At 30.6% G+C, this 46,086-nt stretch carries 37 protein-coding genes and 1 tRNA gene; 23 read left to right on the plus strand and 15 right to left on the minus strand.

From position 1 onward, the window contains the following. Positions 1-294: 294 nt before the first annotated feature. Positions 295-365, minus strand: a tRNA-Cys gene (locus HALO113_RS09030). A 100-nt stretch (positions 366-465) separates the two neighbouring features. Continuing rightward, complete coding sequence (gene folB / locus HALO113_RS09035; protein WP_159779587.1) at positions 466-822, minus strand: dihydroneopterin aldolase; 357 nt, start codon at positions 820-822, stop codon at positions 466-468. Between the two features lie 132 nt (positions 823-954). Between folB and HALO113_RS09040 the strand changes: the two genes are divergently transcribed. Beyond that, positions 955-2,637: a glutamine--tRNA ligase/YqeY domain fusion protein gene (locus tag HALO113_RS09040; protein WP_159778715.1), complete on the plus strand. Its 1,683-nt coding sequence runs from the start codon at positions 955-957 to the stop codon at positions 2,635-2,637. A gap of 334 nt (positions 2,638-2,971) precedes the next feature. Here HALO113_RS09040 and HALO113_RS09045 read toward each other — a convergent pair whose 3' ends face one another. Further along, a complete protein-coding gene (locus HALO113_RS09045) occupies positions 2,972-3,949 on the minus strand; it encodes an SPFH domain-containing protein (protein WP_159778716.1) in 978 nt (325 codons plus the stop codon). Between the two features lie 99 nt (positions 3,950-4,048). Between HALO113_RS09045 and HALO113_RS09050 the strand changes: the two genes are divergently transcribed. Both HALO113_RS09050 and HALO113_RS09055 read left to right on the plus strand, forming a co-directional pair. After that, positions 4,049-4,699 (plus strand): PorT family protein, encoded by a 651-nt coding sequence (locus tag HALO113_RS09050; protein ID WP_159778717.1) that lies wholly within the window; start codon positions 4,049-4,051, stop codon positions 4,697-4,699. 72 nt (positions 4,700-4,771) lie between these two features. Next, the gene (locus tag HALO113_RS09055) at positions 4,772-5,263 is read left to right on the plus strand and encodes a hypothetical protein (protein WP_159778718.1); all 492 of its coding nucleotides are present in this window, start codon (positions 4,772-4,774) and stop codon (positions 5,261-5,263) included. Between the two features lie 33 nt (positions 5,264-5,296). Here HALO113_RS09055 and gltX read toward each other — a convergent pair whose 3' ends face one another. Then, positions 5,297-6,814 carry a glutamate--tRNA ligase gene (gene gltX / locus HALO113_RS09060; protein WP_159778719.1) on the minus strand — a complete coding sequence of 506 codons (1,518 nt, stop codon included), beginning with the start codon at positions 6,812-6,814 and terminating at the stop codon, positions 5,297-5,299. A gap of 162 nt (positions 6,815-6,976) precedes the next feature. Here gltX and HALO113_RS09065 point away from each other — a divergent pair, with 162 nt between their 5' ends. Further along, positions 6,977-10,327: a DUF4175 family protein gene (locus HALO113_RS09065; protein ID WP_159778720.1), complete on the plus strand. Its 3,351-nt coding sequence runs from the start codon at positions 6,977-6,979 to the stop codon at positions 10,325-10,327. An 88-nt stretch (positions 10,328-10,415) separates the two neighbouring features. On the opposite strand, the gene HALO113_RS09070 is transcribed toward HALO113_RS09065, so the two are convergent. From HALO113_RS09070 to HALO113_RS09080, 3 genes are read right to left on the minus strand one after another with little or no spacing between them, the layout of a single operon-like run. After that, positions 10,416-10,778, minus strand: coding sequence for a hypothetical protein (locus tag HALO113_RS09070; protein WP_159778721.1), 363 nt, complete (start codon positions 10,776-10,778; stop codon positions 10,416-10,418). A gap of 7 nt (positions 10,779-10,785) precedes the next feature. Then, a complete protein-coding gene (locus tag HALO113_RS09075) occupies positions 10,786-13,347 on the minus strand; it encodes a hypothetical protein (protein WP_159778722.1) in 2,562 nt (853 codons plus the stop codon). A 60-nt stretch (positions 13,348-13,407) separates the two neighbouring features. Next, positions 13,408-16,944 (minus strand): hypothetical protein, encoded by a 3,537-nt coding sequence (locus HALO113_RS09080; protein WP_159778723.1) that lies wholly within the window; start codon positions 16,942-16,944, stop codon positions 13,408-13,410. Positions 16,945-17,210: 266 nt separating this feature from the next. Between HALO113_RS09080 and HALO113_RS09085 the strand changes: the two genes are divergently transcribed. Continuing rightward, entirely contained in the window at positions 17,211-17,909 is a 699-nt protein-coding gene (locus tag HALO113_RS09085) for a helix-turn-helix transcriptional regulator (protein WP_159778724.1), read from the plus strand. A gap of 176 nt (positions 17,910-18,085) precedes the next feature. Here HALO113_RS09085 and HALO113_RS09090 read toward each other — a convergent pair whose 3' ends face one another. The 3 genes from HALO113_RS09090 to HALO113_RS09100 form a co-directional block, all read right to left on the minus strand. Then, entirely contained in the window at positions 18,086-19,963 is a 1,878-nt protein-coding gene (locus tag HALO113_RS09090) for a M1 family metallopeptidase (protein ID WP_159778725.1), read from the minus strand. Positions 19,964-20,040: 77 nt separating this feature from the next. Continuing rightward, complete coding sequence (locus HALO113_RS09095; protein WP_159778726.1) at positions 20,041-21,636, minus strand: S8 family peptidase; 1,596 nt, start codon at positions 21,634-21,636, stop codon at positions 20,041-20,043. A 77-nt stretch (positions 21,637-21,713) separates the two neighbouring features. Next, positions 21,714-22,574 (minus strand): MBL fold metallo-hydrolase, encoded by an 861-nt coding sequence (locus HALO113_RS09100; protein ID WP_159778727.1) that lies wholly within the window; start codon positions 22,572-22,574, stop codon positions 21,714-21,716. 169 nt (positions 22,575-22,743) lie between these two features. On the opposite strand from HALO113_RS09100, the gene HALO113_RS09105 reads away from it, so the two are divergent. The 14 genes from HALO113_RS09105 to HALO113_RS09170 all read left to right on the plus strand — a co-directional run bounded on the left by HALO113_RS09105 (position 22,744) and on the right by HALO113_RS09170 (position 34,685). Beyond that, positions 22,744-23,073: an iron-sulfur cluster assembly accessory protein gene (locus HALO113_RS09105; RefSeq protein WP_159778728.1), complete on the plus strand. Its 330-nt coding sequence runs from the start codon at positions 22,744-22,746 to the stop codon at positions 23,071-23,073. Between the two features lie 8 nt (positions 23,074-23,081). Next, the gene (sufB, locus tag HALO113_RS09110) at positions 23,082-24,530 is read left to right on the plus strand and encodes a Fe-S cluster assembly protein SufB (RefSeq protein ID WP_159778729.1); all 1,449 of its coding nucleotides are present in this window, start codon (positions 23,082-23,084) and stop codon (positions 24,528-24,530) included. 7 nt (positions 24,531-24,537) lie between these two features. Further along, positions 24,538-25,020, plus strand: a complete 483-nt coding sequence (locus HALO113_RS09115) for a flavodoxin family protein (protein WP_159778730.1) — start codon at positions 24,538-24,540, stop codon at positions 25,018-25,020. A gap of 10 nt (positions 25,021-25,030) precedes the next feature. Next, entirely contained in the window at positions 25,031-25,780 is a 750-nt protein-coding gene (gene sufC / locus HALO113_RS09120; RefSeq protein ID WP_159778731.1) for a Fe-S cluster assembly ATPase SufC, read from the plus strand. 71 nt (positions 25,781-25,851) lie between these two features. Next, positions 25,852-26,241, plus strand: coding sequence for a four helix bundle protein (locus tag HALO113_RS09125; RefSeq protein WP_159778732.1), 390 nt, complete (start codon positions 25,852-25,854; stop codon positions 26,239-26,241). A gap of 35 nt (positions 26,242-26,276) precedes the next feature. After that, complete coding sequence (sufD, locus tag HALO113_RS09130; protein WP_159778733.1) at positions 26,277-27,593, plus strand: Fe-S cluster assembly protein SufD; 1,317 nt, start codon at positions 26,277-26,279, stop codon at positions 27,591-27,593. Positions 27,594-27,738: 145 nt separating this feature from the next. After that, positions 27,739-28,959 (plus strand): aminotransferase class V-fold PLP-dependent enzyme, encoded by a 1,221-nt coding sequence (locus HALO113_RS09135; RefSeq protein ID WP_159778734.1) that lies wholly within the window; start codon positions 27,739-27,741, stop codon positions 28,957-28,959. Positions 28,960-28,981: 22 nt separating this feature from the next. Continuing rightward, a complete protein-coding gene (locus HALO113_RS09140) occupies positions 28,982-29,485 on the plus strand; it encodes a hypothetical protein (protein WP_159778735.1) in 504 nt (167 codons plus the stop codon). 3 nt (positions 29,486-29,488) lie between these two features. Beyond that, complete coding sequence (locus tag HALO113_RS09145) at positions 29,489-29,908, plus strand: SufE family protein (protein WP_159778736.1); 420 nt, start codon at positions 29,489-29,491, stop codon at positions 29,906-29,908. A gap of 32 nt (positions 29,909-29,940) precedes the next feature. Beyond that, complete coding sequence (locus HALO113_RS09150; protein WP_130734880.1) at positions 29,941-30,264, plus strand: SUF system Fe-S cluster assembly protein; 324 nt, start codon at positions 29,941-29,943, stop codon at positions 30,262-30,264. A gap of 73 nt (positions 30,265-30,337) precedes the next feature. Next, entirely contained in the window at positions 30,338-32,173 is a 1,836-nt protein-coding gene (locus tag HALO113_RS09155) for an ABC transporter ATP-binding protein (protein WP_159778737.1), read from the plus strand. 9 nt (positions 32,174-32,182) lie between these two features. Continuing rightward, a complete protein-coding gene (locus HALO113_RS09160; protein WP_159778738.1) occupies positions 32,183-32,689 on the plus strand; it encodes a DUF2480 family protein in 507 nt (168 codons plus the stop codon). Between the two features lie 119 nt (positions 32,690-32,808). Further along, positions 32,809-33,720, plus strand: coding sequence for a DUF3078 domain-containing protein (locus HALO113_RS09165; RefSeq protein WP_159778739.1), 912 nt, complete (start codon positions 32,809-32,811; stop codon positions 33,718-33,720). 23 nt (positions 33,721-33,743) lie between these two features. After that, positions 33,744-34,685 carry a hypothetical protein gene (locus HALO113_RS09170; protein ID WP_159778740.1) on the plus strand — a complete coding sequence of 314 codons (942 nt, stop codon included), beginning with the start codon at positions 33,744-33,746 and terminating at the stop codon, positions 34,683-34,685. Between the two features lie 38 nt (positions 34,686-34,723). On the opposite strand, the gene hflX is transcribed toward HALO113_RS09170, so the two are convergent. The 4 genes from hflX to HALO113_RS09190 all read right to left on the minus strand — a co-directional run bounded on the left by hflX (position 34,724) and on the right by HALO113_RS09190 (position 40,849). Beyond that, complete coding sequence (hflX, locus tag HALO113_RS09175) at positions 34,724-35,959, minus strand: GTPase HflX (protein WP_159778741.1); 1,236 nt, start codon at positions 35,957-35,959, stop codon at positions 34,724-34,726. Between the two features lie 93 nt (positions 35,960-36,052). Next, entirely contained in the window at positions 36,053-37,402 is a 1,350-nt protein-coding gene (locus HALO113_RS09180) for a DUF5689 domain-containing protein (RefSeq protein WP_159778742.1), read from the minus strand. Between the two features lie 3 nt (positions 37,403-37,405). Continuing rightward, positions 37,406-38,053: a DUF5017 domain-containing protein gene (locus HALO113_RS09185; protein WP_159778743.1), complete on the minus strand. Its 648-nt coding sequence runs from the start codon at positions 38,051-38,053 to the stop codon at positions 37,406-37,408. A 12-nt stretch (positions 38,054-38,065) separates the two neighbouring features. Next, positions 38,066-40,849 carry a TonB-dependent receptor gene (locus HALO113_RS09190; RefSeq protein ID WP_159778744.1) on the minus strand — a complete coding sequence of 928 codons (2,784 nt, stop codon included), beginning with the start codon at positions 40,847-40,849 and terminating at the stop codon, positions 38,066-38,068. A gap of 139 nt (positions 40,850-40,988) precedes the next feature. On the opposite strand from HALO113_RS09190, the gene HALO113_RS09195 reads away from it, so the two are divergent. From HALO113_RS09195 to HALO113_RS09205, 3 genes are all read left to right on the plus strand, one after another. Then, the gene (locus HALO113_RS09195; protein WP_159778745.1) at positions 40,989-42,095 is read left to right on the plus strand and encodes an endonuclease/exonuclease/phosphatase family protein; all 1,107 of its coding nucleotides are present in this window, start codon (positions 40,989-40,991) and stop codon (positions 42,093-42,095) included. 79 nt (positions 42,096-42,174) lie between these two features. Continuing rightward, entirely contained in the window at positions 42,175-42,714 is a 540-nt protein-coding gene (locus HALO113_RS09200; protein ID WP_159778746.1) for a 3-hydroxyanthranilate 3,4-dioxygenase, read from the plus strand. Between the two features lie 201 nt (positions 42,715-42,915). Further along, positions 42,916-44,469, plus strand: a complete 1,554-nt coding sequence (locus HALO113_RS09205) for an aldehyde dehydrogenase family protein (RefSeq protein WP_159778747.1) — start codon at positions 42,916-42,918, stop codon at positions 44,467-44,469. Positions 44,470-44,527: 58 nt separating this feature from the next. On the opposite strand, the gene HALO113_RS09210 is transcribed toward HALO113_RS09205, so the two are convergent. Continuing rightward, positions 44,528-45,298, minus strand: a complete 771-nt coding sequence (locus HALO113_RS09210; RefSeq protein ID WP_159778748.1) for a DUF5995 family protein — start codon at positions 45,296-45,298, stop codon at positions 44,528-44,530. A 90-nt stretch (positions 45,299-45,388) separates the two neighbouring features. Here HALO113_RS09210 and HALO113_RS09215 point away from each other — a divergent pair. Further along, on the plus strand, positions 45,389-46,086 hold a 698-nt coding region (locus HALO113_RS09215; RefSeq protein ID WP_159779588.1), incomplete at its 3' end, for an isoprenylcysteine carboxylmethyltransferase family protein.

Below are 46,086 nucleotides of genomic sequence, written 5' to 3' on the forward strand. Positions count from 1 at the left end.
ATATAATAATTTATCCAAATGGCGAATATATTTTAAAGAAAGGAGAATATCGTAGAGAAATGATAATTTGGTTTGTAAAGAACTATCAAAAAAACTTTCTTTTTAAGGAATGAATTATATTTATTTTTAATGTTATGACTGTTTTTTTACTTATTTTTTAAAATATAACTATAACAAATTCCTTATTTCTAGTAACTCTTCCAAAGGCATCGTCCAAATTCGAATATAATATTACTTAATTTTTTCTAAAAAATAACTAAAAAAAAAACCTCCAAGTAAACTTGAAGGTTTTTGAGGCATCGTCCGGATTCGAACCGGAGTAGACGGTTTTGCAGACCGGTGCCTAGCCGCTCGGCCACGACGCCTTTTGTTAGGAGTGCAAATATAACTATAAAAATTTCAATATTCAAAAAACAAAATCCAATAATTTCTTACTTTGATGCTATTTTCCTGTTTTTTAAAGAATTATCTTTTTTGTTTCATTACTATAGTTACTGCTTCTACATCACCTCCAATTGGTGGATTAAGTTTAGAAACTGCTACTTTTACTTTTGTAACTGTTTGTATTTCAATTAATATTCTATCAATAATTCGTTGAGCTACATGTTCTAAGAGTTTGGCTCGAATCGACATTTCTTCAATTACAATTCGATTTAAATCTACATAATCTACTGTATCATGTAATTCATCCGTTTGTGCTGATTTCTTTAAGTTAGTTTTAATTTTCAAATCTACTTTATAATCACTACCAATTTTTCCTTCTTCTAATAAACAGCCATGATATGAATAGGTGCGTATATTTTGTAAAATAATAATTCCCATAATTTTTGGTTTCAAGTTTGAGGTTTTTTTGGTTTCAAGTTGTTTTCTTTATTCAAAGTTACATAAAACCTGAAACTTTTAAACTTGAAACTTGAAACATTTTCTATCTTTGTCAAAACATTGAAAATTATTATGTCAACGGAAGAAAAATCATTAAATTTTATTGAACAAATTATTGAAGAAGATTTAAAAAATGGTCTCCCTCAAGATAAATTACGTTTTCGTTTTCCACCAGAACCAAATGGCTATTTGCATGTGGGTCATGCTAGTGCTATTTGTTTGAATTTTGGTTTAGGAATTGATTATAAAGCACCTGTTAACCTTCGTTTTGACGATACCAATCCTTCAAAAGAAGAACAGGAATTTGTAGATGCAATTAAAAGAGATGTTGAATGGCTTGGTTATCAATGGGATAAAGAATGTTATGCATCGGATTATTTCCAACAATTATATGATTGGGCAGTAGAGTTAATTAAAAAAGATAAAGCGTATGTTGATAGCCAAACTTCAGAAGAAATGGCTATTCAAAAAGGTACTCCTACGACTTCTGGTACTGATTCTCCTTATAGAAATCGTTCAATAGAAGAAAATTTAGATTTATTTGAACGTATGAAGCAAGGTGAATTTGAAAAAGGAACGCACGTTTTAAGAGCTAAAATTTCGATGAATGCGAATAATATGTTGATGCGTGATCCTATTATTTATAGAATTATGCATGCACATCATCATAGAACGGGTAATGATTGGTGTATCTACCCAATGTATGATTGGGCACATGGTGAAAGCGATTATTTAGAACAAGTATCACATTCTTTCTGTACCTTAGAGTTTTTACCTCATAGAGAGCTTTACGATTGGTTTTTAAACCAGATTTATGATGCATCTAAGGTAAGACCTAAACAAAGAGAATTTGCACGTAGAAATCTATCGCATACAGTTGTTTCTAAAAGAAAATTATTGCAATTAGTTACAGAAGGTCACGTTACAGGTTGGGATGATCCTCGTATGAGTACCATTTCGGGAATGAGAAGAAGAGGAATTACGGCTACTGCTATTCGTAATTTTGCGAAAACAATTGGTATTGCCAAAAGAGAAAATTTAATAGATGTTTCTTTGTTAGATTTCTGTGTGAGAGAAGATTTAAATAAAGTGGCACCACGTGTAATGGCAGTTTTAGATCCTGTTAAATTGGTAATTACCAATTATCCAGAAGGAAAAGAAGAATGGTTAGAAGCTGAAAATAATCCAGAAGAAGAAGTAATGACATATAGAAAAGTACCTTTTTCCAAAGAATTATATATTGAGAGAGAAGATTTTCAAGAAGAAGCACATAAAAAATTCTTTAGATTATCTTTAGGTACAGAAGTGCGTTTGAAAAATGCGTATATCATTAAAGGAGAATCAGTTGTAAAAGATGCTGATGGGAATATTACTGAAATTCATTGTACTTATGATGTTGATTCTAAATCAGGAAGTGGTTCAGAAGCTAGTAAAAGAAAAGTAAAAGGTACAATACATTGGGTATCTATTCCACATGCAATTCAAGCGGAAATTAGAGTGTATGATCGTTTATTTACGCATGAAAATCCAGATGGAAATAAAGAAGTTGATTTTAAAGAATATATAAATCCAAATTCTTTAGAGGTTATCACAGGTTATTTAGAACCAAGTTTAGAAACGGCTAAAGAATTAGAACATTTTCAATTCCAACGTTTGGGTTATTTTTGTGTGGATAAAGATTCTTCAACCGAAAAATTAGTTTTTAATAAAACAGTAGGCTTAAGAGACACTTGGGCAAAAGTAAGTGTACAATAATTTTTCTAATAATAAATTTTATTAAAAAAGCTAGTTCATCAACTAGCTTTTTTTATTTATATATAATATCAATATTTTTTTTAAAAATTATAGATTTTATTAATTATAAATTTAACTTATAAATTAATAAAAAATAATAGATTTTATATTAATAAATCGGCTTTTATATTTTTAATTTAAGACATTTTTAAATTTTAGTAATATGATTTTATAGTACGCCATCTAAAAATTGCTATAATCGCTTTATTTTGTTTTTTTGTTATTTTAGACATTATATTTTAAAATAAGTAGCAAAAAAAAGACTACTTGATAAAGTAGTCTTTAAAAATTAAATTTATTCTTTAGAATCATCTTCTTCTGTACCTCCAAAAATATCTTTTTTACCAGAATCTTTTCTTTTGGTACTATTTGCTTTTTTCATGGCTTCCCCTACTTGATTACTTGCTGTAAAACTAGCCACCATATTATTTAACATTTCACTTCCTGCTTGTGGCGAATTTGGTAACAAAATCAAATTACTATTGGTATCTGCTCCAATGGCTTGTAAAGTATCATAATGTTGGGTAACAACAATTAATGCCGATGCTTCTTGTGAATTGATACCTACTCTATTCAACACGTCAACAGATTCTACTAATCCACGAGCAATTTCTCTTCTTTGATCGGCAATACCTTGACCTTGTAATCTTTTACTTTCTGCTTCTGCTTTCGCTTTGGCTACAATTCTAATTCTTCCCGCTTCAGCTTCATATTCAGCTGCGGTTTTTTCGCGATCTGCAGCATTAATTCTATTCATCGCATTTTTAACTTGAATGTCTGGATCAATATCGGTAATTAAAGTATTGATAATATCATATCCATAAGTAGACATCGCTTCATTCAACTCTCTTTTTACAGCAATAGCAATATCATCTTTTCTTTCAAATACATCATCCAATTTTAACTTTGGCACTTCAGCACGTACAACGTCAAAAACATAAGAAGTAATTTGATCGTGCGGATATTCTAATTTATAAAAAGCTTCATATACTTTTTCTTGTATAACTTTAAATTGAACTGAAACTTTTAATTTTACGAATACGTTGTCTTTGGTTTTTGTTTCAATAATAACGTCCAATTGTTGAATACGAAGATTTACTCTTCCAGCAATACGATCAAAAATTGGGATTTTAAGTTGTAACCCAGAATTTCTTATGCTATTAAAGCGACCAAAACGTTCTACAATTACAGCAGTTTGTTGTTTAACTGTAAAAAATGAACTTAATAGAACAAATAATCCTAGTACGATTACAACGATTAAAAAAATTGGCATAATGGTTTATTTAATTGGTTTATAGTTATTATACGCTTTTTATCGAAAAAAGTTACATCTTTTATTTTATAACCTTATTTTTATCAAAAAATTTATAACATGAAAAAAATAATCTGCTTATTAACTATTTTTATTTCACTTTCTGCAACGGCTCAATACGGCAAAAGAGATAGTAATCGTATTGGTCTTTCAGGTGGTATTACGCAAATGAGTTTATTTTCCGATCAATTTAATGCAAAGCCAGAATTAGGTTGGACCGCTGGTTTTTCCCTAAGAGGTAATTATTATAATGATTGGCAAATGGCTTTCGGTATGCATTTTACGGAGAGCAACTTTTCATTAGAGCCATTAGTAGGTCAAGATGATATTAAATACAAATTATCTGGTGTTCAGGTTTTTTTAACTGGAAGTTATATGGTTATTGAACACCATTTAAGCTTAGAAATTGGTCCTGTTCTACAAGTAAATGGTAAATTAAGTATTGATGAAAAAGACAAATTAAAATTACTTAAAGACAGTCCTTTGTTAACAGCAAATGATATTGTTGACGTTACTAAAATTAATGGAAACATTTATGCTGGTATTACAGCTGGTATCGAAAATGTGCGTTTGCATGTTGCTTACCAATATGGTATCAATAATTTTATGAATAATTTGAATAAAAAAGACGATTTAAAAACGCTCAATGGCAATCAAAAATTTAAAGCCAATTATGGTATTTTAAGCGGAATGATTACGATTTATTTATAGTTTTAAAAAATTTTTAATAAATAATTTAAAGCCAAATGTATTACATTTGGCTTTTTTTAATTTATACAATTTATGAAACAGATCTTATATTTATTTTTTTGTTGTTTGTTTCTTCAATCTTGTTTTGTTGGAAAAGCGATTGAAGTCCCCAAATTGAAAGAAAAATTTTCAGAAGAAAATAATGCTATTCCACCTGATTTTGGCAAAGATGATACTATTTTATTAGTAATGCTGAGAGGAAGAAAAAGTTATGATAAATATGTATTGAAGGCTGTACAAAATAATTATTTTGGTAAATATATTTTTGTTGAAGCTAAAGATTTTTATGCTGGAACTTATGCAGATAGAGAAGTTTATAAATATATTTTTGATTATACTGACGGTAGTACTTCAACAGCATTGTATAGTGATGGTATGCAATCATCTGTAACTGCAAAAAGATTTTATGTTAAGGATCGTTTAAATGAAAAAATGTACCAAAGTGGTGCAGAATCAGCTTATTTTGCTAAGGCACTTGAAGCTTATTTTATCAACCTAGAAGAAAAAAGAAAAAGTTTTAACTAATAAAAAACCCAGCTAAATGCTGGGTTTTTCGTTTTATAAAGTATCAATTGCTTTTTTTATCCTCTGAATCGTTTCTTCTTTTCCAATCATTTCAATAATATCGAATAAATGTGGTCCTTTTAAAGCACCTACTACGCTTAATCGTAAAGGTTGCATTACTTTCCCCATTCCAATTTCATTTGTTGTCATCCATTCTTTTAAAATCGTTTCAATAGTTACTGAAGTAAAATCTGTAATTTTTTCCAATTCTTCAATCACTTTTAGCATTAAAACTGTGGTTTCTTCTTTCCAATTTTTAGTTGCCTTTTCATCATAGGTACTTGGAGCTTCAAAAAAGTAATCTGATAAATCATATAATTCAGTTACAAAATGTGCTCTGTCTTTAACTAAGGAAACAATTTTTGTCAATTTTTCTTTTGTCATACCGAACGGAGTCGAAATATTTTTCTTTGCTAATTCCTTTTCAAACATAACAGCTAGTTCCGTATCCTCTTTCTTTTGTAAATATTGATGATTGAACCACTTATTTTTATCGGGATCAAATTTCGCTCCTGCTTTGTGAATTCTTTTCAAATCAAACTTTTCAACCAATTCTTCTAAAGAAAAAATTTCCTGTTCAGTGCCATCATTCCATCCTAAAAGTGCTAAAAAGTTAATCACAGCTTCTGGAAAAAAGCCATTTTCTCTGTAACCCATACATGTTCCTTCTGAAGTTTTCCACTCTAATGGAAATACAGGAAATCCCATTTTATCTCCATCTCTTTTCGATAATTTTCCGTTACCAACAGGTTTTAAAATTAGTGGTAAATGAGCAAATTCTGGTGCTTCCCAACCAAAGGCTTGATATAATAAATAATGTAAAGGAACACTTGGTAACCATTCTTCACCACGAATAACATGTGAAGTTTCCATCAGATGATCATCTACAATATTTGCTAAATGATACGTTGGCATACCATCACTTTTAAACAATACTTTATCATCTAATAAATTAGTATCAAACTTAACTTTTCCTCGAATAATATCTTCTATTTCTAATATTTGATTAACAGGTGTTTTAAAACGAATTACAAAATGTTCACCATTTGCAATTCTTTCTTCTATTTTTTCTTGGCTTAAATTAAGCGAAGTATCTAATTTTTCTCTTACAGTATGATTATAGGTAAATGTATTTTTACTTGCTTCTGCTTCTTTTCTGAGTTCATCTAATTTTTCAGGTGTATCAAAAGCATAGTAAGCCCAACCATTTTTTACTAAGGTATCTGCATATTGTTTATAGATTGATTTTCTCTCACTCTGTCTATATGGACCAAATTTTTCATTTTTTCCTATCGTTTCATCTGGGGCAATTCCTAACCATTCTAATGCTTCAAAAATATATGCTTCAGCTTCCGATACAAATCTTGTTTGATCAGTATCTTCAATTCGTATATAGAATGTACCACTATGTTTTTTAGCAAATAAATAATTAAACAAAGCAGTTCTTACACCACCAATGTGTAATGGTCCTGTTGGGCTTGGAGCAAATCTTACTCTAACGGGTTTAGACATATTTAAGTATTTTCTTTTATTTAAAATCTTTAGCAAAGATACAATTATATACCATGACTAGAAATTATTTAGATTTTCATGTATTTATATTCTTAACTTTTTTTTATCTCTTTCATATTCAATAAAATTGTACTTTTATGGGTTAAAAGCTAATGTTTGTTTATGGAAAACAAGTCAATAATATATCAGAAATTAGAAGCATTTATAAAGAAGTACTATTGGAATGAATTAATTAAAGGAACTATACTTTTTATAGGTTTTGGACTTTTATATTTCATTTTTACTTTTTTAATTGAATATTTTCTATGGTTATCTACCAATGGAAGGACATTTTTATTTTGGTTATTTATTCTTGTTGAAGTTTTTTTATTGTTTCGATTCATTTTATTTCCATTATTCAAATTAACAAAACTAAATAATGGTATAAGTTATGACTATGCTTCTAGAATAATAGGAAACCATTTTGTAGAGGTAAAAGATTCATTATTAAATTTTCTTCAACTGTCTTCTCAAAACAATACATCTGAATTGCTTTTAGCTTCTATTGAGCAAAAGGCAAATAAACTACAACCCATTCCATTTGTAAATGCAATTTCTTATTCTAAAAACAAAAAGTTTTTACCCTATGCTTTGATTCCTTGTCTATTATTATTGATCTTTTTCATTTCTGGTAATTCTAATATTATAACTTCTAGTTTTAATAGAGTAGTTCATTACCAAACACATTACTCTCCTCCTGCCCCATTTCAATTTGTAATTGAAAACTCAAATTTTACCGTTGAACAAAATAGAGATTTTACTTTAGTAGTAAGAACTATTGGTAAAGTAAAACCGGAAAATGTTTCTATAATTATCGGTAATGAAACCTACTTTTTAGAAGAGCATGGTGCCGGAAAATTTATTTATACTCTAAAGAATATCGTTTCTAATACTTCTTTTTATATTGAATCCAATGGAATAGCTACAGAAGAATTTACAATTAAAGTGATAGATGTACCTGCGATTTCTAGTTTTAGAATGATATTAAATTATCCTAGTTATGTTAACAAAAGTCCAGAAATTATTGATGGTTCAGGTAATGCTATAGTTCCAGAAGGTACCATAATCAATTGGCAAATTAACGCTTTAAATACATCAAATATAGATTTCATATTTGGTACTAAAAAAAATCCTTTTCTTAAAAAGGATAACCTTTATACTTATCGTTCTAAAGTAAATAATTCTTTAGATTATGCTATAGTGACGTCAAATTCTGCTTTTGGGGATTATGATAAATTAAATTATAGCATTTCAATTATTAAAGATCAATATCCTCAAATTAGTGTTCAATTAGCTCCTGACAGTTTAAAAACTGAAAAGAATTTGTTAGTTGGTCAAGTTTCAGATGACTATGGTTTATACCGTTTAGATTTGGTTTACTATAAAAAAAATCAACCAAACCTTTTACTAAAAAAAACACTTTCTATTAATCATTCCACTGTAGATCGTTTTCTGTATTCTTTCCCAGATGGTTTAGTCATAGAGAGCGGTTTTGACTATGAGTATTATTTTGAAGTTTATGACAATGATTTAAATAACAACCATAAATCTTCTAAGTCTAGTGTTTTTAAACATTATGAACTTACTGCTATGGAGCAAAATGAATCACTTTTAAAAGAGCAAAATGAGAACATAAATAGTCTAGAAAAATCTTTACAAAATCAAGATAAGCAGATGAATGAGTTGGATAAACTGCAAAAAGTGAATAAGCAAAAAGATAATTTAGACTTTAAAGATCAGAAAAAAATAGAAGATTTTATTAATCGTCAAAAAAAGCAAGACGAAATGATGAAAGATTTTACAAAAAAATTATCTGAAAATTTAGAAGAATTTAATCCTGAGAAAGTCGATGAAAAAAAAGAAGAGTTAATTAGAAGACTTGAAGAAACAGAAAAGCAATCTAAAGAAAATGAAAAACTTTTACAAGAATTAGAAGAGCTTTCAAAAAAATTAGAAAAAGATAAATTGTTTGATAAAGCAGATAAGTTAAAGCAAAATAGCAAGACACAATCTAAGAATTTAGAACAATTGGTAGAATTAACCAAGCGTTTTTATGTTGAGAAAAAAACAGAACAAATAGCACAAAAACTAAACGAATTGGGTGATAAAGAAGAAAAATTAGCTGAAAGTAAAGATAATAATTTAGACAAACAAAATAAATTAACCCAGCAATTTGAAGATATTAAGAAAGAACTAAATGAACTAGAGAAAGAAAATAATGATTTAAAATCCCCACTAGATATTCCAAATGATAAAAATGAACAGCAAGATATTCAAAATGATTTAAATAAAGCAGAAGATAATTTACAAAAAAATGACAGTAAAAACGCTGGAAAAAACCAAAAGAATGCTGGTTCTAAAATGAAACAAATGGGTAAACAAATGGCTATGTCTATGCAAGGAAGCGAAAGTGAGCAAATGGAGGAAGATGCAAAACTATTAAGACAAATTTTAGATAACCTTCTCTCCTTCTCTTTTGATGAAGAATCTTTATTAAAGCAAAGCAAAAAAGTTGAAATTAAATCCATTCAATTTAATAAAATTTTAAAAGAACAGCAAGATTTAAAAAATCAATTCAAGCATATAGATGATAGTTTGTTTGCTGTTTCTTTACGTAATCCAAAAATCACGGAAACTATCTTAAATGAAGTAGGCGAGATACATTATAATCTTGATAAATCACTAGAATTATTAGCTGATAACAATATTTACAAAGGTACTTCTCATCAACAATATATTTTGACTAGTGCAAATAAGTTGGCTGATTTCTTAAGTAATGTAAGAGATCAAATGCAAATGCAGATGCAATCTAGTGGTTCAGGTCAACCCAAAAAAGGTAAAGGACAAGGTATGCAATTACCGGATATTATTCAGCAACAAGGAAACCTAGGAGAAAAAATGAAGGAAGGAATGAAATCAGGTGAAAAAGAAGGCAATAAATCGGGTGAAAATAAAAATGGAAAAGAAGGAGAAAATGCAGGTGATAAAAATGGAAAAGGAGAAAAAGGAAACAAATCAGGTAGTAATCAAAACAATGAAGCTGAAGGTGATAATGGAACAGAAGGGAATACTGGAAAAGTTTTAGAAATTATCAAAGAGCAACAAAAGCTACGGGATGCTTTACAGAAGGCTTTAGAAAAAGAAGGAATGTCTGGATTGGGACAAAATGCTCTTCAACAAATGAAAGACATAGAAAAACAATTAATCAATAAAGGTTTTAAAAACGAAACCTTAAATAAAATGCTTAATTTAAAACATGAGTTATTAAAACTTGAGAATGCTATACAGCAACAAGGAGAAGATAATAAGAGAAAATCTAACACTAATAAAAACAATTATACTGGAACTGAAAAAGAATTATCTAAAGAATTGAAAGATTATTTAAATAGTATTGAGATATTAAATAGACAAAGTTTACCTTTGCAGCAAAATTATAATCAAAAAGTACAAGAATATTTTAAAAACAATGATTAGTTTTAATTACGAAACCGATTTTATTTTAGAAAACGAAGAACTATATATTAATTGGATAAGCAAAGTTGTTTCATCAGAAAACAAATATTTAGGTGAAATAAGTTATATATAATCTATTCTCTGTATTAACTATTTTTTTGTATAATTTAAAATAAGCAAATAATTCAGAAAATTGAACATCAGTTGTAGAAACTTTATCTATTAAATTTTGTAAAGTTTCTGTTGAAAGATTTTGATTAAAATTAAAATTATCTTTTAACCAATACTTTAAAAAAGTAGAATATATATTTTTAAATTTATTTACTTCTAAATTAAAATTTTCATTTGTATAAAATAAATTATGAAGCTTTAAATCTGCTTCTTTTAAAAAAGATAAGAAATCACTGAATTTAATATCAAATTCACTATAAACAGTTATGTTTTTATTGTCTAATGTATACAACTTTTTCATGTTTTTATTATTTAAATTTTAATTCAATCCAATAAATATCAGCAGGTTTATTATTCCCTAAATCTAAGATGTCCCAATCATCAAACGATACTCTTTTAAATCCTAAATTATTTGCAATTTTTCCAGTAGGTGTCTCAAAAGCAGCTTTATCTAAACTTAAATTTCTATCTATGAAATTTTTTTTAAATTCGCTTAAATTAATTGAAATACCATTTTCATATTTTGAATGGCTTAACCACCTAGCTTGAATCCCATTAATATCAATTTTTTTATTTTTAAAAAAAGCTATGCTTTCATTTATTATTTGAGTGCCAAATCCTTTCTTTTGAAAATTTTTTGGAATATTTATATCAAAAGCGATAAAACCATTTTTTGTAATATTAGCTGACCCAATTTCTTTTCCTTCAAAAAAATAAGATAAACCTTTTCTAAAATCATATTTACAAGCTAATTTTAATTTCTTGGTTATATTAGTCAATTGATTTAATTCATCTAAATACTTTTCAGCCACATCATCGCCCATTCCTTTTAGCTTATCAGCTATAGCTTCCACTTCTTTTTTTGTGCCTCTAAAAATTTCTTTACCATCTTTTATCAGTGCATAAACATCATCACTTACTTTTACAGGAATGCCTGTAAATAAAGCTGGACTTTTAGGAACTTCTCTAATTTCAACACCAAATTTTTGAAAGGTATCTCTAACCGCTTTTGGGAAAGTAGCTAAAAAGTCTTTCGCTCTAGCAAAAACATTTTCAATGAACTTAAAGAAATCATCTAATAACGGTTTTAGGTTTTTAGATTTTTGTCTTATGAAAGCAAATATAGCAATAAAATTATCTACTATAAAAGCCTTTCCGTTTTTTGCTACTTTGCTAAATGTTGCTATAATTCCTTTAAAAAGATCGGCAAAACTTTTTCCAAGTTGTTCTATGGCTTCAACTACGGTACTTACTCCACCAGTGGCTAAAATTTCTAAAACCATTTCAATAATTATACCAATGATATAGCCCAAATAATACCCTATTTTATCTATCGTTATGAGTTTGTTGTCATCGGTAAGCCAATTTAAAAGGTGAGAAGGTAATGTTAAACTAAATAACAAACATTTTTTAAAAAAATCAAAAATAGCAGTTAGGTTTTCTTTACTGAATAAATTGATAGAAGCTTCGAGCTGGTTTTCAAGCATTTCAAAGAACAAACTTAAATAAGTGATGCTGTTTTTTGAAACTTCTCTTCCCGTTTCTCTTAAAGCTATTAAGCCTTTGCAAATAAGAGCTATTAGATCAAATATTCCCTTTACCGCTTCTACCAGTCCGTTGATTAGACCTACTATGTAAGCATTGTATAGTACAAAAGCATCTTCTACTATTTCTAGTCCTTTTCCTAATGGGTTTTTTAGAAACTTTTTAGCATTGGCTAAAGCCTCTAAAACTAAATTTATAATTTTTTTAAAGGCTTTTTCTTTGGTAAAACTTTCCTTTGCATTTCCTTTTTGGTTCTCTTTTACTTTATTTTTCAACAGCTTTTCCAATTCATCAATATGAGCAATGGCTAATGCATTGAGTTTGCTTGTACTCAATTCATTGTTTTCATTACTTTTTATTTGGGCTTGCTTTATAAGACTTAATCCAGGTAAAAACAAATCGGGGTTTTCTGTAACAGTTCCATCTTCATTATAATATTTCCACCTTTTATCATCAATTTTAAGTAGATTTATTCCTTTTGCAAATTCTTCAGCTACTAGTTGTAAAGCTTCAAGAGTTAAATCTGTTCCAAAACTGGTTACTTTATCAAAAAAGCCTAAGAAAATATCTTTTACTAGATACACTTTTTCGCTTTTATCTTCAATATGCTCTTTTAAAATTTCTTCAAAAGAATCGGAACCAATGTCTGTATTATAAATCTTCACTATTTTGCTCAAGTCCTTATAAGGAAACATACCTAAACTGGTAATATTACTTCCTGTTTTTACTCGCACTACAGAACCAAAAGTATTTACTCCTTCTTTTTTCTCTATAAAAAGCACAATTTCATTTTCATATACAGTATCAATGGATTGATAGGCTCTTTCCATTTGTGCACCATCTGCTGAAACAAATAATACCACAGCCATTTTTTTGTCTTTTAAAATGGTATTTAAAGTAGGTTTAGCTGGTTTTGTTTTTTTGTTTTTTCCAAAAAGTATTTGTTCTTCAGCATTTAATATAATACCCGTAATATCTATAGGCAATTGTATAAAATAGTGATTGTTTATTTGATACACATCCGTTAAGACGCCATTTTCATAGTATGAAAATTGTATATTGGAAATTACTTTTTCTATATCAGTTATTCCAGAATCTTTTATGTAATCAAATTCTGTTTGGCTCATAATCAAACCGTCTTTCTTTAATTCCAACTGATTTTCAATCTCAATTTCCATAAATACATAATCTTCTTGCGGTATGTTTTGATTTGTTTCCGTATCTTTTACAACATTGATTTCATCATTAAAAACAAAGATGTTTGTTTCGGTATCTTTTAAAGAATAGCCACCATACAGTTGCAGCCCATATTCTATTGCTCTCATTATACATTCGTTTAAAAACCCCAACGAATGGTTGGGGTTTGAGATTAGTATTTCATTGTTTTAGACATCAGCTGGTTCTGGTGCTGGTTGTGGTTCATCTGCTGGTTCTGTATCGCCTATTGCGGCATTGGTTTGCACAATAGGATTCATATCAGAATCAAATAACAAATGATCTCCACAATCTGAATTGCATGGTAATCCTTGTACATTTAAACCAATACTTCCCGCTTGAATGAGCGTTAAAGAAGTAGGCACTCTACTTTCCCAAGTTTCTTCTACTTCCCCTTCAGGGTTGCGTAACTCCTCGATAATTGAGACAAATAATTCGTCATCCATAGTAGGTACTTGTCCGCCATTCCATATTTGACCTGTTGCCATATACCAGTTAACAACCTCTTCAAAACCAGGTCTTACTGTTAAAATAACGCGAGCCATACCACTTTGTAAGAAGGCTTTAAATGTAGGATCATCAATATCATTAATATTATATAGATCTTTCCATTTGTCTTTTTTAGCCCAATAGAAAGGATAGAAATAATAACTCATTAGATTCCATTCAAAAGCTTGTTCAAAGAATTTTACTTTAGCGACATAGGTTTCTAAAGCGGGAGAATTATAATTTACTCTCATGCTTTGAAGATTTGTTCCTGTTAACAAAGAATCTTTACCTAAAGCTTCATGACTAATTAAATACTCGATACAGTTTTTACGCAACACCATGTTTTCAATTTGACGATAAAAACCTGGATTAGTTCTTACTTTTTCTTTTTGTTCCAATTTCAAGTTAGCCAATTGTTCGTTATAAACGTTTAGTTTTTCTTCATAGGCTTTAATAATTGCATTAAAAGTTTTTAGCCTCCATTTTTCTTTTGCTTCATCTGTCAATTCACAAGTAACACTAGCGTTAATATTACCATGAAAATGGTTTGCCATAGTAAATGAAACAGGAACTTCGTTTTTATATCCTAATAATACAAAAGAAATATTTTTTTGAAGGCTACTTGTTGCTGTCATTACATTATTGAAATTTCCAACAGAAACCATCATTCCAGAATAAACTTTACTATCGTTGTCACTTGAACTATTGTAAATTAAATTCCCATTAACAGATTCATATCCTTCAGGTATAATAATCTTTTCTTTTCCAGCAGCTCCTTCATGGAAACCAATACTGCTTCCATCATGTGTAGCGGAAATTGACACTCCAACAGTAATGCTGTTTTTTGGTTTTTCAGGTATTTCAACATTGTATTTTTCTACCCATTTTTTATACCTGCTTTCAAAGGTATCATCTATATTTAAGCTTTTTAAACTATCAAAACCAACCCTTGGATCGATGGGTGGAGTAAGTAATAAATCATATTCCATTTTATCTTGGGTAGCTAATGTATGAAACGCTGCTGGTTCAGGAATCATAAATTCATACATCAATCGCTTGCCGTAGTTTACTACCTTATTCTTATAGACTTTATCAACCCATCGATATACTCCAGAAACATGATTATCTCCTTTTCTATTGTCGAAACCGTGTGTGTTTTCCTCTGAAAATTCTTCAATGATTTTTGAAACACGTTCTTCTTTTACCTTTTTTACTACTCGATCTAAAGCTCTTTCTGTAATTTCTTTGGCATGAGTTACCGCTTGAGAATTTGATTCTTCAGTTGTAGTATTGGTAGCAAAATCAGCACCTACGCTTAATGAAAAGCCATTATAATTAAAACCTGCGTTAACAAAACTACCCTGATGAGTGTCTTCAGCCAAAAGAGAACTTACTTCTTGGTTCATTTCAAAACGATCCGTGGAAGTAGTATCTGTCAATTTTTCAATTTCTTGTTCATTACTAGTCGTTGTTGTGTCTTCTGTTTTTCTTAAACGTCGGGTCGTTTTTTCTTTATATTCACGAGCCATAACATTTTCGATGTGAGAAACTTCACCTGGCACATAACAACATACTTCCTGTTCTACTTTTCTGTAATCGGCTACTCCTAATCTACTAATTCCAAAACCTGTAGGAATATAATCCACTACATTTCCAGTATTACCATTACCAATATCAATACTATCATCTAATAACTCAATTTCAAAAGTGCCTTTTCCTTTTACATTATAACTTCCAATACTATTAAGACCTGGTGTACTTGTTTTAATTTGACCAGAAAAGACAACTTTGTTTCCATTGGTTAAAACAAATTCACCAGAAATCGTAACTTCTTCTTGCTGAGTAATCGTAAATCCTTCCGTAAAAATAGTAACCGCTAATTTTCCATTAACTATATTACTTTCAAATGTTTCTCCATATAATGAAGTGGAAGGTATAACTTTTCCTCCACCAATATTATAAGAAGCCGAAACAACATCGGAAACATGAGGTATTTGGTTAAATAAAATTTGCAACGACATCGTTGGATTATAACCCAAGCCTAAGCCTGTTACCGAAAAGGAATTAGGTGAATCTGTATTAATAGAAGAAACAGGAATCATTACCCCATTTGTACTTACTAATGATTGATTAAGATCGCTATTCGTAAAAATGGTATTTGTTAGGGAAGTTATTTCCGAATTAATAAACGAACTAATCTCGTCAAAAGTTTCAAAATTATGCACTGAAACTAAACTTTCAACTAATGATGCTGTTTCTTGGGTAACACTATTTGAAATTGTCGTCATGTTTAACTCATCCAAATTAGTAAACTCAAAAGACGGTAAAACTAAGTTTACATATTCTGTAACTGTCTTTTCTTGATTCGTTTGCGGATCAATATATGTTTTTTGAATTTTTTCAGCATTATCATAAGCAGATTGTACCTCTTCTTGATAGTCTTGGTGGGCTAAATTATATGCTTTTTGATTCTCTTTTAGGTATTTTGCTTTAACCGTTTTTAATTCGTCGGCAACTTTTTTAAGCCTTTCAATTTTTTGATTGCTTACTATTGAGTCTACTTCTTTATCTAAGCTCTTTGTTGTAATAGGTAACTCAGATAAGGTTTGTCTTTTTAATTGATCTTTAGTCAAAACTCCTTCTTTTTGAAAAAGTTCTTTAGGCATAATAACTCTAGCCTGAGCCAATTTTTTTAATGATTCTAAATCATCTACAGCTATAAAAGGATAGTTTTTAAGAAAGAAATTAGCCACTAAAATAGATAAAATAGTATCTCTAATATAACTTGATTTAGATTGCACCATCTGATAAAATAAATTATCCCACAGAACAACCAACGTTTCTTGGTCTAACCCATTTAATAAACTTTCACTTTCAGTAATTTTAGCTTTTATTTCAGCTATTGTAAAACGATTTCTATTTTTGGTTAACCAGATCGAAAAATTATACATTTCTTGTGATACCAAATCGTTTTCAACCAATTCTTCTTTTTTTACTAAAGCAAAATCTTCAAAGTTAGCACTAGCGTTTTTCAGAACATTTCTTTTCCCGTCGATGGTTCTTTGTGATTCTGAAAGAAAGACACTATTATAATTTTCAGTAATTTCAACCATTTCAGGATGCTTTACAAAAAATTTATTTACAGTATCCTTTTCTAAGGACTCAGGAGCTCTCATGGTTACAAAACGAAAGAGCGTGTTTTTAATTTGTGTACTCATTTTTAATATTTAATTAGGTAAAAATTAATTCTATTAGGTTGCGCAACCCTCTAAATAAAGAATATATTCTTAATAATTGAAGCTTATAATCAATTATAATGCAAATATAAAAGAAAATATTCTATTATACAAATAAAACAAAGAAAAAAATCTAAATATTTTATATTTGACTGAATACTATCTTATTGTAAACGAAAAAAATCAGGTAATTTTTATTTTGTAATGAAAATATTCGTAAGTTTGTAAAAACTTTAACGCTATTTACCATGGTTTCAGAAAGATTAGGTCAATATATAGACCAAAAAGGATTTAGTTATTATGCTTTTGAAAACAGCTTAGGTGCTGGAAGAGGCAGTATTTCCAAAGCAGTAAAAGAAGGTAAAAGCATTGGTTCCAATGTAATAGAAAATATTTTATCTATCTACACCGATTTAAGCCCAACTTGGCTTTTAACTGGAGAAGGGACAATGTTTAAACAAGATGAAGACTTTATGCTTAATAAGAGTATTGACACTTTTGCTTTACGAACAGATAAAAATTTAGATTCCCAACAAATTCCATTATATGATATTGAAGCAGTTGCCGGATTAGTTCCATTATTTCAAGACAGAACTACGCAAACACCACTAGATTATATTTCTATTCCAAGATTACCAAAATGTGACGGTGCAGTGTATGTTACAGGTGACAGTATGTATCCTTTATTAAAAAGCGGTGATATCGTTTTATATAAAGAAGTAAGTGATATTAAAAATGAAATTTTTTGGGGTGAAATGTATCTATTAAGCATGGATATGAGTGGGGAAGAATATATTACAGTAAAATATATTCAAAAATCTGAATTACAAGGATATGTTCGTTTAGTGAGTCAAAACAAACACCATCAAGATAAAGATGTGGAAATGTCAAAAATTAAAGCACTTGCCTTAGTAAAAGCAAGTATAAGAATAAATTCAATGAATTAAAAAGAGGCTGTCCAAAATGTTTATAAAGGTGTGATTCTGAATTTATTTAACTCCGTTGAATCGTCGATTTTAGAATCTTAAAATATTGATTATTCGTTTAATTTAGAATCTGAATCAAATTCAGATTGACAAAAATCATTACTTTTTGGACAGCTTCTTTTTAATTTTTTTATATATTATTCTTTTTCATATACATTATTAGATAAATCAACATCTGCCATTAAACCACTTGGGTCTATAACAACTGCTTGTATAACTGATTTTGGTTTAATAGTAAAGGAAAAGGTGGGTTCTGCCCAATCCCATCCTTTCAAAATAGTTCTTTCTAATGGATAAGGATTTGGTTTTTCCCAACGCATTAATGTGTTTGGGATATAATAAGTTTCTTGTGTTCCATCTTCATACACAACCAATAAATCTATTGGCATAGGCATTCTTCCAATTCTTTGCAAAGTAATATTCGTTTTTTCATTACTTGTGGTTACTTCTTTTACAGCATAATCAATGGTATTAGTTGTTTGCGTCCAATCTAACAAATACCAATCCAGATTAGCACCTGAAACTTTTTCAGCACTTCTTTTAATATCATTTGGTGTAGGATGTGTCAATTTATAATCATTATAATATCTTTTTAATGTTGCCATCAGATTTTCAACACCAATCACATACCCTAACTGACATAAAAATATTTCTCCCTTACTATAAGCAGCAATACCATAACTTTTATTAAAATCATATCGATCCGCATGGGTAGATAAGGGTTGTTCTGTTCCAGATTTCACTAAATAACGGTAGTTATTATAGGCACTTTCAAATGGATTCTCTTCTTTTTCATTATTTGAAGGTAATACAGTTTCCATAGCTAAATCTGAAATAAAAGAAGTAAAGCCTTCATCCATCCATTCATGTTTCGACTCATTTGAGGCTAAAATATGTTGGAACCAAGAATGCGCAAACTCATGAGCTGTAACGCCTACTAAACTACCATAACTTCTGTTTCCAGTAATAAGTGTACACATAGCATATTCCATTCCACCATCACCACCTTGCACTACTGAATATTGTTTATAAGGATATTGACCTACATTTTTATTATAAAAATCTAATAATTCTGCTGTTTTAGGTTGTAGTTTTTTCCAATTTTCTAAGTTTTCAGGTTTGTTTTTGTAGAAAAAATGCAATTCTACGTTATTTGGACCTAAAATCATATCATGAAGATATTCTTTATCAGCTCCCCAAGCAAAGTCATGCACATTTGGTGCCATAAAATGCCATGTGAGTGTTTTTGTTTTCTTTGGATGTTTCACCTCAACTCCTTTATCTTGGTAACCGTGACCAATTTCATTTTTATTCTGCAAATAGCCTGAACCACCTATGGTATATTCTTTATCAATGGTAATTTTAACATCAAAATTTCCCCAAACTCCGTGAAATTCTCTTCCAATATAAGGGTCGGCATGCCAACCTTCAAAATCGTATTCGGCCATTTTAGGATACCATTGTGTCATGGATAGAGCCACACCTTCTTCCGAATTTCTTCCAGATCTTCTAATTTGTAATGGAACTTGCCCTTCAAAATTTAAAGTAAATGTGCTTTTTTGATGAGGTAAAATGGGTTGGTTTAAAATTACTTCTAATACTGTACCCACAACTTTGGTTGTTGCTAAAGTTCCTTCTTGTTTAAAATTAGTAATATTTAAAAAACCTATCTCATTCGGTTTTAAAGTGCTAATTCTACTTTCTTTTACCTCTTTATCTGCTTGCTTAAATGTTTTCACCATCCTACCATCTGGATCAGAAATAGTCTGCAATCTTGCATCCATAGCACTTCCAGGTTGAAAAGCATTGGGATACAAATGATAAAAAACCTTATAAAGTGTATCACTAGAATTGTTAGTATAAATTAATTCTTGATAACCTTTATAAGTAAATTCCTTAACATTCATTTCCACATCCATTTTATAATCAACGTGTTGTTGCCAATATCCTGGATTAGGATTATTTTGGCTAAAACCAAAAAATGAAAACAAACTTAATAGGGCCATTTTTTTCATATTCTATTTTAATTAAAAACCACAAAGGGAAACAAAAGTTTTTCTTTGTGGTTTTGTTAGTATTAATCAAACTTTATTTATTTTGACATTTGTTCTGCCATTAATAAAGCATTATAAGCATTAACTATTTTACCAGATTTAGATGCTGAAGAAAAGTTAGCTGTATGTTGATCTTCGCCTAATGCTATATCATTTTTTAAAGGAGTTCCACTATCCATAATAATCTGTTTCACTTGTGCAGCAGATAATTTTGGATAATAAGAACGAATTAAAGCCGCTACACCAGCAACGTTAGGAGAAGCCATTGATGTTCCTTGTAAATATTCATAACTTTGATTAGGTGTTGTTGCATAAATTTTAACACCAGGAGCAAAAATATCTACATTTTTATTTCCATAGTTAGAAAAATCAGCCACCATTTTTGAACTGTAAGTAGGAGCTAATGCACCAATTATTAAAACATTATTTGAAATCTCTGGAGCACCATCGTAAGAATCACTTGGATATTTGTTTTCTACATCTAAATCTTTTGCATCGTTACCAGCGGCAAAAATAACCAATACATCTTTTGATGCGGCATATTTTAAAGCATCTAAAACCCAGTCTTTATGAGGTGAGTAATATTTTCCAAAGGAACCATTAATTACTTTTGCACCATTATCTACCGCATAACGAATACCTAAAGCGATATCTTTATCATATTCGTCTCCATTGGGAACAGCTCTTACCGCCATAATTTTAACATTAGTAGCCACACCATCTCCTCCTTTTTTGTTTCCTCTAACTTGAGCTACGATACCAGCAACATGTGTTCCGTGTTTTGCATCTTCTGGGTTAGGTCCAATTACGTTATTATTACCATATTTTGTGTCATTAATATCATTTGGATTATCACCCACGATACTACGTCCATCAAAATTTACATTAAAATTATAATTTAATTGATCTACAAAATGATCAATTCCTCCTTTTACTTCTTTTTTAAATTCTGCAAGTGTAGCTTCTGGAAATACTCTTTGCAAGAAAAATTCTTTATAATTATTCAAGGCTTGGTCATCCGTTTTCATCGCTTTTAAATCTTCAGCTGTAAAATCTTCTTTTTTAAGATAATCTTGTAATTGCTTAGAAGCATTTAAAAGACTTTCATAAAATTGTTTTCTTTGTGTAGCTGTTTGAATTTCATTTTCTAATTCTGCCTTTGCTCTATCATAATCAGGAGTTCCAGGTCCTTGTTTCACAATGCGAGTCATTTCTAACTGTTCATTATTACTGTCTCCTAAAAAATTCCATCCGTTTATATCATCAACATATCCATTGTTATCATCATCCTTTCCATTATTTGCTACTTCTTTTGAATTAACCCAAATGACACCTTTTAAATCTTCATGACGAATATCAACTCCAGAGTCTACAATTCCTACAATTACAGTATTACTTTTTTTCCCTTTTAAAACTTCTGCGTAAGCTTTGTCTACGCTCATTCCAGGTACCGTATCTTTAACTAAATCTAAGTGACTCCATCTTTTCAAGTCATTTTCAGCTAAAGGAGTAACTTTTAATGGTAAAGCATCAATATTTACAGGTGAAGTTGCAACTATTGTTTTAGCTCCTCCACAACTGGCAAGCGCAAGCGCAAGAGTAGCTGATAAATAAATTGGTTTAAGGTTTCTCATTTATATTATATTTTTTATTTTAATTAGTATTAGGCAAAATTCCGTTATAATAATCAGATTCTACTAATAGATTAACACTATTTTAAGACTTCTTCACAGGTATAAACTTCTTTTAGACGGATTCCTTTCTCCGTATTTTGCAAGGTAATAATTGGATTATGGGCATCATGTTCTAAAAATAAATAGAAATTTTCTGCAACAGCTTTTTTAAGAAAATTATCTTTTTCATCCATTGACAACAAAGGCCTCGTATCATATCCCGTTACATAAGGTAAAGGAATATGTCCAGCTGTAGGCAATAAATCTGCCATAAAACAAATTGTTTTTTCTTTATATTTTATCATAGGAATCATTTGTTTTTCAGTATGACCATCTGCAAAAAAGATACCAAAGTTCAAATCACTTTTTTCAACAAATCCATTTTCTGGTCTTGTAATAAAATGTAAATGGCCACTTTCTTGCATTGGAATAATATTTTCTTTTAAAAAAGAAGCTTTTTCTCTTGGGTTTGGTTGAGTCGCCCATTCCCAATGATTTTCATTGGTCCAAAATTTAGCATTTTTAAAAGCAATTTCATAACCTGTTCTATCTTTATTCCAAATAACACTTCCACCACAATGATCAAAATGAAGATGTGTCATAAAAACATCCGTAATATCATCTCTATGAAAGCCTTTTTCTTTGAGAGATTTGTCAATGGAATGATTTCCCCAAAGATTATAATACCCAAAGAATTTATCTGATTGTTTATCACCCATTCCTGTATCAATCAAAATCAAACGATTTCCTTCTTCAATTAACAAACATCGAGCTGCTATATCAATCAAATTATTAGTGTCTGCTGGGTTCGTTTTATTCCAAATTGTTTTGGGTACGACACCAAACATGGCTCCTCCGTCTAATTTAAAATTACCAGCTTCTATAGGGTATAAATTCATAGTATTTTTTTTTGCAATTTAAGAAAATTAGCCAAAAAAGTTTGTAAACTGTAAGATATAAATAAAAGTTATCTATTTATAAATTATAAAAATGCTATGAATTCTTGTAATAAGCATTATATGAACTATATTTGCAGTTAATTTAGACAAAATCAAAATAAACTAGGTTATGATTAAAGTATCTGATACGGCTAGTAAAAAAATCATCGAAATGATGAAAGAAGATGGTTTTGATGCTACCAAAGACTATGTGCGCGTAGGTGTTAAAAGCGGAGGTTGTTCAGGCCTGTCTTATGAATTAAAATTTGATCATGAAACTAATGATAATGATAAAATTTTTGAAGACAACAATGTAAAAGTTGCTGTAGAGAAAAAAAGTTTTCTTTACTTAATTGGAACCACTTTAGAATTTTCTGGAGGATTGAATGGAAAAGGATTTGTGTTCAATAATCCAAATGCGCAAAGAACTTGCGGATGTGGAGAATCCTTCTCTTTATAGTTTAAAATATGAGTAAATACACAGAAGACGACTTAAAAGTCGAATTGCAAAACAAAGAATACGAATACGGATTTTATACAGATATAGAATCTGAAACTTTCCCTATTGGTTTAAATGAAGATATTGTTCGTGCCATATCTAAGAAGAAAAACGAACCAGAATGGATGACCCACTGGAGATTAGAAGCTTTTAAAGCTTGGAAAGAAATGATCGAACCCGAATGGGCCAATGTGCATTATGCAAAACCAGATTTTCAAGCCATTTCTTATTATTCAGCGCCTAAAAAGAAAGATAAATACGAAAGTTTAGATGAAGTTGATCCTGAATTATTGGAAACTTTTAAAAAATTAGGGATTTCTATAGACGAACAAAAAAAATTAGCAGGTGTTGCAGTTGATATTGTTATGGATTCTGTTTCAGTAGCGACTACGTTTAAGAAAACACTAGCGGAAAAAGGAATTATTTTTTGCTCTATATCTGAAGCCATTCAAGAACATCCAGAATTAGTAAAAAAATATATTGGAACTGTGGTTCCTCAAAAGGACAACTTTTATGCAGCGCTTAACTCTGCCGTTTTTTCTGATGGTAGTTTTTGTTACATCCCAAAAGGGGTGCGTTGTCCAATGGAACTTTCAACTTATTTTAGAATTAACCAAGGAGGAACAGGTCAATTTGAAAGAACTTTAGTTATCGCTGATGAAGGGAGTTATGTGTCTTACTTAGAAGGCTGTACTGCTCCAAGTCGTGATGAAAATCAATTGCATGCTGCAGTAGTCGAATTAATTGCTTTAGATAACGCAGAAATTAAATATTCTACGGTTCAAAACTGGTTTCCAGGCAATAAAGAAGGTAAAGGTGGTGTTTATAATTTTGTAACCAAAAGAGGTTTGTGTGAAAAAAACGCAAAAATATCTTGGACACAAGTTGAAACAGGTTCTGCTGTAACTTGGAAATATCCTTCTTGTGTTTTAAAAGGAGATAATTCTATAGGTGAATTCTATTCCATAGCTGTTACCAATAATTTCCAACAAGCAGACACAGGTACTAAAATGATTCATTTGGGAAAAAACACCAAATCTACTATCATTTCAAAAGGTATTTCAGCTGGAAAATCACAAAACAGTTACCGAGGCTTAGTTCAAATTAGTTCAAGAGCAGCTAATGCTAGAAACTTCTCACAATGTGATAGTTTATTAATGGGCAATGAATGTGGAGCACATACATTCCCATATATTGAAAGCAAAAATACTACCGCTAAAATTGAACACGAAGCTACCACTTCAAAAATTGGTGAAGATCAAGTATTTTATTGTAATCAAAGAGGAATTCCTACAGAAAAAGCGATTGCGCTTATTGTAAATGGCTTTAGTAAAGAAGTTTTAAATAAATTACCTATGGAATTTGCTGTAGAAGCTCAAAAATTATTAGAAATTTCCTTGGAAGGTTCGGTAGGATAATTAAAATATGAAATCAGTAATTATTATAGGTTCATCAAGAAAAAACGGAAACACCACAAAGATTGTGTCAGAAATACACAATCAATTTTCGGTGGATGTAATTAACTTAAGTGACTATGATTTCTCCTACTATGATTATGAGAGTAAAAATAGAACAGATGATTTTTTTGTATTAATAAAAGGAATTATTGAAAAATACGATACATTGATTTTTGCAACACCTGTGTATTGGTATACCATGAGCGGTATTATGAAAGTGTTTTTTGATCGTTTTTCAGATTTAATTCGTATAGAAAAAGAAACTGGAAGAAAACTAAGAGGTAAAAACATGGCTGTGATCTCCAATTCTCATGACAGTAGCATTGAAGATGATTTTTACCTTCCTTTCCAAAAATCGGCTGCATATTTAGGAATGAATTATTTGGGACACAAGCATTTTAATGCGGACAGACCCGAAGAAACACAAAATTTAGAATTAGCATTTATATAAAATAGAGACCATGTTAAGTATTAAAAATTTACACGCTTCTGTTGAAGACAAAGAAATACTAAAAGGAATTAATTTAGAAGTTAAAGCAGGGGAAGTTCATGCCATTATGGGACCAAATGGTGCCGGAAAATCGACCCTTTCTTCTATAATCGCAGGAAACGAAAATTATGAAGTGAATGAAGGAGAAATCTTTTTAGATGGAGAAGAAATTTCAGAATTAGCTCCAGAAGAAAGAGCGCATAAAGGTGTTTTCCTCTCTTTTCAATATCCTGTAGAAATTCCTGGTGTTTCAGTAACCAATTTCATCAAAACTGCCATCAATGAAAGCCGTAAAGCAAAAGGATTAGAAGACATGCCAGCGAATGAAATGTTGAAAAAAATTCGCGAAAAATCGGAATTATTAGAAATGGATAAAAAATTCCTTTCTCGTTCGCTTAACGAAGGTTTCTCTGGAGGTGAAAAGAAACGTAATGAAATTTTTCAAATGGCGATGTTAGAGCCTAAAATTGCCATACTTGATGAAACCGATTCTGGTTTGGATATCGATGCGTTACGAATCGTAGCAAATGGTGTTAATAAATTAAAAAGTCAAGACAATGCTGTGGTTGTAATTACACATTACCAACGTTTATTAGATTATATTGTTCCCGATTTTGTTCACGTACTAATGGACGGTAAAATTGTAAAATCTGGAGACGCATCCTTGGCTCTAGAATTAGAAGAAAAAGGTTACGATTGGATTAAAAACGAATTGGTTTAATTTGTTTCAAGTTTCAAGTTTCAGGTTTCTCAAACCTCATTTACACACATCAATTTAATTTTATATACGCCATGGCAACAATTACAAAGTTTGAAGATTTAGAAATTTGGCAGGAAGCCAGAAAGTTAGCAAAAGAAGTTTTTATACTTTCAAAAGAAACGGATTTAAAAATTGATTTTCGATTTAAAGAACAAATAAAGGCATCATCCGGATCTGTAATGGATAATATTGCTGAGGGTTTTGAAAGAGATGGAAATTTGGAATTTCGCCAATTTTTATCAGTTGCGAAAGGTTCGGCAGGAGAAACTAGATCACAGATTTATAGATTGCATGATTGGGAATATATTTCGGAAGAACAGTTTAAAGATTTGAAAAACAAATATGAAAACTTAAGCGGTAAAATTAAAAATTTCATCACTTATTTAAACAAGAAAGATTTTAAAGGAAACAAGTTTCAATAACGTGAAACTTGAAACCTTAAACAAAATATTAGATAATGGATTTAAAAGATAAATTACTTTCGTCATACATCGCTTTTGAAGAAAAGTTTGATATGGACTCTCATTTGCATGATGTGCGAAATCAAGCTATAAAAAATTTTGAAACCAAAGGTTTTCCAACAAAAAAAGAAGAAGCTTGGAAATATACCTCATTGAATGCAATATTAAAACATGATTTTTCGGTTTTTCCAAAACATGAAAATGCGATTGAATTTGCAGCTGTGAAAAAATATTTCTTACATGAAATAGACACCTACAAATTAGTGTTTATCGACGGGAAATTTAGCTCATTTTTATCGTCAACTACTCATGAAGGAATTGATGTATGTTTGTTATCTTCGGTATTAACAAAACCAAAATACAAGCCTGTTTTAGAAACGTATTTCAATCAAATTGCTCAAAAAGACGAAAGCTTAACTTCGTTAAATACTGCTTTTGCTCAAGAAGGTGCTTTTATCAATATTCCTAAAAGTAAAGTAGCCGATAAACCTATTGAAATTATTAACTTTTCTACAGGAACTGAAGCTGCTTTAATGGTACAACCAAGAAACTTAATAATTGTGGGTGAAAATGCACACGTACAAATTATAGAGCGTCATCAAAGTTTGAATAGTAATCCGGTACTAACCAATAGTGTAACCGAAATTTTTGCACAAAAAAGAGCCAATGTAGATTATTATAAAATTCAGAATGATGTACAAACGGCGAATTTAATAGACAACACCTATATTGCTCAAAAACAAGAAAGCAGAGTCGCAGTTCATACGTTCTCTTTTGGAGGTAATATGACACGTAATAACTTGAATTTCTATCATCAAGGAGAACGTATTGATTCTACTTTAAAAGGAATTACGATTATTGGCGACAAACAACATGTAGATCATTTTACGTTAGTACACCACGCACAACCGAATTGTGAAAGTCATCAAAACTATAAAGGTATTTTTGGAGACAGTGCCACTGGTGTTTTCAATGGAAAAATATATGTAGAAAAAGAAGCACAAAAAACCGACGCTTTTCAGCAAAACAACAACATTCTAATTAGTGAAAAAGCAACCATCAATGCCAAACCGCAATTAGAAATTTTTGCTGATGATGTAAAATGTTCTCATGGCTGTACAATTGGTCAGTTAGATGAAAGTGCTATGTTTTATATGCAACAACGTGGTATTCCGAAAAAAGAAGCACGTGCTCTTTTGATGTATGCTTTCTCAAATGAAGTGATTGAAAGTATTAAAATACCTGAATTAAAGCAACGTATTACAAAAATTATAGCTACCAAATTAGGCGTAAAAATGGGATTTGATTTGTAAATTTCATTTTCAAATACAAATAAAGTGTTTCTATCTTTTTAGAAGCACTTTTTTTATTTCATTATGCCCATTTGCTAATTTTTAACCTTTATTTATTCCTATTTTAAATAATCAAGTTGTAAATTTGCAAACAAATAGATATAAGATGTTTGATGTTCAAAAAGTAAGAGCCGATTTTCCCATTCTAAAACAAGAAGTAAACGGAAAACCTTTAGTATATTTCGATAACGGAGCCACGTCTCAAACGCCTCAACAAGTAATTGATACGATTGTAGATTATTATTCTAGATATAACGCAAACATTCATCGTGGCGTACATACTTTAAGTCAATTGGCTACAGATGCTTATGAAATAGCGAGAAACAAAATCCAACATCATTTTAATGCCAAACACAGTTATGAAATTATACTTACTTCAGGAACGACTGAAAGTATTAATTTAGTAGCGAATGGTTTTGCGTCAATTTTACAAAAAGGTGATGAAATCATTGTTTCTGCTTTAGAACACCATAGTAATATAGTACCTTGGCAAATGCTTTGCGAACATACAGGTGCTGTTTTGAAAGTCATTCCCATGAGTGTGGAAGGAGAGTTACTTATGGAAGCTTACGATGGTTTACTTTCCAATAAAACAAAGTTGGTTTTCTGTAATCATATTTCGAATGCTCTTGGAACGATTAACCCAATTGAATATATCATACAAAAAGCACATGAAGTAGGTGCAGCAGTTTTAATTGACGGTGCACAAGCTTGTCCACATTTGAAACCTGATGTTCAAGCTTTAGATGTTGACTTTTATGTGGCATCTGCGCATAAGATGTGCGGACCAACGGGAGTAGGTATGTTCTATGGTAAAGAAGAATGGTTGCGCAAATTACCTCCGTATAAAGGTGGAGGAGAAATGATTGCAACCGTTAGTTTTGAAAAAACAACCTATGCTGATTTACCGCATAAATTTGAAGCAGGAACTCCTAATATTTGTGGTGGAATTGCATTTGGAGCAGCAGTAGATTATATGAATCATATTGGGTTTGATGCCATAGCAAAACAAGAACAAGAATTATTAGAGTATGGAACACAAAAGCTACAAGAAATTGAAGGGGTAACCATTTACGGACCTTCTGATTTAACCAAAAAAGCTTCTGTTATTTCATTTAATATTGAAGGCATACATCCGTATGATATTGGCACGATTATAGATAAATTAGGTATAGCGGTGCGTACAGGACATCACTGTGCACAACCCATCATGGATTTCTTTAAAATTCCTGGTACTATAAGAGCAAGTTTTGCATTTTACAATACCAAAGAAGAAATTGATATCTTTGTGGAAGCCGTTAAAAAAGCAAAAACAATGTTATCTTAAAAACAAACAAAAAATTACATTTATGAAAGCACTTACTATTTTATCTACTTTAATCATAACGATTAGCAGTTGTAATTGTCAAAAAAAAGCAACTGAAACAACTATGGGAACTTCATCTGAAAAAACAGAAACCATGACTTCAGAATCTAAAGAAGCTCCATCGACTCAGAACTTCCCAGTATTGGTTTACGAATCTATGTCTAGAGGTTTTTTTAAAAAAATAACCCTAGAAAACAATACCATTGCAGTACAAAACTCAAGAGATGAAGAACCTAAAATTAAAACTTTAACTGGAGAAGAAGTAAAAGCTATTGAAAAAGCATACAATAGTATTGATGTAAAAGAAATACCTAATTTAAAAGCACCTACAGAAAAACGTTTTTATGATGGTGCACCAATTACCAATTTAGAAGTTAGAATGGATGATCATATTTATCGTTCCACTGATTTTGATGGTGGTATACCTCCAAAAGAAATTGAGAATTTAGTAAATACTATTTTAAAAATAGCTGATAAAATAAATTAAAAAATGAACATACAAGCCATACAGGAAGAAATTGTTGACGAATTTTCAATGTTTGATGATTGGATGCAACGTTATGAATACATCATTGAACTAGGAAAGACCTTACCTCTGATTGAAGAAAAATACAAAACGGAAGATAATATTATTAAAGGTTGCCAATCCAAAGTTTGGGTTCATGCAGAAGAGCAAAATGGAACTATTGTATTTACTGCAGACAGTGATGCTATTTTAACAAAAGGTATTATTGCTGTTTTAATCCGTGCTTTCTCAAATCAAACCCCGGAAGCTATTTTAGAAGCCAATACCGATTTTATTGATGAAATAGGTTTAAAAGAGCACTTGTCTCCTACTAGAGCGAATGGATTGGTTTCCATGATAAAACAAATCAAAATGTATGCCTTGGCTTTTAATGCTAAAAGTTAATTCATTGGTAAACAAATAAAAATACTAAGAAAATGGAAGAATATAAAGATGAAATCAACTTAGGTGAAAGTGTAGTAAAGGTTTTGAAAACCATTTATGACCCAGAAATTCCAGTTGATATTTACGAGTTAGGGTTAATTTATGATGTGATGATTAATGAAGCAAATGATGTGAAAATCTTAATGACATTAACCTCACCTAACTGTCCCGTTGCGGAAACATTGCCCATGGAAGTGGAAGAGAAAATAAAATCAATTGATGCCGTTCAATCTGCCGAGGTTGAAATTACCTTTGATCCACCATGGAGTAAAGACTTAATGAGTGAAGAAGCAAAACTAGAATTAGGAATGCTTTAAAAAAAGGTTGCGTTTTCAGTCACAGTAGTTTTTAAAATAATGTGACTGAAAACTGAGACTGAAAACTTAAAAAATGGCACGTTTTCAACCAAAATCATTAAACGACAAGAAAAAGATGGGTCTGAAAGCTTCTTTTCATTCTCTTTCTTACATTCCACGTTTTTTCAAGGAAATTTGGAAAACCAATAAAAAACTCTTTCTAGTTTCTGCATTTTGCCGCATTGTTGCTGCTTTACTTCCTGTAATTATTTTGTGGATTGGTAAAATTATCATTGATGAAATAATCAATATTACCACACATAAAATTACAGATTATAGTTTGCTTTGGAAATATGTAGCTATCGAATTTTCATTGGTTGTTTTATCTGATCTAGTAAGCAGAGCCATAGCTTTAACGGATGGAATTTTAGGCGATCAATATAATATTCAAACTTCTGTACAAATCATTCAGAAAACTAATGAAATAGACATCAGTCTTCTTGAAAATTCGGAGTTTTATGACAAATTAGAAAGAGCCCGAACCCAAACCATGGGTCGTGTCGATTTAATGTCGAATGTTTTAGGACAAGCACAAACTACCATTTCAATTGCTACCTTAATCGTAGGTTTAATTTATTTTGAACCCTATCTGATTATCTTATTAGTTTTAAGTATTATTCCTTCATTTTTAAACGAAATACGCTTCAGTCAACAACAATATTCATTAGCTAGAAGTTGGACCTCAGAACGAAGGGAATTGGATTATTTAAGGTACATTGGAGCCAATGATAAAACAGCGAAAGAAATCAAACTTTTTGGGTTAACCCAATTTGTAGTAAACCGATTTAAAAACTTAGCAGTAAAATATTTTCACCTCAACAAAAAACTAGTCATTAAACGCTCAAGCTATGGCTTTTTGTTCAATGTATTGGGATCAATTAGTTATTATGCTGCTTATGTATTTATCATTTATAGAGTTTTATCGGGTGTAATTACTTTAGGAGAACTTACCTTTTTATCTGGAAGTTTTAATCGGTTGATGAAAAGTCTACAAGATTTCTTTTCACGTTTTACAAGAATTTCTGAAAGTGCTTTGTATCTAAAAGATTATTTTGATTTTATTGATATTTCTTCTGAACCCAAAACCAAGGAAGACATTCCTTTGCCCAAAGAAATTAAGCAAGGTTTTGAATTTAAAAACGTTTATTTTGCCTATCCAGAATCGGAACATCAGATTTTAAAAAATGTAAATTTTACTATTAAAGCAGGAGAAAAAGTAGCTTTTGTAGGTCAGAATGGTGCTGGAAAAACCACCTTAACCAAATTAATTTTACGTTTTTACGAACCTACACAAGGTGAAATACTACTAGATGGAATAAACATTAATAGGTACAATAAAAAAGAATATCAAGCCTTTTTTGGTGTACTTTTTCAAGATTTCTTTCGATATGAATTTACCGTTAAAGAAAATATTGCCATTGGTAAAATAGATGAAATTCATAACTTTACTCAAATTGAAAAAGCGGCTAAGTTAAGCTTAGCTGAAGAAGTGGTTTCGGAATTAGAAAATGGTTACGAACAACAATTAGGGAAACGTTTCGTCAAAGGTCAGGAATTATCGGGTGGACAATGGCAAAAAATTGCTTTGGCAAGAGCCTATATGAAAAATGCAGAAGTTATTATTTTAGATGAACCTACTTCCGCTTTAGATGCCAAAGCAGAAAGTGAAGTATTTGAACGTTTGATTCATTTGATTAAAAACAAAACGAGTATCATTATTTCCCATCGATTTAGCACCGTAAGACAAGCCGATCGAATAATTGTGCTAGATGAAGGAAGTATTTTAGAAGCCGGAACACATGAAGAATTAATGCAAAACCAACAATTATATGCCGAATTGTTCCTATTACAGGCAGAAGGATATCAATAAAAAGAATTTATGGAAAAAGAAATAGTTAATAAAGTGGCCAATAGTAAATTGGAAGTGTTTGATCTTGAGGATTTTTTTCCAAAAGAAGAAATCGTAATTCTTGATATTTCCAATTGGTTATTTGAAGGGTTTATTTTAAAAGAAAAAGAATTCCGTGACAACTTGAATAAGGAAGATTGGTCGACTTACAAAGATAAAGGTGTTATTTTATTTTGTAGTACTGATGCCATTTTACCTGCTTGGGCGTATATTTTAATTACCACTTATTTGCAGCCATTTGCGAAACAAATAGTTCATGGAGACAGTCAGGAATATATTTTATTCCACTACCAGCGCGTTTTAGAAACCTTAAATTATTCCATTTATAAAGACAAGCCTGTTATTTTAAAAGGATGTTCTAAAAAAGCGGTTCCACAATCTATTTATACGTTAGCCATACAAAAATTAATGCCAGTGGCTAAAAGTGTTATGTTTGGTGAAGCATGTTCAGCAGTACCATTATACAAAAGAAAATAAAGTAATACATCTAAAAAACGCATCATTTGAACGAATTTTTCATTTATTGTTTGTAAGTTTTTATACCTTAATTGCTTAATTAAGTTAAATTTGCACCTCAAATTCAAAACAAACAAAAAATGAAAAAACTATTTCTATTATTATTAATCACTTCATTTAGTGCTTTTTCACAAAAAACAGAAGGAGAGCTAATTAATACAACCTCAGCAGCTGAAGCAAAAGCTAGAGACACCGTGAACATGGGTTGGAAAAAAGCAGGAAATTTTTTATTTCTTTTCAATCAATCTGCTTTTAACAATGAATGGCTTGGTGGAGGAACATCCAATATTGCAGGAAATGCAGGATTAAATTATGATTTTAATTATAAAACACCTGAACTGATTTGGGACAATAAATTTATTGCAGCCTATGGTTTAACCAAATTAAAAGGGCAAGAAACGACTAAATCAGATGATCGTTTAGAATTCACTTCCTTATTAGGAAAAAAGGCAAAAGGATATTGGTTTTATTCTGGATTTCTAAATTTTAAAACGCAAATGGATGCTGGTTTTGTGAAAGTAACTGATCCTGTTACAAGTAATGAAATATTAGTTAAGAATTCACATTTTTTCTCACCTGCCTATTTACAAGCTGGACCAGGTATGTTGTGGAAAAAAAGCGACAATCTAAAAGTGAATATTGCACCCGCTACTTCACGTGTTATTTTTGTACACAAGCATTTTACAGAATTGGGTTCTGCTTTTGGTGTAGAACAAGGGAAATCCTCTCGTTTCGAATTTGGAGCAGCATTGAATGCATATTATAAATTTAATGTAATGGAAAATGTTTCTATGGAAAATATTTTAAATTTATATTCTAATTATCTTGATAATCCTCAAAATGTAGACATCGATTATCAGATGAATTTGGTAATGAAAATTAATAAATATATATCTACAAATATTGCTTTTCAAGCCATTTATGATGACAATGCTATTGGAGCATTTCAAATTAGAGAAGTATTTGGCTTAGGATTTAATTATGGTTTTTAATTTTTCTAATAGGTATTACTGCTATGTTAAAGAAAAATTCAAAAGTGGCCACATGGTCGTTAATATTGTCGATAATCACAATGTTAGCATTAACTACAACCTTTTTATTGGCCAATACAAAATTGGGAAAGAATATTAATTTATTTGCCAATACGGAACTTCAATCAGATTTAGAAAAATCGCGTGTTGAGATTGAGCGTTTAATTAAAGAAAAAGAATATTTAATGCTACAACTAAAAGAGCAACTTGAAAAATATAAAGCATTAGAAAATGAAAATAATATACTCAAAACAGAACTAGAAGCAAAACATCAACAAATCGAAAATTTAATTCAAAAAATAGACTCCTTAGAAAAAGATGTTTCAAAATTAATGTCATTAAAAAATGAATTTACTAAGGCTAAAAAAGAATATGAAACCAAAGTAGTTGAAAACAAATCTTCTGAAAACACAAAAGTAATTGTTCAGAATAAAGAAAGTAAAACTACTATAGCCGAAGCTAGCTTTGTACCATCAGAAAAACAAACTTCAGTTTCAGTTTCACCTGTATCTACTATTATTAGAGATGATTATGATGATTTACGCTTATTAAATTCTTCTGTTCAAACCTATCATAAAAAGAATTCAGGCGAAAAAAAATATGCAACCTCAGTCTCCAAAGTAAATAGTCTAGATTTAGAATATACTTTATATTTAGATAAGAATAAAATTAGACGTTCCAATACTTTTTATATTCAAATTTTTGACACAAATAACAAGAATGTTGGAAAAACCAAAAGTGTTTTTATTGGTTCAAATGAATTAGTTTATAGTTTCATCTCATCTGTAGAATATGAAGAGGAAGTAAATCGTATTCATGAGGAATTTTCTACAGAAGGGCTAAACTTAGAAAAAGGTGTTTATTTTTTAAATATTTTTAGCGAAAGCGGCAAACTACTTTCTTCAAGAAGCTTTAAATTAGACTAAAATATTGCAAAAAACTGGATTTAAATCCAGTTTTTTGTTTATGATTCATTATCATCTATGGCTTCTTTATATTCGGGATACAGGAAATTATTATAGGGAAATCTAGTAATGTGTATCTTTCTTACTGCTTCATACACTTTTTCTCTAAATTCTTCAAAATTAAGTTTATTTGTAGCAGAAATGAACAAAGTATTATCTTGTCCCATTGTATTCATCCACGTTTGTTTCCAATCTTCAAGTGTAAAATGCTTGGTCGTTTTTTCAACGCTTAAATCATTTTCATCAAAATAAACTGGTCTAAAAGCATCAATCTTATTAAAGACCATTATAGTAGGTTTATCATTGCTTTTAATGTCTTTTAATATTTCATTTACTGATGCAATATGATCTTCAAAATCTGGATGTGATATATCTACAACATGTAACAATAAATCAGCCTCTCTTACTTCATCTAAGGTACTTTTAAAGGACTCAACCAATTGAGTGGGCAGTTTTCTTATAAAACCAACCGTATCGCTTAAAAGAAAAGGTAAATTGCGTATAACCGTTTTTCTAACTGTAGTATCTAAAGTAGCAAACAGTTTATTTTCTACAAAAACGTCACTTTTGCCAATAGCGTTCATTAAAGTAGATTTTCCCACATTGGTATATCCAACTAAAGCTACACGAACCATCGCACCTCTATTACTTCTTTGAACAGCCATCTGCTTATCGATTGTTTTTATTTTTTCTTTCAATAAAGCAATTCGATCACGTACAATTCGTCTATCGGTTTCAATTTCAGTTTCTCCAGGTCCACGCATCCCAATACCTCCTCGTTGACGTTCTAAGTGAGTCCACATACCTGTTAAACGAGGCAATAGATATTGATATTGAGCTAATTCAACTTGTGTCCTTGCATAAGAGGTTTGTGCTCTTTGAGCAAAAATATCTAGGATAAGATTCGTTCTATCTAATACTTTACAATCATCTCCTAATTCTCTATTGATATTTTTCTGTTGTGATGGAGAAAGTTCATCATCAAAAATAACAGTTGTAATAGCATTATCTTTTACATAATATTTTATTTCTTCTAATTTTCCTGTTCCTACAAATGTTTTAGGGTTAGGTTTATCCATTTTTTGCCAAAACCGTTTCACCACTTCCCCACCAGCAGTATAAGTTAAAAACTCTAATTCATCTAAGTATTCTCTTAATTTTTCTTCATTCTGATTTTGGGTAACAATACCCACAACTATTGTTTTTTCAAAAACGTGATTTTCTTTTTCTAACATAATCATTCATTAACAATACAAAGGTAAAGATAATTTAATATAAAAAAACGCTCAGAAATTCTGAGCGTTTTTGAATATAAAAATATATTAAATTTATTGACCTAAGACACGAACATTATCAACTTCCCAATTAGTTGAAGAACCTGATCCTGTACCAAGAGAAGTGTATTTGAATGCTATTCTTATATTATTTTGTCCTGCAAAGTTAGACGAAATATCAATTCCACCAGAAGATACAAAACTTGAAAACGAACTAGAAGTAATTGTAGGGTAATTTGCTTGACTAGTATAGTCTATCCAAGTCGCACTATTAGGATTTCCTGTTCCTGTATAATTATTTGAAACTTTAACTTCCAATATTGGTCCAAGATATCTTCCAGCAGTCTCAAAAGTAAGAAAAGCCGTTGATATATTAGTTAAATCGATTACTGGGGAAATAAGCCAATCTTCATTTGGAGTAGTCGTTCCTCCATTAATATTAGCATAAGGTACATTTGGAGAACTCCCAGCAGAACTCAAACCCCAGACTTGACTAGGACCAGTAACACTGTATGCTATCCAATTAGGAAAATTTGTCGTAAATGTTTCTTGAAATATAATAGAAGGAACATACCTATCATTTGTTAATTGAACATCATTAATAGTTCTAATCATTAATTGATAATCATTGCCATATTTTGTTAAAACTCCTCTGATTTTTCCATTACCACTAGGAATAGCATCACCTGCGAATGTTGCAAATTCACTAGCTCTTAAAATTATGTTGTTACCAAATTTATCTTTAATTGTATGATTAGTTCCAGTCCATGTTGGAGAAGCATTTAAACTTCTATCAAAATAAGTATGCCCCAAAGATAAATCATCAAATTGAACATTCTCGAATTCTACCAAAGTGTGAAGGTATTGCAGATTATGCGCTTCATTAACACCTATGTGATGAACTAGTTCTTCTTCATCCTTTTTATCACAAGAACGATAAATTTTATTTTTATATTTTTCTAAACCTATACGACCAATATCATTTCCAAATAATTGACCTATTTGTAAATCATCCGTATAATCATCTTCCTTTGTATATAAATCTGTCAAATCGATATATACTTTACGACCAGGTTCATATATATTAAATAAATTATATTCATCTACTGGAACAGTAAAACCATACTCATTATCGTTTGCATCAAAAGCAACCATAGATATTGTTTTGTAAAAATTACCGCCTTCATCTGAAGATGTTACATAAGCTTCCAGTATATTTCCATTTGCTAAATCCCACAATGTAGGGGTTGTTGTTGCATTATCCGCTAATCCTTCAATATCAGTATTGGCTGTTTTAGTAACACATTCACCAGATAAATCAGGTGCATTATAATCATCTCCAGTAACACAACTTGAAAGTGTTACAATAAGGACAGTTGTTAAAATAAATTTTAATTTTTTCATAGGTTATTTATTTTCAAAAACTCTAATATTATCTAATCTAAAAGTTGTAGTAGCTCCATTTGCTTTACTTCCTGTATATTTAAAAGCTATATATACGTTTTCAGAGGCTTGAAAATTTGCTAAATCAACAATTCCACTTGAAGTCCAAACATCATTTTCAGTTGGTAAAGTAACAGCTAACTCTTCCCAAGTAGCAGAATGAATACCGCTTTCTAATCCATTAAAATTAGTCGAAATTAATATTTTTAACACAGCTGAATTAGCAAATCTAGTTTGGCAGTCAAAACTTAAACTTTCTGTAATAGGTGTTTCAGCAAAGTTCATTTTTGATGTAATCATCCATACCTCATCATCTGGACCAGTAGCACTAGAATAAAAAGATGAAAATTCAGCAAAATTATTGCTAACTCCAGAAGTAGTGAAACTTTTTACATTCCAAACTCTATTAGTACCAGCAAAATTAACATTTAACCATCCCGTTGTAGCCGCTGCTACTTCATTTGATCCACTTCCTGTGTCGCTGTTTTCATAATTTTCTCCAACTACAACTGGAATATAATCTGTAAAAACTGCAAAATCATCATCTTTAGTACAACTTAAAGATACTAAAGAAAGTCCTGTTATTAAAATAATTTTAAAATAGTTTTTCATAAAGCATTTTTTTTAAAAGTTAATATAGAAATTAACAAAGTACGTTCTTCCATAACCATAAAAATATTTAGTCCCAAAAGAAGGTGTTCCATTTGCTTGATCAGCAACTAAATCTGGATACGTAGCTTTTCTAGATTGTTCAAAGCCACCTGTTTTATAAATTTCATCTAAAACATTGTTAATAGAAACAAAGAAACCAAATGTATTTCTGTTTTTAGAACTAATTCTCCACGACTTACCTCCTACTAAATTTAATAACATAAAATCATCAAACTTTTCTTGTTTTAAAACTCTTCTTACATTAGGTTCAGTGGCACCTGGATAACTATATCCTTGTGTGTTATTTGGATCAGAATCGATTATAAAATTATCTGTTCTCAAAATACTAGACACATCTACATAACCACCTGTTAAATAATTAATGTTAGCACCAATCCACCAAAAATTAGGATCTCTATATTCTAACCCAAAAGAGTATGCTTGTTCTGGTAATCCGGCTTGACGATAATTTTTTAGATATACAGTACCAAAATTTCTAACAGGATTATGTCCTTCTGCTGCTCTACCATCATCATTAGTTATTAATTTGGCATTATCAGAATAAATATATTGTCCATAAGATGCAGAAGCTGTCGCTGTAATAGTAGTGTTAATTTTATATTCTAATCCCAACTCCGCTCCAAATGCTTGTTTATCTAATCCAGTAACAATTTCACTTACAAATGAGTCTTCATCTCCATCAGAATCACCAATATTTTCAGCATAGTAGAAAGAAATCTCTGAACTATTTGATACTTTATTGTAAAATCCTGTTAATCGTCCTTTTAACTTTGGTGTTCTTATGATGTAACTAGCATCTGCTGCAACAATATTCTCGTCTGCTAAATCTGGTGTCAAATTATTGTTTAAACGCGCATTTGAAAAAACATTTCTCATTATTGGCGCTTTTGTCATATATAAACCATTAAAATCTAATAAATGACGACCGTTAATTTTATAGGTTAAACCTCCTTTAAAACCAAAATTTTCATAAGTAGTTGTATTACTTTTACCATATGAATTATTAGCATAAATTCCATTTCTGTATAAACCTTCTCTTTGATATTCTGTTCTAGAGAAAGATTGTGCTAAATAAAAATCAAATTTATTGTAATTAAATTTAAATTGTGTAAAACCATCAAAAACAGTAGCAAATAAATTATAATTATAACCGTAAGCTTCATTTTCTCCCACTTGTCTATTTGGGTTGTTTAAGTCAGACTGACTATTGTTACCTGTATAAAACGGATCGATATCGGCAAAATAAGTTCCTCCCATTAAATCCAATAAGTTTTGGAAGTTATGCGATTTTAATCTCTTAAAATTAATTCCAGCATTCATTGAAATGTGATCCGATAAACTAGTATTCAAAATAGAGTTTGCGCTCCATTGACTATCGTCTGTTCTGTCTTCATAAAGAACATATATACTTCTTCCTGGGAATCCAGAATTTTGATTTGCTATATACATTGCATTCCAATTGATTTGAGAATTTGCAATGAAATCATTTCTAAAACCTTCAATTTCAACATCAGTATAAGTTCCTAAATTACTAAAATAACTAGGCAATTTTTTGTAATAAGTAGGATCAGGATTATTTCCATTTTGATAATCTAATCTTGTATTACCAATTTTACCAGTTTGATAAGCAACATTTGTATTTAATGTCGTATTCTCGTTTATTTTCCAATAGTGAGATAACATATTGATTGGTTCAGCAATATCTTTGTCTCTTGAATTTCTTTTATGACCATCTTGCCAACCCCAATAAGAATTGTATTTAACACCCATTAAATCTGTTACTTCTTGGGTATTTGGAGAAGATTTGCCTCTACTATTTTCAGCATAAATCGATGTAAAATTAATACTATGATTATCATTAAATTTCTTCTCAACACTTGCAAATAAAGAATTAGCACTATAATCCGTACCATCAAAATAACCTTCTTGAGCCCATCTTCTTGATCCCGAAACCACAAATGCCCATCCTTTTTCATTTAAGCCTGAAGCATGTGTTCCCATGGCTCTCCAGCTATAATTAGTATTTGTTCCAGACATAGTAACTCTACTTCCAGGTCGGTAATGAGATGCTCTAGTATCTATTTCCTGAGTTCCTAGTATTCCTCCAAATGTATATTCAGATGGCGCAGAACCCATTGTAAATTCTTGATTACGAGTTGCATCATTCAATCCACCCCAATTACTCCATTGTGGTCTTCCATCATATAATTTATTCATAGAAATTCCGTTAATCATAGTTGTACCATATTGATTATCTAAACCTCTAATTCTAAAACGTGCTTGACCCCAGTTAAAAGCCGCAGCTTGCTGGTAGGTATCTCTTGATGATTGTAATAATCCTGAAGTACTTTCTGAACCAGTGTTGTCATCACCTAAATCATTTTCTGTAATAGTAACTAAGCTCAATTGTAATTCACTCGTTATGTCTTCTTCTAATACAATAGTTCCTAAATCAACATTTTGCCCAGAAGTAACTTCTAAAACAAAAGTTTGTGTCCTATATCCAGTAGAAGTAACCACAAGAACGGGTTCTCCATCTGGAATGGATTTAAAAGTGAAAATACCTTCTGCATCTGTTACTACAGATTGGTTGGTACTTTGTATAGTTGCAACAACATTTTGTAGTGGTTTTTGTGATTTAGAATCAACAACTTTACCTTTTAAAGTACTGGTTTGTTGAGCAAAAACAAAAACGGCTTGTAGCACTAATAATGTACTTAATACAAGTTTTTTCATAAAAAGAATAAAATTTAATTATAATTTAAACTTTAAGCGGTTTAAACTTAACAGCCTGCAAATGTATAACTTTTAATAATATTATTTACCTTTGGCACCGATTTTGTAATAAAATTGATAATTATATAACATACATTTCATGAAAATTAAACAATTTTTAATCGCTTTTTTTGTGTTTTTCACAATAAATATGCTTTTTTCACAAGATAAAAAATTTAAAATTCATACAATAGCATTTTATAATTTTGAAAATCTTTTTGATACGATTAATGATCCTATTACCTATGATGAGGAATATTTGCCAAACAAAGGTTGGACTTCTAAAAATTACAAGAAAAAACTTGACAATCTAAGTCGTGTTATTATTGAAATTGGTACAGATGAAAATCCTTCAAACTCTCCAGTGGTAATTGGGGCATGCGAAATTGAAAATAGACGTGTTTTGGAAGATTTAGTAAAACATCCAAAACTTGTAAATAAAGGGTATAAAATTGTCCATTTTGACTCTCCCGACAAAAGAGGTATAGATGTAGCTTTATTATATCAGGAAAAATATTTTACTCCTGTGAGCTATACCAATATACCCCTTTACATCTATAAAGATGGCAAAAACAATGGCAAAAAAGATGAAAAGGAAAAAGAAGAAGAAACAGATGACGCTTTACAAATAGAAGAATCCACTCAAAGAATTTATACGCGTGACCAACTTTTAGTAACAGGTTATTTAGAAGGTGAAGAAATCAGTTTTATTGTGAATCATTGGCCATCGCGTTCTGGTGGTGAGAAAAAAAGTAGCCCAAATAGAGAAGCTGCTGGTGCTTTAAATAGAAAAATTATAGATTCTTTATATAAAATTAATCCTAAAGCTAAAATTATTACCATGGGTGATTTAAATGATGATCCAACTAATAAAAGTGTTAAAAAAGGGGTTGGTGCAGTAGGTACTAAAGAAGAATTAAAACCTTTAGGTATATATAATCCTATGGAGAAAATGTATAAACAAGGTATAGGAACTTTAGGGTATCGTGATGCATGGAATATTTTTGACCAAATGATGTTATCAGAACCACTAGTAAAAGGTGATTATTCAACATGGACTTATTGGAAAGCCAATGTGTTTAAAAAACCATATCTTATAGAAAATGAAGGAAGATGGAAAGGCTACCCTAAAAGAAATTCTAATGGCGTTCCTGGGTTTAGTGATCATTTACCGGTTTATACATATCTGATAAAGCAAATCAATTAGAAAAGTTTAATATATAGAAGGTTAGTTGAAAAGCTAACCTTTATCTTTTTTGTATCTTTACCTAAATAAAACATTCCAAATGAGCATACAAAAACCTTTCAATTTAAACCAATGGATTGAAGAAAATAGAGCATTACTAAAACCTCCCGTAGGCAATAAAAATTTATATGTCGATTCAGGTGATTATATTGTAATGATTGTAGCTGGGCCTAATGCACGAAAAGATTATCATTATAATGAGACTGAAGAATTATTCTATCAATTAGAAGGTGAAATAACCGTTTATGTGCAAGACGAAGGTCAAAAAAAGGCCATGACTTTAAAAGCGGGTGACATGTATTTACATCCTGCTAAAGTGCCACATTCCCCTAATCGATCAGCAGGTTCAATTGGTTTAGTAATCGAAAGAAAACGCAATCATTTACCTGTAAAAGATGGATTACTTTGGTTTTGCGACAATTGCAACCACAAACTTCATGAAGTTTATTTTGAATTAAACAATATTGAAGTAGATTTTTTAAAACACTTCAATCATTTTTATAATTCTGAATCCTTACGCACCTGTTCAAAATGTGGTACTGTTATGGAAACCGATCCTCGTTTTGTAACGGAAGAGTAAAAGCTAATTCCTGCTATTCAGTTTAGTTTTCTCGGCTAAATTTTGGTTTTTAAACCTTAAAATGAGCTTCTTTGGTCGCTTTTTTAAGGTAAAAAACCGAAAAGATAGCCTTCAAAAAGCTATCCTTTCTATCAGGGCTAAAAATTCAAATCAATTTCATACATTTGTAAAAATTTAACAAAAACACGTAAAAAAGTTACAATGTCAACAATAGCACAACAGTTTGGAATGCAAGAAGCATTGGAAATATTAGGCGTTAAAGCGACTAATTTAGGAACTTCTACAGGAAGCGAATGGTTTTCAAATGGAACTATCATTGAGAGTTATTCACCTGTAGACGGACAATTAATTGGAAAAGTACAAACTACTACAAAAGAAGATTACGAACGTGTCATGCAAAAAGCATCTGAAGCTTTCAAAACTTTCAGAGCGATGCCAGCACCTCAACGAGGAGAAATTGTTCGTCAATTTGGAAATAAATTAAGAGAATTAAAAGAACCACTTGGAAAATTGGTGTCTTATGAAATGGGTAAATCTTTACAAGAAGGTTATGGAGAAGTTCAAGAAATGATCGATATCTGTGACTTTGCAGTAGGTTTATCACGCCAATTAAACGGACAAGTAATTCCATCGGAAAGACCAGGTCACGTCATGCGTGAACAATGGCATCCTATTGGAATTGTAGGTATTATTTCAGCATTCAACTTTCCAGTAGCTGTTTGGTCTTGGAACACGGCTTTAGCATGGATTTGTGGTGATGTCTGTGTTTGGAAAGCTTCTGAAAAGGCACCTTTATGTTCTATCGCTTGTCAAAATATTATCGCAGGAATCTTAAAAGAAAATAATTTACCGGAAGGTATTTCATGTATTATCAACGGAGATTATACTGTGGGTGAAATGATGACAGCAGACACACGTATTCCTTTAGTTTCTGCTACCGGTTCTACTAGAATGGGAAGAATTGTAGGAGCAAAAGTAGCAGAACGTTTTGGTAAATCCTTATTAGAATTAGGTGGAAACAACGCTATAATTATTACTCCAACTGCCGATTTAAAAGTAGTGGTGCCTGGAGCTGTTTTTGGAGCTGTTGGTACTTGTGGACAACGTTGTACCTCAACCAGACGTTTAATTATTCATGAATCGGTTTACGATACAGTTCGTGATGCCATTGTAGGAGCTTACAAACAAATTAAAATTGGTAACCCATTAGATGAAAAAAATCATGTGGGTCCATTAATTGATAAAGATGCCGTTAACACCTATTTAGCAGCGATTGAAAAAGCGAAATCAGAAGGTGGAAAAGTATTAGTTGAAGGCGGTGTGCTTTCTGGTAACGGTTATGAAAGTGGTTGTTATGTAAAACCGGCTATCATTGAAGCAGAAAATCATTTTGAAATTGTACAACACGAAACCTTTGCACCGGTTTTATACTTAATGAAATACAGTGGCGAAATAGAAAATGCCATCGATTTACAAAATGGTGTGGCACAAGGCTTGTCTTCGTCCATCATGACCAATAGTATGAAAGAAGCCGAAAAATTCTTGTCATTTGCAGGTTCAGACTGTGGAATTGCGAATGTGAACATTGGTACTTCAGGAGCTGAGATTGGTGGTGCTTTTGGTGGAGAAAAAGAAACGGGTGGTGGAAGAGAGTCAGGTTCAGATGCTTGGAAAGTATACATGAGAAGACAAACCAATACCGTAAATTATTCCGATCAATTACCATTAGCTCAAGGAATTAAATTCGATTTATAATTCAACATATAAATTACAATGAGAAAACCCCAGTAACTATTTACTGGGGTTATTAATTTTATATCACACTCCTTAATTTATCAATTTTACTTTTGATAGATCCTACTTCAAACAATCGCAACAATTTAAAAATTAAAGAAGGAATAAAACCCGCATTGGTAATTAAATCTGCTATTTTAGTAACTTTTTGATCCCTAATTAAAATTTGTTCTTGTAATTGAGAGGTATCTAATGGTGCAAGTTGAACTGCAAATTTCCAAGCGCCATTTCTCGCTTCCTGCATACTAAAATCAATTAAAAAAGTATCAACATTTCTTGTCTTTTTTAAAATCCATTTCATAAAAGGCCATACATCAGAAAGTGCAGTTTCTACATTCCCTACCAAGGATGATAAAATATGATTTATCATATTAAAATCGGCTTCTAAATCGTGTATTTCGTCACCTGGTGCCACTTGTGCTGCTGCAATACTTAAATCTAAATTAATATGAGCGTTCATACCTAATAACAAATGTTGCAGTAATACAATCCAAAAATCGGTTGCATATTCAAATGCTACTTGCCAAGAAGTGGAAGGTTTCAATCCCCATTTGTACTCATAATAAGCAGCTATGTAACGGTTTGCAAAGATAACATCGAGTTTTTCCATTCTCGGTCCATTTTGAAACATTCCATTAGCAATCCCTTCTTTTACCTTTTCAGTTACTTTACAATACAAAACAGCAAAGTAACCCATCGTACTTTTTTTAATTAAAGCATCATCAATAATTTCATTTAAAATCAAAATGACCTCATCAATTGTATTCGCTTGTGGTATTTGTTGTGACATGTTGTTTATTTTTAGGCAAAATACTGCTTTTTATCCAATCGTTCAATATCAAAATATATTTTTATATTTGGGCCAATTATTAATATTATTATGGCATTACAAGAAGAATTTGCAAAGCAAGGAATTTGGTTATTTAGATATAGAGGTGTTTTGCCTGTAATTATTTTAATAATAGGAGGATTACTTTTTTTACAAACAGAACTACATCCTGAAACATTTGCTTTAAAGAAAACGGTTTATGAAATTTATTATGAAATGTTTTGTTTAGTAGTAAGTTTATTAGGATTATTCATTCGAATTTTAGTGATTGGGTTTGTACCCAAAAACACTTCTGGAAGAACAGTTGAAAAGCAAGTAGCTGATAGTTTAAACACAACAGGAATGTATTCTTTAGTTAGACATCCATTATACTTAGGGAATTATTTTATGTGGTTAGGGTTAGCCATGCTGCCTGGTAATTTCTGGTTTTTAGTTGCCTTTACATTTATGTATTGGGTTTACTATGAAAGGATTATGTTTTCAGAAGAAAAATTTTTGCGTGGTAAATTTGGTGAAACTTATCTCACATGGTCAGAAAAAGTTCCTGCATTTGTTCCTGATTTTAAAAATTATAAAAAGCCAAATCTCACTTTTAGTTGGAAAAAAGTAATTCGTAAAGAAATTACTGGAATTTTTCTATTATTTCTATTCTTTTTCTTTTTTGATTATTTAGGTGTTTTAACTAAAAACGAAACCAAACTTAACCCTTTTTTATTATATAGTTTAATTACTTTGACAATAGCTATAGT

The sequence above is a fragment of the Flavobacterium sp. 9AF genome, assembly GCF_902506265.1.
Classification (GTDB): domain Bacteria; phylum Bacteroidota; class Bacteroidia; order Flavobacteriales; family Flavobacteriaceae; genus Flavobacterium.

Bases quoted from the DNA above. Each gene is read 5' to 3' on its own strand.
- folB (WP_159779587.1), bottom strand. From the start codon at position 822: ATGGGAATTATTATTTTACAAAATATACGCACCTATTCATATCATGGC.
- HALO113_RS09040 (WP_159778715.1), top strand. From the start codon at position 955: ATGTCAACGGAAGAAAAATCATTAAATTTTATTGAACAAATTATTGAA.
- HALO113_RS09045 (WP_159778716.1), bottom strand. From the start codon at position 3,949: ATGCCAATTTTTTTAATCGTTGTAATCGTACTAGGATTATTTGTTCTA.
- HALO113_RS09050 (WP_159778717.1), top strand. From the start codon at position 4,049: ATGAAAAAAATAATCTGCTTATTAACTATTTTTATTTCACTTTCTGCA.
- HALO113_RS09055 (WP_159778718.1), top strand. From the start codon at position 4,772: ATGAAACAGATCTTATATTTATTTTTTTGTTGTTTGTTTCTTCAATCT.
- gltX (WP_159778719.1), bottom strand. From the start codon at position 6,814: ATGTCTAAACCCGTTAGAGTAAGATTTGCTCCAAGCCCAACAGGACCA.
- HALO113_RS09065 (WP_159778720.1), top strand. From the start codon at position 6,977: ATGGAAAACAAGTCAATAATATATCAGAAATTAGAAGCATTTATAAAG.
- HALO113_RS09070 (WP_159778721.1), bottom strand. From the start codon at position 10,778: ATGAAAAAGTTGTATACATTAGACAATAAAAACATAACTGTTTATAGT.
- HALO113_RS09075 (WP_159778722.1), bottom strand. From the start codon at position 13,347: ATGAGAGCAATAGAATATGGGCTGCAACTGTATGGTGGCTATTCTTTA.
- HALO113_RS09080 (WP_159778723.1), bottom strand. From the start codon at position 16,944: ATGAGTACACAAATTAAAAACACGCTCTTTCGTTTTGTAACCATGAGA.
- HALO113_RS09085 (WP_159778724.1), top strand. From the start codon at position 17,211: ATGGTTTCAGAAAGATTAGGTCAATATATAGACCAAAAAGGATTTAGT.
- HALO113_RS09090 (WP_159778725.1), bottom strand. From the start codon at position 19,963: ATGAAAAAAATGGCCCTATTAAGTTTGTTTTCATTTTTTGGTTTTAGC.
- HALO113_RS09095 (WP_159778726.1), bottom strand. From the start codon at position 21,636: ATGAGAAACCTTAAACCAATTTATTTATCAGCTACTCTTGCGCTTGCG.
- HALO113_RS09100 (WP_159778727.1), bottom strand. From the start codon at position 22,574: ATGAATTTATACCCTATAGAAGCTGGTAATTTTAAATTAGACGGAGGA.
- HALO113_RS09105 (WP_159778728.1), top strand. From the start codon at position 22,744: ATGATTAAAGTATCTGATACGGCTAGTAAAAAAATCATCGAAATGATG.
- sufB (WP_159778729.1), top strand. From the start codon at position 23,082: ATGAGTAAATACACAGAAGACGACTTAAAAGTCGAATTGCAAAACAAA.
- HALO113_RS09115 (WP_159778730.1), top strand. From the start codon at position 24,538: ATGAAATCAGTAATTATTATAGGTTCATCAAGAAAAAACGGAAACACC.
- sufC (WP_159778731.1), top strand. From the start codon at position 25,031: ATGTTAAGTATTAAAAATTTACACGCTTCTGTTGAAGACAAAGAAATA.
- HALO113_RS09125 (WP_159778732.1), top strand. From the start codon at position 25,852: ATGGCAACAATTACAAAGTTTGAAGATTTAGAAATTTGGCAGGAAGCC.
- sufD (WP_159778733.1), top strand. From the start codon at position 26,277: ATGGATTTAAAAGATAAATTACTTTCGTCATACATCGCTTTTGAAGAA.
- HALO113_RS09135 (WP_159778734.1), top strand. From the start codon at position 27,739: ATGTTTGATGTTCAAAAAGTAAGAGCCGATTTTCCCATTCTAAAACAA.
- HALO113_RS09140 (WP_159778735.1), top strand. From the start codon at position 28,982: ATGAAAGCACTTACTATTTTATCTACTTTAATCATAACGATTAGCAGT.
- HALO113_RS09145 (WP_159778736.1), top strand. From the start codon at position 29,489: ATGAACATACAAGCCATACAGGAAGAAATTGTTGACGAATTTTCAATG.
- HALO113_RS09150 (WP_130734880.1), top strand. From the start codon at position 29,941: ATGGAAGAATATAAAGATGAAATCAACTTAGGTGAAAGTGTAGTAAAG.
- HALO113_RS09155 (WP_159778737.1), top strand. From the start codon at position 30,338: ATGGCACGTTTTCAACCAAAATCATTAAACGACAAGAAAAAGATGGGT.
- HALO113_RS09160 (WP_159778738.1), top strand. From the start codon at position 32,183: ATGGAAAAAGAAATAGTTAATAAAGTGGCCAATAGTAAATTGGAAGTG.
- HALO113_RS09165 (WP_159778739.1), top strand. From the start codon at position 32,809: ATGAAAAAACTATTTCTATTATTATTAATCACTTCATTTAGTGCTTTT.
- HALO113_RS09170 (WP_159778740.1), top strand. From the start codon at position 33,744: ATGTTAAAGAAAAATTCAAAAGTGGCCACATGGTCGTTAATATTGTCG.
- hflX (WP_159778741.1), bottom strand. From the start codon at position 35,959: ATGTTAGAAAAAGAAAATCACGTTTTTGAAAAAACAATAGTTGTGGGT.
- HALO113_RS09180 (WP_159778742.1), bottom strand. From the start codon at position 37,402: ATGAAAAAATTAAAATTTATTTTAACAACTGTCCTTATTGTAACACTT.
- HALO113_RS09185 (WP_159778743.1), bottom strand. From the start codon at position 38,053: ATGAAAAACTATTTTAAAATTATTTTAATAACAGGACTTTCTTTAGTA.
- HALO113_RS09190 (WP_159778744.1), bottom strand. From the start codon at position 40,849: ATGAAAAAACTTGTATTAAGTACATTATTAGTGCTACAAGCCGTTTTT.
- HALO113_RS09195 (WP_159778745.1), top strand. From the start codon at position 40,989: ATGAAAATTAAACAATTTTTAATCGCTTTTTTTGTGTTTTTCACAATA.
- HALO113_RS09200 (WP_159778746.1), top strand. From the start codon at position 42,175: ATGAGCATACAAAAACCTTTCAATTTAAACCAATGGATTGAAGAAAAT.
- HALO113_RS09205 (WP_159778747.1), top strand. From the start codon at position 42,916: ATGTCAACAATAGCACAACAGTTTGGAATGCAAGAAGCATTGGAAATA.
- HALO113_RS09210 (WP_159778748.1), bottom strand. From the start codon at position 45,298: ATGTCACAACAAATACCACAAGCGAATACAATTGATGAGGTCATTTTG.